The 56244-nt window shown below is 41.1% G+C and carries 62 protein-coding genes, 1 tRNA gene, 1 pseudogene and 1 other annotated feature; of the genes and pseudogenes, 28 read left to right on the top strand and 36 right to left on the bottom strand.

Going from position 1 to position 56244, the window contains the following annotated elements; translation table 11 throughout:
• Positions 1 to 327: 327 nt before the first annotated feature.
• The 7 genes from BCAMP_RS04410 to BCAMP_RS04380 form a co-directional block, all read right to left on the bottom strand.
• Positions 328 to 1620 carry a bifunctional folylpolyglutamate synthase/dihydrofolate synthase gene (locus BCAMP_RS04410; RefSeq protein WP_035313993.1) on the bottom strand — a complete coding sequence of 431 codons (1293 nt, stop codon included), beginning with the start codon at positions 1618 to 1620 and terminating at the stop codon, positions 328 to 330.
• A 17-nt stretch (positions 1621 to 1637) separates the two neighbouring features.
• Positions 1638 to 4274: a valine--tRNA ligase gene (locus tag BCAMP_RS04405; RefSeq protein ID WP_035314007.1), complete on the bottom strand. Its 2637-nt coding sequence runs from the start codon at positions 4272 to 4274 to the stop codon at positions 1638 to 1640.
• A 48-nt stretch (positions 4275 to 4322) separates the two neighbouring features.
• Positions 4323 to 4539, bottom strand: a binding site (T-box leader).
• Positions 4540 to 4625: 86 nt separating this feature from the next.
• Positions 4626 to 5921 (bottom strand): glutamate-1-semialdehyde 2,1-aminomutase, encoded by a 1296-nt coding sequence (hemL, locus tag BCAMP_RS04400; protein ID WP_035313991.1) that lies wholly within the window; start codon positions 5919 to 5921, stop codon positions 4626 to 4628.
• A gap of 13 nt (positions 5922 to 5934) precedes the next feature.
• Positions 5935 to 6516, bottom strand: coding sequence for a ribosome biogenesis GTP-binding protein YihA/YsxC (yihA, locus tag BCAMP_RS04395; protein WP_035313990.1), 582 nt, complete (start codon positions 6514 to 6516; stop codon positions 5935 to 5937).
• Positions 6517 to 6613: 97 nt separating this feature from the next.
• Complete coding sequence (gene clpX, locus BCAMP_RS04390; protein ID WP_035313988.1) at positions 6614 to 7864, bottom strand: ATP-dependent Clp protease ATP-binding subunit ClpX; 1251 nt, start codon at positions 7862 to 7864, stop codon at positions 6614 to 6616.
• A 251-nt stretch (positions 7865 to 8115) separates the two neighbouring features.
• Entirely contained in the window at positions 8116 to 9396 is a 1281-nt protein-coding gene (gene tig / locus BCAMP_RS04385) for a trigger factor (RefSeq protein WP_035313985.1), read from the bottom strand.
• 125 nt (positions 9397 to 9521) lie between these two features.
• Positions 9522 to 10385 (bottom strand): hypothetical protein, encoded by an 864-nt coding sequence (locus tag BCAMP_RS04380; protein ID WP_035313983.1) that lies wholly within the window; start codon positions 10383 to 10385, stop codon positions 9522 to 9524.
• Positions 10386 to 10594: 209 nt separating this feature from the next.
• Here BCAMP_RS04380 and BCAMP_RS04375 point away from each other — a divergent pair.
• Positions 10595 to 10668 (top strand) — tRNA-Arg (locus BCAMP_RS04375).
• A 120-nt stretch (positions 10669 to 10788) separates the two neighbouring features.
• On the opposite strand, the gene BCAMP_RS04370 is transcribed toward BCAMP_RS04375, so the two are convergent.
• Positions 10789 to 11172 carry a hypothetical protein gene (locus BCAMP_RS04370; RefSeq protein ID WP_035313981.1) on the bottom strand — a complete coding sequence of 128 codons (384 nt, stop codon included), beginning with the start codon at positions 11170 to 11172 and terminating at the stop codon, positions 10789 to 10791.
• 344 nt (positions 11173 to 11516) lie between these two features.
• Between BCAMP_RS04370 and BCAMP_RS04365 the strand changes: the two genes are divergently transcribed.
• On the top strand, positions 11517 to 12008 hold the full coding sequence (locus tag BCAMP_RS04365) for a DoxX family protein (RefSeq protein ID WP_035313979.1): 492 nt from the start codon (positions 11517 to 11519) through the stop codon (positions 12006 to 12008).
• 119 nt (positions 12009 to 12127) lie between these two features.
• Here the strand turns inward: BCAMP_RS04365 and BCAMP_RS14995 are convergent, their stop codons facing one another.
• From BCAMP_RS14995 to BCAMP_RS13000, 3 genes are all read right to left on the bottom strand, one after another.
• Complete coding sequence (locus BCAMP_RS14995) at positions 12128 to 12238, bottom strand: DUF896 domain-containing protein (RefSeq protein WP_408605177.1); 111 nt, start codon at positions 12236 to 12238, stop codon at positions 12128 to 12130.
• Positions 12239 to 12414: 176 nt separating this feature from the next.
• On the bottom strand, positions 12415 to 13029 hold the full coding sequence (locus tag BCAMP_RS13780; RefSeq protein WP_198015704.1) for a type IA DNA topoisomerase: 615 nt from the start codon (positions 13027 to 13029) through the stop codon (positions 12415 to 12417).
• 77 nt (positions 13030 to 13106) lie between these two features.
• The gene (locus BCAMP_RS13000; protein ID WP_051456880.1) at positions 13107 to 14537 is read right to left on the bottom strand and encodes a DNA topoisomerase; all 1431 of its coding nucleotides are present in this window, start codon (positions 14535 to 14537) and stop codon (positions 13107 to 13109) included.
• A 251-nt stretch (positions 14538 to 14788) separates the two neighbouring features.
• Between BCAMP_RS13000 and BCAMP_RS04350 the strand changes: the two genes are divergently transcribed.
• Complete coding sequence (locus tag BCAMP_RS04350) at positions 14789 to 15010, top strand: DUF2187 family protein (protein ID WP_035313977.1); 222 nt, start codon at positions 14789 to 14791, stop codon at positions 15008 to 15010.
• Positions 15011 to 15065: 55 nt separating this feature from the next.
• Here the strand turns inward: BCAMP_RS04350 and BCAMP_RS04345 are convergent, their stop codons facing one another.
• Positions 15066 to 15710, bottom strand: coding sequence for a hypothetical protein (locus BCAMP_RS04345; protein WP_035313976.1), 645 nt, complete (start codon positions 15708 to 15710; stop codon positions 15066 to 15068).
• 244 nt (positions 15711 to 15954) lie between these two features.
• Between BCAMP_RS04345 and BCAMP_RS04340 the strand changes: the two genes are divergently transcribed.
• The 5 genes from BCAMP_RS04340 to BCAMP_RS04325 all read left to right on the top strand — a co-directional run bounded on the left by BCAMP_RS04340 (position 15955) and on the right by BCAMP_RS04325 (position 18531).
• Positions 15955 to 16185 carry a hypothetical protein gene (locus tag BCAMP_RS04340; RefSeq protein WP_035313975.1) on the top strand — a complete coding sequence of 77 codons (231 nt, stop codon included), beginning with the start codon at positions 15955 to 15957 and terminating at the stop codon, positions 16183 to 16185.
• Between the two features lie 175 nt (positions 16186 to 16360).
• Positions 16361 to 16603, top strand: a complete 243-nt coding sequence (locus tag BCAMP_RS04335) for a hypothetical protein (RefSeq protein WP_035313974.1) — start codon at positions 16361 to 16363, stop codon at positions 16601 to 16603.
• Positions 16600 to 16884 (top strand): YcxB family protein, encoded by a 285-nt coding sequence (locus BCAMP_RS13425; RefSeq protein ID WP_198015703.1) that lies wholly within the window; start codon positions 16600 to 16602, stop codon positions 16882 to 16884. Before BCAMP_RS04335 ends, BCAMP_RS13425 begins: the two co-directional genes overlap by 4 nt.
• Before the next feature lie 170 nt (positions 16885 to 17054).
• Entirely contained in the window at positions 17055 to 17597 is a 543-nt protein-coding gene (locus tag BCAMP_RS04330) for a hypothetical protein (RefSeq protein WP_035313973.1), read from the top strand.
• 19 nt (positions 17598 to 17616) lie between these two features.
• Entirely contained in the window at positions 17617 to 18531 is a 915-nt protein-coding gene (locus BCAMP_RS04325) for a ketopantoate reductase family protein (RefSeq protein ID WP_035313972.1), read from the top strand.
• On the opposite strand, the gene BCAMP_RS04320 is transcribed toward BCAMP_RS04325, so the two are convergent.
• The 3 genes and pseudogenes from BCAMP_RS04320 to racE all read right to left on the bottom strand — a co-directional run bounded on the left by BCAMP_RS04320 (position 18528) and on the right by racE (position 20661).
• Positions 18528 to 19118 carry a metallophosphoesterase gene (locus BCAMP_RS04320; RefSeq protein ID WP_084038530.1) on the bottom strand — a complete coding sequence of 197 codons (591 nt, stop codon included), beginning with the start codon at positions 19116 to 19118 and terminating at the stop codon, positions 18528 to 18530. The genes BCAMP_RS04325 and BCAMP_RS04320 overlap by 4 nt on opposite strands.
• A 121-nt stretch (positions 19119 to 19239) precedes the next feature.
• Positions 19240 to 19848, bottom strand: a complete 609-nt coding sequence (locus tag BCAMP_RS04315) for an XTP/dITP diphosphatase (protein ID WP_035313971.1) — start codon at positions 19846 to 19848, stop codon at positions 19240 to 19242.
• 1 nt (position 19849) lies between these two features.
• Positions 19850 to 20661 (bottom strand): annotated as a pseudogene (gene racE, locus BCAMP_RS04310) (glutamate racemase).
• 157 nt (positions 20662 to 20818) lie between these two features.
• On the opposite strand from racE, the gene BCAMP_RS04305 reads away from it, so the two are divergent.
• On the top strand, positions 20819 to 21244 hold the full coding sequence (locus BCAMP_RS04305) for a DUF2507 domain-containing protein (RefSeq protein ID WP_035313968.1): 426 nt from the start codon (positions 20819 to 20821) through the stop codon (positions 21242 to 21244).
• A 47-nt stretch (positions 21245 to 21291) separates the two neighbouring features.
• Here the strand turns inward: BCAMP_RS04305 and BCAMP_RS04300 are convergent, their stop codons facing one another.
• On the bottom strand, positions 21292 to 22020 hold the full coding sequence (locus BCAMP_RS04300) for a Cof-type HAD-IIB family hydrolase (protein WP_232217912.1): 729 nt from the start codon (positions 22018 to 22020) through the stop codon (positions 21292 to 21294).
• 448 nt (positions 22021 to 22468) lie between these two features.
• On the opposite strand from BCAMP_RS04300, the gene BCAMP_RS04295 reads away from it, so the two are divergent.
• From BCAMP_RS04295 to BCAMP_RS14990, 6 genes are all read left to right on the top strand, one after another.
• Entirely contained in the window at positions 22469 to 22651 is a 183-nt protein-coding gene (locus tag BCAMP_RS04295) for a DNA-dependent RNA polymerase subunit epsilon (RefSeq protein WP_035313964.1), read from the top strand.
• A gap of 34 nt (positions 22652 to 22685) precedes the next feature.
• Positions 22686 to 24362, top strand: a complete 1677-nt coding sequence (gene rnjA, locus BCAMP_RS04290; protein WP_035313962.1) for a ribonuclease J1 — start codon at positions 22686 to 22688, stop codon at positions 24360 to 24362.
• A 159-nt stretch (positions 24363 to 24521) separates the two neighbouring features.
• Entirely contained in the window at positions 24522 to 25514 is a 993-nt protein-coding gene (locus tag BCAMP_RS04285; RefSeq protein WP_198015702.1) for an MFS transporter, read from the top strand.
• Positions 25459 to 25725 carry an MFS transporter gene (locus BCAMP_RS13775; protein ID WP_198015701.1) on the top strand — a complete coding sequence of 89 codons (267 nt, stop codon included), beginning with the start codon at positions 25459 to 25461 and terminating at the stop codon, positions 25723 to 25725. Before BCAMP_RS04285 ends, BCAMP_RS13775 begins: the two co-directional genes overlap by 56 nt.
• A gap of 247 nt (positions 25726 to 25972) precedes the next feature.
• On the top strand, positions 25973 to 26569 hold the full coding sequence (locus tag BCAMP_RS13770) for an MFS transporter (protein ID WP_198015700.1): 597 nt from the start codon (positions 25973 to 25975) through the stop codon (positions 26567 to 26569).
• A gap of 47 nt (positions 26570 to 26616) precedes the next feature.
• On the top strand, positions 26617 to 27168 hold the full coding sequence (locus BCAMP_RS14990; RefSeq protein WP_198015699.1) for an MFS transporter: 552 nt from the start codon (positions 26617 to 26619) through the stop codon (positions 27166 to 27168).
• Between the two features lie 76 nt (positions 27169 to 27244).
• Here BCAMP_RS14990 and solA read toward each other — a convergent pair whose 3' ends face one another.
• Entirely contained in the window at positions 27245 to 28381 is a 1137-nt protein-coding gene (gene solA, locus BCAMP_RS04270) for an N-methyl-L-tryptophan oxidase (RefSeq protein WP_035313959.1), read from the bottom strand.
• A gap of 321 nt (positions 28382 to 28702) precedes the next feature.
• Between solA and BCAMP_RS04265 the strand changes: the two genes are divergently transcribed.
• From BCAMP_RS04265 to BCAMP_RS04245, 6 genes are read left to right on the top strand one after another with little or no spacing between them, the layout of a single operon-like run.
• A complete protein-coding gene (locus tag BCAMP_RS04265; protein WP_051456879.1) occupies positions 28703 to 29089 on the top strand; it encodes a carboxymuconolactone decarboxylase family protein in 387 nt (128 codons plus the stop codon).
• Positions 29090 to 29093: 4 nt separating this feature from the next.
• Positions 29094 to 29900 carry an SDR family oxidoreductase gene (locus tag BCAMP_RS04260; RefSeq protein ID WP_035313957.1) on the top strand — a complete coding sequence of 269 codons (807 nt, stop codon included), beginning with the start codon at positions 29094 to 29096 and terminating at the stop codon, positions 29898 to 29900.
• A 40-nt stretch (positions 29901 to 29940) separates the two neighbouring features.
• Entirely contained in the window at positions 29941 to 30720 is a 780-nt protein-coding gene (locus tag BCAMP_RS04255) for a transporter substrate-binding domain-containing protein (protein ID WP_051456878.1), read from the top strand.
• Positions 30721 to 30738: 18 nt separating this feature from the next.
• A complete protein-coding gene (locus BCAMP_RS14275) occupies positions 30739 to 31119 on the top strand; it encodes an ABC transporter permease subunit (protein WP_232217911.1) in 381 nt (126 codons plus the stop codon).
• Positions 31092 to 31457 (top strand): ABC transporter permease subunit, encoded by a 366-nt coding sequence (locus BCAMP_RS14270; protein ID WP_332248506.1) that lies wholly within the window; start codon positions 31092 to 31094, stop codon positions 31455 to 31457. The genes BCAMP_RS14275 and BCAMP_RS14270 overlap by 28 nt, the downstream gene beginning before the upstream one ends.
• Positions 31450 to 32181: an amino acid ABC transporter ATP-binding protein gene (locus BCAMP_RS04245; protein WP_035313954.1), complete on the top strand. Its 732-nt coding sequence runs from the start codon at positions 31450 to 31452 to the stop codon at positions 32179 to 32181. The genes BCAMP_RS14270 and BCAMP_RS04245 overlap by 8 nt, the downstream gene beginning before the upstream one ends.
• Before the next feature lie 114 nt (positions 32182 to 32295).
• Here BCAMP_RS04245 and BCAMP_RS04240 read toward each other — a convergent pair whose 3' ends face one another.
• The 5 genes from BCAMP_RS04240 to BCAMP_RS04220 all read right to left on the bottom strand — a co-directional run bounded on the left by BCAMP_RS04240 (position 32296) and on the right by BCAMP_RS04220 (position 36500).
• On the bottom strand, positions 32296 to 32973 hold the full coding sequence (locus tag BCAMP_RS04240; RefSeq protein WP_035313953.1) for a potassium channel family protein: 678 nt from the start codon (positions 32971 to 32973) through the stop codon (positions 32296 to 32298).
• A 15-nt stretch (positions 32974 to 32988) separates the two neighbouring features.
• Positions 32989 to 33621 (bottom strand): response regulator transcription factor, encoded by a 633-nt coding sequence (locus BCAMP_RS04235; RefSeq protein WP_035313952.1) that lies wholly within the window; start codon positions 33619 to 33621, stop codon positions 32989 to 32991.
• Positions 33614 to 34675 (bottom strand): sensor histidine kinase, encoded by a 1062-nt coding sequence (locus BCAMP_RS04230; RefSeq protein ID WP_051456877.1) that lies wholly within the window; start codon positions 34673 to 34675, stop codon positions 33614 to 33616. The genes BCAMP_RS04235 and BCAMP_RS04230 overlap by 8 nt, the downstream gene beginning before the upstream one ends.
• Complete coding sequence (gene liaF / locus BCAMP_RS04225; protein WP_035313951.1) at positions 34672 to 35391, bottom strand: cell wall-active antibiotics response protein LiaF; 720 nt, start codon at positions 35389 to 35391, stop codon at positions 34672 to 34674. Before liaF ends, BCAMP_RS04230 begins: the two co-directional genes overlap by 4 nt.
• A 164-nt stretch (positions 35392 to 35555) precedes the next feature.
• Positions 35556 to 36500, bottom strand: a complete 945-nt coding sequence (locus BCAMP_RS04220) for a CvfB family protein (RefSeq protein ID WP_232217910.1) — start codon at positions 36498 to 36500, stop codon at positions 35556 to 35558.
• Between the two features lie 150 nt (positions 36501 to 36650).
• Here BCAMP_RS04220 and BCAMP_RS04215 point away from each other — a divergent pair, with 150 nt between their 5' ends.
• Positions 36651 to 36962, top strand: a complete 312-nt coding sequence (locus BCAMP_RS04215) for a hypothetical protein (protein ID WP_051456876.1) — start codon at positions 36651 to 36653, stop codon at positions 36960 to 36962.
• Positions 36963 to 37016: 54 nt separating this feature from the next.
• Here BCAMP_RS04215 and trmB read toward each other — a convergent pair whose 3' ends face one another.
• From trmB to pepV, 4 genes are all read right to left on the bottom strand, one after another.
• Positions 37017 to 37655 (bottom strand): tRNA (guanosine(46)-N7)-methyltransferase TrmB, encoded by a 639-nt coding sequence (gene trmB, locus BCAMP_RS04210; RefSeq protein WP_035313950.1) that lies wholly within the window; start codon positions 37653 to 37655, stop codon positions 37017 to 37019.
• A gap of 3 nt (positions 37656 to 37658) precedes the next feature.
• Entirely contained in the window at positions 37659 to 38453 is a 795-nt protein-coding gene (locus tag BCAMP_RS04205) for a phosphotransferase family protein (protein WP_035313941.1), read from the bottom strand.
• Between the two features lie 369 nt (positions 38454 to 38822).
• Positions 38823 to 39671, bottom strand: a complete 849-nt coding sequence (dat, locus tag BCAMP_RS04200; RefSeq protein ID WP_035313939.1) for a D-amino-acid transaminase — start codon at positions 39669 to 39671, stop codon at positions 38823 to 38825.
• A gap of 36 nt (positions 39672 to 39707) precedes the next feature.
• Positions 39708 to 41117 carry a dipeptidase PepV gene (gene pepV, locus BCAMP_RS04195; protein ID WP_035313937.1) on the bottom strand — a complete coding sequence of 470 codons (1410 nt, stop codon included), beginning with the start codon at positions 41115 to 41117 and terminating at the stop codon, positions 39708 to 39710.
• 174 nt (positions 41118 to 41291) lie between these two features.
• On the opposite strand from pepV, the gene BCAMP_RS04190 reads away from it, so the two are divergent.
• Positions 41292 to 42140 (top strand): ATP-dependent (S)-NAD(P)H-hydrate dehydratase, encoded by an 849-nt coding sequence (locus BCAMP_RS04190; protein WP_035313935.1) that lies wholly within the window; start codon positions 41292 to 41294, stop codon positions 42138 to 42140.
• Positions 42141 to 42205: 65 nt separating this feature from the next.
• Here the strand turns inward: BCAMP_RS04190 and folD are convergent, their stop codons facing one another.
• From folD to BCAMP_RS04160, 6 genes are all read right to left on the bottom strand, one after another.
• A complete protein-coding gene (gene folD, locus BCAMP_RS04185; RefSeq protein WP_035313934.1) occupies positions 42206 to 43057 on the bottom strand; it encodes a bifunctional methylenetetrahydrofolate dehydrogenase/methenyltetrahydrofolate cyclohydrolase FolD in 852 nt (283 codons plus the stop codon).
• Positions 43058 to 43110: 53 nt separating this feature from the next.
• Positions 43111 to 43503 carry a transcription antitermination factor NusB gene (nusB, locus tag BCAMP_RS04180; protein ID WP_035313932.1) on the bottom strand — a complete coding sequence of 131 codons (393 nt, stop codon included), beginning with the start codon at positions 43501 to 43503 and terminating at the stop codon, positions 43111 to 43113.
• A gap of 41 nt (positions 43504 to 43544) precedes the next feature.
• Positions 43545 to 43907 (bottom strand): Asp23/Gls24 family envelope stress response protein, encoded by a 363-nt coding sequence (locus BCAMP_RS04175; protein WP_035313930.1) that lies wholly within the window; start codon positions 43905 to 43907, stop codon positions 43545 to 43547.
• 20 nt (positions 43908 to 43927) lie between these two features.
• Entirely contained in the window at positions 43928 to 45283 is a 1356-nt protein-coding gene (gene accC / locus BCAMP_RS04170) for an acetyl-CoA carboxylase biotin carboxylase subunit (RefSeq protein ID WP_035313928.1), read from the bottom strand.
• Between the two features lie 12 nt (positions 45284 to 45295).
• A complete protein-coding gene (gene accB / locus BCAMP_RS04165; protein ID WP_035313925.1) occupies positions 45296 to 45739 on the bottom strand; it encodes an acetyl-CoA carboxylase biotin carboxyl carrier protein in 444 nt (147 codons plus the stop codon).
• A gap of 189 nt (positions 45740 to 45928) precedes the next feature.
• On the bottom strand, positions 45929 to 46990 hold the full coding sequence (locus BCAMP_RS04160; protein WP_035313924.1) for a M24 family metallopeptidase: 1062 nt from the start codon (positions 46988 to 46990) through the stop codon (positions 45929 to 45931).
• A 175-nt stretch (positions 46991 to 47165) separates the two neighbouring features.
• Here BCAMP_RS04160 and BCAMP_RS04155 point away from each other — a divergent pair, with 175 nt between their 5' ends.
• Together BCAMP_RS04155 and BCAMP_RS04150 are read left to right on the top strand one after the other, a co-directional pair.
• Positions 47166 to 48137, top strand: coding sequence for a DUF1385 domain-containing protein (locus BCAMP_RS04155; protein WP_051456875.1), 972 nt, complete (start codon positions 47166 to 47168; stop codon positions 48135 to 48137).
• Positions 48138 to 48299: 162 nt separating this feature from the next.
• On the top strand, positions 48300 to 48614 hold the full coding sequence (locus tag BCAMP_RS04150) for a rhodanese-like domain-containing protein (protein ID WP_408605178.1): 315 nt from the start codon (positions 48300 to 48302) through the stop codon (positions 48612 to 48614).
• Between the two features lie 278 nt (positions 48615 to 48892).
• On the opposite strand, the gene BCAMP_RS04145 is transcribed toward BCAMP_RS04150, so the two are convergent.
• A complete protein-coding gene (locus BCAMP_RS04145) occupies positions 48893 to 50521 on the bottom strand; it encodes an NAD-dependent malic enzyme (RefSeq protein ID WP_269479264.1) in 1629 nt (542 codons plus the stop codon).
• 8 nt (positions 50522 to 50529) lie between these two features.
• On the bottom strand, positions 50530 to 51318 hold the full coding sequence (locus BCAMP_RS04140) for a carbon-nitrogen family hydrolase (RefSeq protein WP_035313917.1): 789 nt from the start codon (positions 51316 to 51318) through the stop codon (positions 50530 to 50532).
• Between the two features lie 164 nt (positions 51319 to 51482).
• Between BCAMP_RS04140 and BCAMP_RS04135 the strand changes: the two genes are divergently transcribed.
• The gene (locus tag BCAMP_RS04135; RefSeq protein WP_035313915.1) at positions 51483 to 51866 is read left to right on the top strand and encodes a thiol-disulfide oxidoreductase DCC family protein; all 384 of its coding nucleotides are present in this window, start codon (positions 51483 to 51485) and stop codon (positions 51864 to 51866) included.
• Between the two features lie 52 nt (positions 51867 to 51918).
• Here the strand turns inward: BCAMP_RS04135 and BCAMP_RS04130 are convergent, their stop codons facing one another.
• A complete protein-coding gene (locus tag BCAMP_RS04130) occupies positions 51919 to 53091 on the bottom strand; it encodes a hydroxymethylglutaryl-CoA synthase (RefSeq protein WP_035313914.1) in 1173 nt (390 codons plus the stop codon).
• Positions 53092 to 53303: 212 nt separating this feature from the next.
• On the opposite strand from BCAMP_RS04130, the gene BCAMP_RS04125 reads away from it, so the two are divergent.
• Both BCAMP_RS04125 and BCAMP_RS04120 read left to right on the top strand, forming a co-directional pair.
• Complete coding sequence (locus BCAMP_RS04125) at positions 53304 to 54470, top strand: thiolase family protein (protein WP_035313913.1); 1167 nt, start codon at positions 53304 to 53306, stop codon at positions 54468 to 54470.
• 21 nt (positions 54471 to 54491) lie between these two features.
• A complete protein-coding gene (locus BCAMP_RS04120) occupies positions 54492 to 55769 on the top strand; it encodes a hydroxymethylglutaryl-CoA reductase, degradative (RefSeq protein ID WP_035313912.1) in 1278 nt (425 codons plus the stop codon).
• A gap of 299 nt (positions 55770 to 56068) precedes the next feature.
• Here the strand turns inward: BCAMP_RS04120 and BCAMP_RS12995 are convergent.
• The coding region (locus BCAMP_RS12995; RefSeq protein WP_198015698.1) for a transposase at positions 56069 to 56244 on the bottom strand (176 nt) is incomplete at its 5' end.

Here is a 56244-nt window from a genome sequence, read left to right as displayed (position 1 = left end):
TCAAAATTTCAGAAACAGGATTCTACTCGGATTCAATCATAAACGCATCGCTCCCAACTCGTAATTAATTGACTCTTGTACTGTCTTTTAATACGCGAGGAGCCTCAATAATAAACGTGCAGCGTCATGACGTTTGTGAAGGCGACTCTAGCGGGAAAAGTGGCAGCTGAATACCCCCAGCGGAGCGCGGAGGATGAAGCGTCACCCGCAGAAAGCGTCCTTCACATTAGGAATGACTACAAAAAAAAGCAGCTACCAAAAAAGGTAGCTGCAAAAATGACTTATTTTACTAAATTTTGAATAACAACACTATTTGACATAGAGCCCTTATTTCAACGCCAATAAATACGCCCGTACTTCTGCGATAAAATACAGTGACCCTGTCACTGCAATGACGGTATCATCAGCAGTTGCTTCTTCAATGAAGGTAGTCAGCGTCTGACGCCAATCCGCTGCATGCGGCAGTGCAAATTGCGTGGCCTTCGTTTGTAGCTGACTAGCTGTCATTGCCCGTGGATAATCAAAAGTCGTTAAGGTCACCGTGGTGCTTGATAGCGTTAATAAACGCGCCAACATCGTATCCAGTGGTTTGTCAGTTAAGGCTGAGAAAAGCACCTGTTTCGGTTGTGAAGGGTACATTTTAGCCAGTGTGTCGACAAAAGTCGTCATCCCCTCATTATTATGCGCGCCATCTAACACAATCGTTGGCTGGTGGTGCACCGTTTCAAACCGACCGGGCCATTTTGTTGTGGCAAGCCCTACTCGTATTACGGCTTCGGTCACATGTGGATAAAGCGGTTGTAATAACAGCAACGCTTGTATCGCCACCGCTGCATTACGCAACTGATGATCTCCTACTAAACCGACAACGACATCTCTGTAGACGTCATCGGTCGTTTTAAAAGTTAAACGATTGTCAGTTACCTGTTCGATTGTATAAGCCTGACCCACCTCGTAATAGGGCGCAGACTGTTCGAGTGCCCACTGACGAAACAATGGCTGCAACTCAGCCTGTGTCACTCCAGAAACGACCGGACGATTCGGTTTGATGATACCGGCTTTCTCCGAGGCGATTTTGGCGAGGGTATCTCCTAAAATGCCAATGTGATCCATCCCGATTGTTGTAATAACACTCAGTATCGGATCAATCACATTAGTACTATCTAAGCGGCCGCCAAGTCCGACTTCAACGATGCCAATATCAATCGAGTGCATCGTCGCAAAATAATCGAAGAACATCGCTGTAATCACTTCAAATTCAGTCGGTTCACCATAAGGCGACGTCGCCATCGCCTCAACAATCGGGCGTATTTTTGTAATCAATGCTACCAGTTCGTCATCACTGATTGGTTGCCCATTGACGCTGATGCGCTCATTGAACGTTTCAATGTAAGGCGAGGTAAAGGTACCAACTTCATAACCTGCCGCTTGTAAGGTTGTGCGCAAATACGCAACGGTTGACCCCTTACCGTTCGTTCCCGCAACATGGACCCAACGATTTTTCTGTTCAGGATGCCCGAGTTGCGCAAGCAGATAAGTCATCCGTTCAAGTCCTGGTTTAATACCGAGGCGTAAACGTGAGTGGATCCACGCGATTGCGTCGTCGTACTGTGTCGTCATCTGCTTCAGTCCTTTGACTATAGGTTAGCTAACTCTGCGATGCGTTGTTCAACAAGCGCATGTTTTTCTAAATAATCTTGTTCTTTGGCACGTTCAACAGCCACAACCTCGTCTGGCGCATTAGCGACAAAACGTTCGTTGTTCAGTTTTCCTTGCACACGAGCCACTTCTTTTTTCAATTTATCGAGTTCTTTAGCTAAACGTTCCGTTTCAGCTGCAACATCAATTAAACCTTGCAATGGCAAGTAAATTTCAGCGCCTGTGACAACAGCGGTCATTACTTGTGCGGGCACGTCTAATTCCGTATCAATTGTTAATGTTTCGGGATTACAAAAACGCTCAATGTATGATTTATTTTCGACTAATAACGCTTTTACTGCTGGCGTTTTCGCTTTAATCATCATTGTAATCGGACGGCTTAAGGGCGTGTTCACTTCTGTACGAATGGTTCGAACCGCACGAATTACTTCCACGTATAATTTCATCGCTTCAGCCGCTTGCTCGTTGTTCAACTCAACACGTACAGTTGGCCATGCAGCAGTAACAATCGATTCGCCTTCTGTCGGTAATTGTTGCCAAATTTCTTCGGTTACAAATGGCATGAATGGGTGTAGCAAACGTAAAATATTATCCAATACGTAAGCTAAGACCGCTTTCGTTGTTGCTTTAGCGGCTTCATTTTCACCGTAAAGTGTAATTTTACTAATTTCGATGTACCAATCACAGTAGTCATCCCAAATGAAGTTATTTAATTGACGACCAACTTCACCGTATTCATAACGGTCCGCTAACTCCGTTACACGTTCGATTGTTTCGTTTAAACGCGTGAGTATCCATTGATCACTAACATCTGTTACGTTGCTTAAATCGATGTCTTTCGCTTCAAGACCGTCGATGTTCATCATTACAAAACGTGAGGCGTTCCAAATTTTGTTGATGAAGTTCCAGGTTGCTTCAACTTTTTCGTAGCTGAAACGTAAATCTTGACCTGGCGATGTGCCGGTTGTTAAGAAGTAACGCAATGAATCGGCACCGTATTTATTAATGACTTCAATCGGATCAACACCATTACCGAGTGATTTCGACATTTTGCGACCTTCTTCGTCACGAACCAAGCCGTGAATCAGTGCATCTTCAAACGGACGGCGACCGGTAAATTCAACCGATTGGAAAATCATCCGTGATACCCAGAAAGCGATGATATCGTAACCCGTTACAAGGACATTCGTCGGGAAGTAACGTTTGAACATTTCTGCGTCTTCGTCTGGCCAGCCCATTGTTGAAAACGGCCACAAAGCAGATGAGAACCACGTATCTAAGACATCGTTATCCTGTGTCCAGCCTTCGCCTGCAGGAGCTTCCATCCCAACATGTACCTCACCAGCTTCGTTATACCAAGCTGGGATGCGGTGACCCCACCATAATTGACGTGAAATACACCAGTCGTGAATGTTTTCCATCCAACGTGTGTACTGGTTATCGAAACGATCAGGCACAAAATTAACTTTGTCGTCTGATTTTTGTAAGTCAAGTGCTTGCTCAGCTAATGGCCCCATTTTAACGAACCATTGTTTTGATAAGTACGGCTCAACCACTGCATCAGTACGTTCAGAGTGACCAACTGAATGAGGATGATCTTCGATTTTAACGACTAAGTCTAATGCTTCAAAGTCTTTAATAATCGCTTTACGACAGTCAAATCGATCCATGCCATTATATTTGCCTGCTTTTTCGTTCATTGTGCCATCTTCGTTCATTACGATAATACGTGGCAAGTCATGACGGTTACCAACCTCAAAGTCGTTTGGATCATGTGCCGGTGTAATTTTAACGACACCTGAACCAAATTCACGTTCAACATACTCGTCGGCAATGATTGGAATTTCACGGCCGATAATCGGTAATGTAATCGTTTTGCCGATGTATTGTGCATAACGTTCGTCGTCAGGGTGAACAGCAACCGCTGTATCACCAGGAATTGTTTCGGGACGAGTAGTCGCAACTTCTAAGAAACCTGACCCGTCTGTTAACGGGTATTTTAAGTGATAGAAGTGACCGTTTATGTCTTTATGAATAACTTCGATATCAGAAAGTGCTGTTTGAGCCGCTGGATCCCAGTTAATGATGCGTTCACCTCGGTAAATCAACCCTTTTTCGTACAACGTGACAAACACATTGTTGACCGCTTTGTTCAAGCCTTCATCAAGTGTGAAACGTTCTTTTGAATAATCAAGTCCTAAGCCCATGCTTGCCCATTGTTCACGAATGTGACCGGCATATTCTTCTTTCCAGTCCCAAACTTGCTCAACAAATTTTTCACGGCCTAAATCATAGCGTGAAATACCTTCTTCACGTAATTTAGCCTCTACTTTTGCCTGCGTTGCAATACCCGCATGATCCATCCCTGGTAACCAAAGTACATCGTAGCCTTGCATCCGTTTTTGGCGGGTAATAATATCTTGTAAAGTCGTATCCCAAGCGTGACCTAAGTGCAATTTACCTGTTACGTTTGGCGGTGGAATTACAACGCTAAACGGTTGTTTAGCCTCGTCTCCTGTTGCTTCGAAAAAGCCTTTTTTTACCCACCAGTCATAACGGCCGGCTTCGATTGCTTGTGGATCATATTTTGTTGCTAACGGTTCTTTGTTTGTCATTGTAATCATCCCTTTCTGTCCATATAAAAAATGCCCCATTCATCCTCAAAAAAGGACGAAAAGAGCATTCCGCGGTACCACCTTTATACTTCCCCCTTAGAGGAAAGCACTTCATTTACGTAACGGCTCGCACCGGCTTTTTTTTACTATGAATTCAAAAAAGCAACTCAGAGGCTACGTTCAACCAAGGATTAGAGAAACTTGCAGCAGCCGTTTCCTCTCTGAACTAATCACTTGATTTACTCTTCCTCATCATCGTTATTGGCAGTATTTAAGTTTCGTTTATTGTAGCATTTCACAGCGACATTCGTCAATGGTTCACCCTCATATCGTCAACACGTGTGCCAGTACTTACTTTTGCAAGATGGCAAAGGTATCTTCCATCGCATTCAAGGTCGCATCAATCTCAACATCGGTGTGGGCCGTCGAAATAAACAAGCCTTCAAACTGCGATGGCGGCAAGTATATGCCACGATCGCTCATTTCACGATAATAGTCACTAAAGCGCGTCAAGTTAGAGCGATTCACATCATTAAAGTTATGAATCGGTCCATCAGCGAAGAAGAAACCAAACATCGAGCCCGCACGGTTAACCGTTACGGGAATCTGATGGGCGCGCCCAATCGTTTCGATACCCGTTGTTAATTTATCAATGATGCGATTAAATTCCGCATACACTGCCGGTGTTAGCTGTTCGAGTGTTGCCACCCCCGCAGTCATCGCTAACGGATTACCCGATAGCGTACCTGCTTGATAGATGTTCCCTGCTGGCGCAACCTGTTCCATGATTGCTCGCGGACCGGCATAAGCCCCTACCGGCATGCCGCCACCGATGACCTTACCTAAACAAGTTAGGTCTGGCGTCACACCGAAATGGCCTTGGGCACATTGTAATCCCACACGGAAACCGGTCATCACTTCGTCAAAAATCAGTAACGCATCATAACGATGTGTTAGGCTACGCAAGCCTTCCAAATAACCTGCAATCGGCGGTACAACACCCATATTACCTGCGACTGGTTCAACAATCAGCGCGGCAACTTGTTGTGGATGTTGTTTTAATACTGCTTCAACAGCCGCTAAATCATTGTAAGGGACTGTGATTGTATCCGCAACAGTACCCTTTGTAACACCCGGCGAATCAGGTAAACCTAAGGTAGCCACACCCGATCCCGCCTTAATTAAGAGCGAGTCGCCATGACCATGGTAACTACCGATACATTTAATGATGAGGTCACGACCAGTGTAGCCTCGCGCTAAACGCAGTGCGCTCATCGTTGCCTCGGTGCCCGAGTTAACAAAGCGGACAGACTCCGCAGATGGTACCCGTTTGATAACTTCATCAGTTAATGCGAGTTCGCTCAAATGATTTGCACCAAAACTCATGCCTTTGGCTGTCATTGCTTGCACGTCTTGAACGACCCGCGGATTGGCATGACCTAAAATAAGTGGCCCCCATGATAAAACATAATCGATGTATTTATTGCCATCGATATCATATAAATAAGCCCCTTCGCCGCGATCGATGTACACCGGTTCGGTATCAACTGAATTAAAGGCTCGCACCGGACTACTCACACCACCTGGCATTTTGGTAACAGCGCTTTTAAACGCGTGTTGTGACTTGCTAATATTACGTTTCGGCATGATGATTCACTCCTTACATGAATTTCTCGATGATTTTCCACGCTTGGTCTTTTCCTAGACCACTTTCAGATGAGAAGGTAACAATATTATCATCGGCGTCGAATTTGAGTGTTTCTTTGATTTCTTTAATGCTTTTTTGCCAGCGCCCCTTCGGAATCTTATCCGATTTAGTCGCGATTACAATGACACGAATATCATGATGTTTTAAAAATTGATACATTGCCACGTCATCACTTGACGGTTTATGGCGCATGTCAACAATTTGAATAACTGCTTTTAGCGGTGGTCGGTCGGTCATATATGTTTCCATCATCACGCCCCATTTGGCACGCTCACTCTTTGAGATTTTAGCATAACCATAGCCTGGTACATCGACAAAGATTAGTTTTTGTTCCACTTCATAAAAATTTAGTGTCTGTGTTTTCCCTGGCTTAGATGAAATACGTGCCATTGCTTTACGTTGTAACATACGGTTTATAAATGATGATTTACCGACGTTCGAACGACCAGCTAAGGCGAATTCTGGCAACTGCCCTTTTGGGTATTGCTCTGGTCTAACAGCCGAGATTAATAGTTCTACTTGATTTACTTTCATCGTCTCGCTCCTTAAAAAAACTACCTTGGCTATAGCACAAGGTAGTTAGCTTATTTACTTGCTCATTTTATATTATACACTAGCAACTGCGGTTGTGCTATGCCATTGCAATTTCAGAGCCGTCTTTCAAGCTTAATAACGGTTGTTCTTCGCCGTTGACAACAGCTGCTGTAATCTTACATTTCGTCACATCTTCACGGGTTGGCACTTCGTACATCACATCTAACATAATATGCTCGATGATTGAACGGAGACCACGTGCACCGGTGCGTCGCTCAATCGCCAGTAAGGCAATCGCGCTAAGTGCATCAGTTGTAAATTCAAGTTCAACGTCATCTAATTCTAATAAACGTTGGTATTGTTTCACTAACGCATTTTTAGGTTCTGTTAAAATTGAAATTAAAGCCGGTTCATCTAACAACTCGAGTGAGGCCATTACTGGTAATCGACCGATAAATTCGGGAATCAAACCGAATTTCAAGAGATCTTCTGGCACTACTTTTTGCATCAATGATTCATCTTCATTGATTGTGTTGTTCTCTTTGCCAAAACCAATCACTTTTTCACCTAAACGATTACGAACGATGCCTTCAATGCCATCAAATGCACCACCAACGATAAAGAGGATTTTGCTCGTATCAATTTGAATAAATTCTTGATTCGGATGTTTTCGTCCACCTTGAGGAGGTACACTTGCAACTGTACCTTCTAAAATTTTAAGCAAGGCTTGTTGAACACCTTCACCAGAAACATCACGTGTAATTGAGGTATTCTCTGATTTACGGGCAACCTTATCGATTTCATCGATGTAAATAATCCCTTTTTCTGCACGTTCGACATCAAAATCAGCTGCTTGAATCAGTTTCAAGAGAATGTTTTCGACATCTTCACCGACATAACCAGCTTCAGTTAAACTGGTTGCATCTGCGATTGCAAATGGTACATCGAGTACGCGCGCTAATGTTTGTGCCAATAATGTTTTACCACTACCTGTTGGCCCGATTAAGCAAATATTACTTTTTTGCAATTCAACATCGCCTTCGGCTTGTGACGCAGTTGCTTGAATGCGTTTGTAATGGTTGTATACCGCGACTGATAACGCACGCTTAGCACGATCTTGGCCGATGACATACTCATCTAAGGTTGAACGAAGTTCACTTGGTTTTGGTAACTCTTCAAAGATGGGTGCTTGTACAGCATCCAATTCTTCTGTGATAATTTCATTGCATAAATCGACACATTCATCACAAATGTAAACGCCTGGCCCTGCAATTAATTTTTTGACCTCATCTTGTGATTTGCCACAGAATGAGCATTTTAACTGGCTTTTTTCATCGAATTTTGACACGAACGTCACTCCTTAAATCAACTCGTACATTAAGATAACAACTGCCCTTATCCCGCTCCCGAATATGCTTATATTTCTATATTTACTATACTCATTGCACCCTCAAGTTGCAACTAAAACACTTACACAGATTATATCTTATTATTTTTTTCTAGGACGCTCTCAAAATTGACAAAAAAACACCTTGCAAGAAGCTTATGATAAACAACTTCTTACAAAGTGCTAGTTTAATTGAGCGTTGTCAGTATAACTTAAGCTTCTACTGAACTTTCAACTACAAATTTAACTGCTTTACGGATTTGTAAATCTTCAGTAACAGTTGTTAAATCGCCTAATGCCATACGAACTGTTGCTGCGTCCATTTTGTACATTTCAGCTAAACGATCAACTTCTGTGTTAATTTCTTCTTCAGTTACTTCGATGTTTTCTGCTTTAGCGATTGCATCTAACACTAAGTTAGTTTTAACGCGACCAGCAGCGTCAGTAGCCATTTGTTCATCTAATGCTTCTTCAGTTTGACCAGTGAATTGGAAGTAAAGTTCAGTTGTTAAACCTTGGGCTTCGATATCTTGAGTGAATTGTTTTTTCAACATTTCTTTTTCTTGTTCGATCATTACAGCAGGCACGTCAACTTCTGCGTTTTCAACAGCTTGACCTAATGCTTGGTTTTCTTTTGCTTGAACAGCTTTAGTTGCTTTATCTTCAGCTAAACGTGCTTTAACTTTTTCAGTTAATTCAGCAAGTGTTTCCACTTCGTTGTCGATGTCTTTAGCTAATTCGTCATCTAATTCTGGAACTTCTTTTGTTTTAACTTCGTGGATAGCTACTTTGAATTCAACAGCTTTACCAGCTAAGTCTTCTGCTTGGTAATCTTCTGGGAAAGTTACGTTAACAACAACGTTTTCTTCAGCTTTTTTACCTTCTAATTGTTCTTCGAATCCTGGGATGAATGAACCTGAACCTAATTCTAATGAATAGTTCTCAGATTTTCCACCTTCGAATTGTTCGCCATCTAAGTATCCGTCAAAGTCGATTACAACTGTATCGCCTTTTTCAGCAGCGCCTTCTTTTAATACTAATTCAGCTTGATGACCTTGTAAGTGAGTTAACTCATGTTTAACATCTTCATCAGATACTTCAACGTCAGCTTTATCTACTTTAAGACCTTTGTAATCGCCTAATTTAACTTCTGGTTTAACAGTTACAACTGCTGAGATAACCCAGTCAGAATCTGCTTCGATTTTTTCGATGTCGATGTTTGGAGAAGCAACTGGGTTGATTCCTGTTTCATCGATTGCTGCAGGATAAACTGTTGGTAATAATACGTCTAATGCATCGTTGAATAATGATGCTTCACCGTACATTTGGTTAAACATTTGACGAGGTAATTTACCTTTACGGAAACCTTTTGGTGCCAATGTTTTACGAACTTTTTTGAACGCTTCATCTAAAGCTACTTTTACTTCCGCTTGCGGAATAGTGATTGTTAATTTACCTTCGTTACCTTCTAATTTTTCCCATTGTGCTGTCATTATATAATTCCCTCCAAAATAATGAACGTTTTTAAAGTACTAACGTTCGATATATGTTATTTGTTTTTTAATTTCAACCTTTATCAGTATATACTATACATCGCGTTCATTTCAACTGATAATTACTAAAACCCGATATTTTCTAACGCGTAACGGTCGATTTCATCTAAGATAAGTGCTTTTTGCATTTGCTTGTCAGAGTGGTTTACCCCGTGATAAATCCGCTCTAACCAGCTGACATACGCTTCGACCCATTCATTCAACTGTTGTTGTGATGGTACTTGGGGATAGAGCGCCGTTTGATGGCGGCGAATAACAACAACCGCTTCATTTGCTAAATCAGGGGTGTTATCGGCTAAACGTTTTACAACCGCTTCAATTAACGCGTGATAAAAAAGATTTTCACTGCGTAATGGCGTATGAGCGGGTACGCAATCGAGCGTTTGACCACGGATAGTGAGACGGTATTGTTGTTCATCGCCAATACGATGCAACGCTTCAAGTGCAAAGACACGCTGAGTAACAGTGAGCGCCTTATGTTGGAGCAACGCTTGTATTTCAGGTTGGTAAAATTGTATCTGTACCTCATTACCCGTTTGAAGCAATCCGAGTTGATCGTGTAATGGCCATTGTGCTAATGCGTGCTGATGCTTTTTAAAACCGGGCGTTAAGCGTACAACCTGTTCTCCCGTCGCTTCTTCAGCGACGACTGTCGCTTGAAAACCCTCGATCTCAGTCGCATCAATCAACCACTGTCGATAACACTGGTGCTGCTGTGTTGCCTCAAAGGCTGGCGCTAATTGCTGAATAATGTCACGATCTGTGGTAACAATGCGCATGTAATCTTCACCAACATTTATTGCTTGCTGATAGTTTCGCTCTGCTAAGTACACGTCGATTAATGCCGTTGCCAGTTGTCGATCCTCTGGCGCCATCCGTTGGGCCGAAATCAATACTTTTTTAAGCATCATATCTTCTTCTCGACTCATTTGTTTGTTCCCTCCACCTCTGTTTTCCTTCTTCGTCATTATCTAATCTGATGAACTCGGTGTCAACTGCAACTTTCTTCTATAAATATGGAAGCAGCATCTATTTGGTGCTCATTAAGGGTGTTTAAGTTTATTTCAGCAATACTATTGACTTTTTCCGTGATAAATCATACAATAAGTTTTGTTGAGTACAACATTGTTTCACATTTGTCCTGATAGCTCAGCAGGATAGAGCAATGGCCTTCTAAGCCATCGGTCGAGGGTTCGAATCCCCCTCAGGACATAATTACAACCCCTCCCAACCCTTGATACATAAGTGGTTGGGAGGGGTTTTTGCGCTATAGCAATAAGATTGAAAATGAGGATGGTGGCATGATTTTGCTAGTAAGCATACACCTATCATTTATTGTGTTCGTTTGGTCAGTGGCAATACAATCGTTAACTGGCCAGCCACCACAGCTTTATTTTCTAACCACTGGTAGTCCACCTTCATCCGACAACGGCTAATTTCCCACGGCAATTGATCATGACCTTCGCGTAGTAATTCGCCTAGTACATCCTCCATCAAATCGATGAGCGACTCCGGCTCCGATGCTTTTTCATAGCAAACAATGGTTAATTGTGTCGTTTTTTCCGATGGTGGGACTAAAATATCAGCATTGTTTTGTGTTGTCATCGTCAGCATTGGCAATCGTACCTGCGCTGTTGGCAATAAATGATGCACATCATGTCCTCGTTGCTTGATACGAGCAAAAATGTCGGCATATACATCAAAATAAGCATACATCCTCTCACCCCCTCGTCTTTCTAACTCTAGTATAAGCAACAAGTTGTGTCGTTTGCGAACAAAAGGGCTGTTCAAACTGAACTGTCAGGCGGCCAAAATTAGAACTAATTTAAAAAAGTTGTTGATTTTACCATAAAAATTAGTATTTTATCTCAAAACAGCTTCCGTGTTAATATTTTTGTCACATTTTTATGGCTAAAATCGTAAATTAAGCAAAACTGATTGTTAAATAAAAAAGAGTTACATATACTAAAAGAGTAATAAAAATAGTTACATCGATAAATGCACATCATTCATTTTTACTTAGTTCAGAGAAACAGCTCAATTATGAGGGAGGAATTATTATGTTGAATTGGTTACGAACAAATAAAATTGCAATGGCAATTTTAACAGTCTTACGGGTTTATCTTGGGTATCAATGGTTATCATCTGGTTTCGGAAAAATTACAGGAGATACAGCCTTCAGCGCTGGCGGCTTAATTAACAACATTGTTGCAAATCCGGTCACAGGACCTGAGGGTAACGCTTTATATCCTGCATACAACTGGTTCATTGAAACATTTGCAGCAGGCAACGTTGAATTATTCAGTTTCCTCGTTATGTGGGGCGAATTATTAATTGGTCTTGGTTTAATCGTCGGACTCTTTACTAAAACAGCCGTATTCTTCGGAATGGTAATGAACTTTGCTTTCTTATTCGGTGGCACTGTCTCAGTTAACCCATTATACATTTTAATCGGCTTCTTCATTATTGTTGGTGGTCAAAACGCCGGTAAAATTGGACTTGATTTCTACTTCCGTAAATTTATCGCATCAAAAGCTAAATCAACACGATAATACACTACATAAAAAAAAGGCCCTCTGGCAGTTGCCAGAGGGCCTTTTTCATCGTTAAACACGCGGGAATTTATTACTAATAATCGTACTCGCATGGTTTTTGTTTATTACGCTCATCTTTAAATTTTTTTAGGGGTCACATCGTTGCCTTGTTCGTCCATAATTTTAAGGCCAGAAACCGTATTTAGTACTTGCCCTTTGATTTCAGCTAAGTAGGCTTGGCGTAACACTGCCTGTTCTTTTGTCTCCGCTTCAGTTAGTCCAGTTTCTTTTTTTCTTTTTTTGCTAACGCATTAATGCGATTCAAATCCACTTTCATTAAGACCACTCCTTCGTTCGATTCATGGTCTTAGAATAGCATAAAAGTAAGCGACTGTCATTCCATTGGTTCAAAATGGTCAAACTTTTATTTAGCTTTCGTAAATGGAATAAATTTGAACGCCACTTTATTTTCATCGTCCAACCGTAAACTGGCATTGAATTTTTTCCCATTTTTACTAATAAATCCTTTTAAAAGATTAGTTTTACGTGTTTTCAACAGTTTCACACACATCGTCCGACTGATTTTTTTATTTAATATTTTTTTGAAGATGACAAAATCACAACTTTCACAGCCAAACACCTTGAATTTTTCAAGTACTGCTTTTCCACAGGTCGGACAGGTGCCAATCGCTTGCGACTCGGCCGTCACATCAATCTGAGCTGTCGCTAATTGTTGCGGGACAACTGCGATTAAATGTTCAATAAAGCGTTGGATACTGCCTAAAAAGGCAGCCTGTGTCCCTGTGCCATCATGGATTTTTTTTAAGTAACCTTCCCATTTCGCTGTCATCTCAGCGCTTGAAATTTCTACATCTTTAATATTTTCACACAGGACGCAGCCTTTGTCGGTCACCCGTATTTGACTTGCGTTCACCTCAATATATTCTTGTCGCTTTAAGGTTTCTAGGATGTTCGCACGTGTGGCTTCTGTACCAATACCCTCAATCGCTTTTAGAATTTTTTTTCGCCTCAGCTTCACTGCCTTTTCCAATCGTTTTCATGGCGGTAATTAACGTCCCTTCAGTATATACAGGCGGGGCTTTTGTTTCACAGGCTTTATCGACTAAGGTGGCAGCAACCTGTTCGTGCAGTTGCAACTTCGGCAAAGCAGGCAAATCGTCTTTTTTTTACTTTTGGCGTGGTCGTTGCTAAAATAGCTTTCCAACCGCGTTGTTTGACTGTTCGTCCAATTGTTTTAAACGGTTCTGTCTCAACGCTTGTTTCCACCGTTGTTTCATCATACACATACGGTGGGGCAAACATCGCAATCGTTCGTTTGACAATTAAATGATAGAGTTTTTTTTCAAAGTTCCCCAGTTTCGCAAGACTCGCGGCGCTCAGTTTCTTTTTAGTTGGGATAATCGCATAATGCTCTTGTACTTTTGCAGCATCAACATACCGTTTATTCGCATTCAAGCGCGGGTCACTGATTTCAACCTGCTCGATGTTACAATAATCGCTCAGTCCACTCTTTAAATAGTTAAATTCAGCCGGGGTAATGAAATGACAATCCGTTCTTGGATAGGAGACTAATTTACGTTCATATAGAGTCTGTACTATTTTTAAGGTGCTCGCTGGGCTAATTTTATATAAGCGGTTGGCATGACTTTGCAAATCAGATAATGAATACAATTGCGGTGAAGCAACTTGTTTTTGTTTGGTTTCTAACTTGGTTACTCGCGCTGGCTGTTCTGTCTGATAGGAAATGTTCCCTTTTTTGAAATAAGCCCGTAAGTCGGCGAGTGATTTAAACTGTTGCTTATGCTTTGCACGGTAATGACCGTGTTCTGCCTCAACTTCAAGGTACGCTTCGTAATACGTTTCCGGTTTGAATTCAGCAATCTCCTGTTGTCTCTGCCAAATTAAAAACAAGGTTGGCGTTTGTACACGACCAATCGAAAACACACCAGTCAGCCCCTTTTTTTGCAACAATAAGGTGTACAGGCGACTAATGTTCATTCCGACTAACCAATCACTAATTTGCCGTGTTTGCGCCTCAATATAAGCGGAATAATAATCAGCACCTGGTCGTAGCGTTGCGAACCCTTTACGTATCTCGTCGGATTCGAGCGAGTTAATCCAGAGACGCTGCGTTGGCTTCTGAGCATTACCACTGACCTCAATGATAGAACGCGCGATATTTTCACCCTCACGATCACTATCGGTCGCAATGATAATTTGATCCGCTTCATCCAAATAACTTTTGACCTGTTTAAAATGGGCTCGTTTATCTGCTGTCACCTTAAATTGATAGCGTTCAGGAAACATCGGCAATTGCTGCAACTGCCATTTTTTCCAGTCAGCAGTATAATATTCTGGATTTTGCAACTCGACTAAATGACCATAGGCATAAGTGATAATGACATCGGCTGTGAACAACTCATCTTTAATCGCAAAACCACCGGCTATTTTTTGTTTCGATTGAAAGCTATCTGCATATGCTTTTGCTTGACTTGGTTTTTCTGCTAAAATAACAATTTTTGTCACAATACCTTCAACTCCTAGCATGTGTTTACTTTTGTCTCTCCAGTATAACATTTGCGAGCTGCTGAAGGGATTCGTATTTTTTTTCATTAAAAACTAATAATTCTAAAAAATAAAGTTGACTTTAGCAAGAAAACGGTTACAATGTTGTTATAACATCATATTTTTATATTATATGTTTTCTAATTTGAAAATCGGGTAGATAGCGTTAAAGTCTTTAGGGGTCTAATTAAACGATAAGGGGTGTTTCAATTATGGCATTATCAAGCGTGGCTTTTGACAGTAGAGGTAAACAGGTGGAAAAAGAATGCGACTTCAACATCGGTGATGCGGTTCAATTCAACCGTAGTGGTATTTTCTTTAAGGGGACAGTCATTAAACTGTACGATAACTCAGCACTCATCGAACTGTATGATACACCTGCCTATGACTTCAACAATACGGTATGCAACTATAAGCGACTTCAATTAATGTGATACAGCTTTTTCAGCGATCTACTAATGGTAGGTCGCTTTTTGTATATCCTTCTCTTTAACCCACTGATAGATACGATCGAGTAAAAAAAAGACGCTCCGCTGTAATGGCTGTTGTGGCTTTCTTCTGAATTATTTTATAACCTTGTGCCCGTTCTGTCTCGCTAACAGCCTTACCATTCGGCCATCGTTTACAGGCATACTTCAACCGCACAACATCTCCTACTTGCACAGGCAAACGCAGATGTGACATTGTTCCCCTTTCACAGCTCAGCTCTGCTTCAATACATTCAATCATTTCGGCCACGTTTATCGTATCATCTTCACAAAAAATCGTTTTCGGACTAACAGCTATTCCTAAGCGTTTTACATCCTCCGCTATTTGTTGACACAAGACTTTTAAATTCTGCTTTTGTTCAATTAGTGAATCTGTCGTCAAATGACAAACTGTGTAACTAATTAGTGCATCGCTCGTTTTATTTTGACAGCGATGAGAACTGATACGATTGATATTTTGCGCACGATAGATGGTGTCATGATTCACATAATAATGCGTGACATGCCTTGGACTTTTACGACTTTTCTCCAGCTTCATTTGCATCATCAGTGGTGTTTTCGTTGATGTCATCATATAAATAATCAGTCCTCTTGGAACTAGCTCAACTTGCTCTGCTTTACGAAAATCTTTATATATTCGTCGCATACTTAACCTCCTCAAAATGCTTACATACATCTATCATAGCTGATGTTTTTTCAAATGAAAAATGATAACGTGAGTCCGCAGAAGAACATTTTACAATATTTATATCTTTAAAGATAGTCATTAATTCGCCTTATTTAGGCGAGTTCACAGAGCTGTCATAATGACTTACGTTTAAGACGTTATTTGTCTGCTATACTTGGTGTTGTAAAGAAAGATATCAATCATAACTAAGGAGATGTTTTAAATGGAACAAATCACAAAAGTCGGTATAAATGGGCAGTACTTCGATATTTCAATTAGAGAAGTTATCAGTGATATCGCCTATACGATTGTTTACAATCCCTTAACAATCAAAGATATTGATCTCGCAGATGAATGGGTCATTACAACAGCTCAAGGTATATGTAAACATAAAATTGCTGCGATTGAAGCAGATGAGCGTCACCACACACGTCGCGTTTTTTTACAAGCATAGCAAATAGCATTTCCGAAACCTATTGACACTAAACTTGCAAGGTGTAGGTATTGCCTGTAATCCGAGAACAACGATCTTTCGTCGTTGTTCTTTTTCCATTCACAGTTACTAAAGAAATTTATCAAGCACAGTTTATGCTATACTAAGAATAATTGTAGCTAGGAGGAACAAAAAGATGGTTATCCACTTCGAAGCATCGACACATGCTTTAATTTCTTACCAAGAACAAAAGTTAAAGCATTCACCTGTCTTTTTCGCTTTTCGCTTTATTTATAGCATCTTAGTAACTGTGATTGTCGGTTTGTTACTGTTTTTATATGAGCAGACCCTTACGGTTATTCTTGTAAGCAGTGCGATTGTTTTTTTTTATAACCACGCTTGTTTTTTTGTGCCACACCATTATTTAGTTTCTTATTGAGTTGGATTAGTAAAAAAATCACACCGAATACAGCCTTTCCGGTTGAATTAAAGCTCGATGATAACGGATTATCTGCCACTCTTGCTAGTGGGACAACACGGGCACAATGGCATGAGTTTAAACAGATTTATCATGACGATACCTTTTATTTTTTGACAACCAAAAAGGAAGTCTTCACCCTACCAATTGCTTGCCCGATACGGTTCAAACAGCTGATTGGCAAACAGTTAGAGCAACATAATCGCCGCTGTAAAAACAGTTCTTATTTTATCAATCTATAGTTATTTTATTTTAAAATTGTTTAGTCTCTAAAAACTTGGGTAATAGTAAGATATAGTTATTCACGTAACTATAGTTCATGATTCTCTCCCCCTATTGAGATTATGAACGCCCCTACTCTTGGCGACTTTTTATAAGTCGTCTTTTTTTATTTTGAGGAGGAATTATTTACATGGTTGTTTTACTTATAGGACTCGGACTATGCTTACTGCTCCTTTTCATCGTCCAGTTATTAACTAAGCTTTTCAAACGAAAAGCTATCAAAAAAACATTTTTCACTTTAATAGCCGCGCTTCTACTAATAACAATCGGCGTTATTTTAACACCTGCTTCTGCAACTGAAGCAACAGAACCAATCGAAAAAAGCAGTGAATCAAGTGCTGCTGAAACGATTGCATCTGACATCGAACCAAACGAGACCACGACTGCATTATCACAGCAGTCGCAAGCGACTGAACAAACAAGTCACACACACAACTCAGCAACAGACACCGAAGCGCGGGCGACACCAACACAAACAATCGACACATCAGTAAATAATAGCAGTACTAGCCATACGCCTGCTTCAACAAGCAGTGTTAGCACAAGTATGACAACTGGCAGCACACCACCAGCGACTTCTTCGTCGACTGTGTCGGATTCATCTGCTCCAAGCAGCAGCGCTAGTCATACTGAAGAATCTGTCCAAGCAGATACAATTACATCAAATGAATAACTAACGGAGGTCTCATATTATGAAAATTGCTATTTTTGGCGTTGGCGCCATCGGCTCGATTTTCGGCCGTCTTTTTACTGAAGCTGGACACGAGGTCACCTATATCGCTCGTGGTAAAACCTTAGCTGTTATCGAACGTAATGGACTTACAATTAAAAGTATTTGGGGCGATTCAAAGGAAGCTGTTATCGTTAAGTCTCGTGATGAGGTCTTATCTGAAACATTTGACTATCTTTTTTTAGCCGTTAAAGCAACTGGCATTGATACGGCCATTGCTGAATTGAGACCCTTGATGAAATCAACAACTGCCCTTATTTCGGTCTTAAATGGCATTGGCAATGAAGAAAAACTCGCAGTAGCCTTTGGAGCAGACAAGATTGTCGGCGGAAGTGTGCTCATGTCCGCTGTACGAATTGATAATGGCATCATCCATCATATCGGTAAAGGAGACTTAGCTGTTGGACAATGGGATGAACAAACCGATGATGAGCGTCTGCCTGCTTTAATTACTTCTTTGGCACAGACCCCATTAAAAGCCCGCATTGTGCCTAATATCCGTGAACAAAAGTGGAATAAGTTGTTATGGAACATTGCCTTTAATCCTATCAGTGCCTTAATGCGTCAAAAAGTAGGCACTATTTTAGCTGATGAACATCTTGCTCGAATTATTCAGCAGATGAAGACTGAATTTTTAGCGATTGCCGCAGCCTATAACATTTCAATTTGGCCTGAGAGTCATACAGGGATCGAACAGCCCGATGAAGGTTCCTTACAACATCTACCTTCGATGGCTCAAGACCGTCTTGCTCAGCAAGAAATGGAACTAGATGCTATTTTAGGTCAGCTGATACAACTCGGCGAGGATAAACACCTACCAGTCGCAACGCTCTCAACCATCTTTCATCTTTTAAGTTATGAACAAGAACATTACTAAAATAACTGCTTGACCACTAAAAAAGCCGATACAGACAGGATAACACCTGTTGTATCGGCTTCTTTAGTTACTTTTATTGCTTTTTTAAACACTTGCGTAAGTGCCGTTAATTCGTTATCACTGTCATCCATAAACTTAACAATGATCTCGCTTGCGGTATCCTCAACGATTGCATATGTTTTTTCGCTACGACCACGAGGCAACGAAATACTACCTGGGTTTAAAAAGAGAATGCCATCGCTGTATTCACAGCCGAGTTCATGCGTGTGCCCAAAAAAGACATAGTTTGCTTGACGCATCTTCGCACGATCTTTCAAAATTACAAGATTCACTTTAATGTTAAATAAGTGACCGTGAGTGACAAGGATTTTATTGCCATCCACTTCCCCGATCCATTCGGTTGGATAAACACGACCAAAATCACAATTACCACGGACAATGTTGTAGCCTAATACCGCTTCGTCATCAGCTAACAACTCCGAATCCCCACAGTGAAAAAAAGCATCAACCTTTCCACTATAAATATCTTTTAAATGTAACAACGCTTCCCGATTACCATGATTATCACTGACAACTAAAACTTTCATCCTGTGCTTCCCTTCTCTTCTTACTTATATTAAATACATTGTCGCATGATTTTTCGATTTTGACTAGTTATTTAATTACAAAAAAGTGATAAATATAATTTTCAGACCCACGATACTCTAGTTATTTTGATACTAAGGCAATCAAGTTTGGCAAATCAAGTGCTAATTGTTTAATGGCGTTGCCACGGTGACTGATTAGATTTTTTTCACTCATCGTCATTTGAGCTGTCGTTTTACCAATTGATGGCACATAGAAATAAGGATCGTAACCAAATCCCGCTGTACCGATTGCTTTTTTCGTTATTACACCTGCGATTTCACCTTCATAAAAACGAGTTGCTTCATCAGGAACAGCGACAGCTATCGTGCAGTGGAATTTTGCTGTTCGATTAGTCGTGCCTGTTTTAGCAAGTTCAGCTATCAGCTTGGCATTATTATTCGCATCGCTCTTCGGTTCACCCGCATAGCGAGCAGAATAGACACCAGGTGCCCCATCAAGAGCATCTACACTTAGCCCAGAATCATCACTAATAACCATTTGATTTGTTAAATTCGCAATTGCTTCTGCTTTTAAAGCGGCATTTTCTTTGAAGGTCTTACCTGTTTCCTCAATTTCTGGTATTTCTGGGTAATCATTTAAGGTTTCAATTGTTATGCCATAATCTTCAAATAACGCTTTGAATTCGAAGGCTTTCCCTTCATTATGGGTTGCTATCAATAATTTTTTCATATTATTTCCTTTCTTGACCGATTTTTGCAAACTCGACGACCATTTGTGGTAAGCCTAACCAGTCGGAAGCGATGCCTCCAAATATTTTGGGAGAACCCGTCGTAAAAAAAACGATGCTGTTGCGGTTCATCTGATACATTGCGCAACGTGAAATAATCAAGTAACATACTGACTTCACTCGCTGTTTCAAGTCCTGGATTAATCACCTTCACTCGCGGGCCTAGCACATTTTCAATGATAGGTTGTAACAATGGATAATGTGTACAACCGAGTACAAAGGTATCAATACCACTGTTTTTAAACGGGCGTAACGATTGAGCCACCACTTTTTTTTGCGACCGACCCTTTGTACTCTGAACTTTCGACGAGTGGGGCAAATTTGGGACAGGCTAATGATTTAACGGCCACCTGATGATTTAATAAGCTCAAGGCGTTCGTATAGGCATCACTTTTAATCGTTCCTTCAGTGCCAATGACACCGACTTGACTGTTTTTTGTTGCTTTAATTGCAGCACGTGCTCCTGGTTGGATGACACCAACGACCGGAATATCCACATTGTCACGAATATAATGTAAGGCTGCTGCCGTTGCTGTGTTGCAAGCAATCACGAGCAACTTAATATTATGTGTTAACAAAAACTGTGTCATATCCATCGTGAATTTACGTACTTGCTCTGGATCACGCGGCCCATATGGACAACGTAAAGTATCACCTAAGTAACAGATGTTTTCATTGGGTAACTGACGCATAATTTCTTTTGCAACAGTTAAGCCTCCAACACCTGAATCGATAACGCCAATTGGTTGATTCATATTTTTTCGCTCCAATTTTTTATTAGGATGGTTTTCTTCGGAAAAGCCGTTGTTCACTCACAGCGGGATTTTTACCTTTTTCAACTGCCGATACTATTTCTATTTTCTATTTAGACAGCAATAGTTTATAATGGATAACGAATGAAAGGAGCGTATTATGACTGATACAATGACATCCCCATCACCACAGCTCGGATACGAGCTCATGCGACACTTTGTTTTACCTGATATTCTCGGGGAGGAATCGCACAGTTTGCTCTATTTACTAGGCAAAAATTTAGGTAGAAAATTCACATTCAGTAGCATCCCTGAACTACAAGCTTTTTTTATTGAAGCTGGTTGGGGCGGACTTAACGTCAAGTCAGAAAGTAAAGATGCAATTGTTTTCCGCCTAGAAGGCGAACCGGTTAAAAAAGCATTTGCTTTAAATGCCGAACATTCGTTTAATTTGGAAGCTGGCTTTTTAGCGTCTAATTTCACTAGCATCACCGGTTGCTATACCGAAGCTGCTGAAGAGATTAGCAAGCAACGCGTCTCAATCACAGTCAAATGGGACCGTAAAGAGTCAAGCACCATTGTTTAAGCTGTTAAATCAGTTTAAAATGGCGTAGCCCCTTCATAATCCCATCTTCATCTACGTGGTCGGTTACATAATCGGCCACTTTTTTTTAATGGTTCTTTACCATTCCCCATCGCAATCCCATGTCCAACTAACTGGAGCATTTCATAATCATTCATCCCATCACCGAATGCATACGTATTTTCAAGCGGAATCGCTAATTTTTCTAACAACGCCTGAATCCCATCAGCTTTTGAGCCATTAGCTGGGATGACATCCATCGATTGCTCATGCCAGCGGACAAATTTATAGTTGGCAAATGCCTCATTGTAACTTGTATCGTAACGTTGATCAGCAAACACAAGCATTTGATAAATATCATTTGATTCTGTGAAATTAGGGATAACCTTCGGATAGGTGATATTAACAGACCCAAGAGCGTCTAGTACATCTAGATTATTAACCTCATCAAATGCCAGTGTCTCAGAACCCGCGTAAACAAGCGCATGATTATTCGCATCCGTTAACGCTTGCAGCTGTTTCAATTCTCCCAACGGCATTGGGTTACGGTAAATAACCTCACCCTCATGCATAACGTATTGACCATTATAACAAATCACTGTATCGACTTCGAGCTCTTCGCTAATTGCGGTCACATTAAAAGGTGATCGTCCAGTAGCGATTGCAACTTTTATGCCTTGTTGTTGCAGTGCCGCAATGCTATTTTTCGTTGATTGCGGGATCTTATTTTGAGAATCAAACAGCGTGCCATCTACATCAAAGAAAACGATTTTTGTCATTATTATTCCAAACTCCTTCTTGCTGCTATTTTTAAACTTAATACATGCAATTATACCACGAACAGTAACGTTTCTCTTCTATCAATCACTCATCCTTGAGGATTTATTAGCAAATTTAGCTAAATTCGTTGAAAGTGAATTATTTATTAGTGTGCCAACGTATTTTATGGTAAACTGATTATAGAAGATTTGTTCGGATATATTGTAAACACTTATTACATATGCGTTGACCTTGTTGTGATATCACAGCTGTGTAAAATGGTTTTTATGCAAAAAGCCTTTTACTCGCAGTTGTTCATGTTGCAAAACATATAATCGAGCATCCCACTAGGTGATGTTTAATTCATTATACGCCTAAACTAATAAGTCTATCCTGCAAGTTTTAACATTAGAGTTTAGAGGTTTACCTCATAAAATATATTTCATAGAGAAAAAGGAGAAATTTTACATGATATACAAAGTATTTTACCAAGAAAACATGATTGAAACACCGTTACGCGAAAACACAAAAAGCTTAATGATTGAGGCTTCTTCAGTTGAAGATGTTCGCAAAAAATTAACTAACCGTGGTTTTAACATCGAATTCATTGAACTTATGCGAGATGCCCAAATCGCATACGAAAAAAAATGATCCTGACTTTAAGTTAGAGGAAATTTAACTTCGTATGAAACTTGTAAAAAATAACGAGACTGCAGTCTTTGCCCTAGGTGGCTTAGGAGAAATCGGTAAAAACATGTACTGTGTGCAATTCCAAGATGAAATCATCGTAATTGACGCAGGCGTGAAGTTTCCAGAGGATGATTTGTTGGGCATTGATTACGTTATCCCTGATTACACTTACTTGATTGAAAATGCGGATAAAATTAAAGGCGTGTTTATTACCCATGGTCACGAAGATCATATCGGTGGTATTCCGTTCTTACTTAAACAAGTTAACTTACCAATTTATGCAACAAAATTAGCACTCGGCTTAATTCGTAACAAATTAGAAGAACATGGTTTGTTACGTACTGCTGAATTGATTGAATTCAACGAAGACGATGTCTTTAAATTCCGTAAAACAAGCGTTTCGTTTTACCGAACAACGCACAGTATCCCTGATGCGTTTGGGATTGTTGTAAAAACACCTTCAGGTAATATTGTTGAAACGGGCGATTTCAAGTTTGACTTCACCCCCGTTGGTCAACCAGCTAACATTACGAAGATGGCTGAACTTGGTAAAGAAGGCGTCTTATGCCTTCTTGCAGATAGTACAAATGCAACTGTTCCTAAATTCACGATGTCAGAAAAAATCGTGGGGAATAGCATCAAAGATATTTTCGAAACAGTTGATGGGCGGATTATCTTTGCAACCTTCGCTTCCAACATGCACCGTGTGCAACAAGTTGTTGAAGCTGCCGTTGAAAAAGGACGTAAAATCGCTGTCTTTGGCCGTAGTATGGAGTCTGCTTTAGAAATCGGTCAAGAATTAGGTTACATTGCCGCACCGAAAAACACCTTTATCGATGCACACCAAATTAAGCGTCTACCAGCTAATCAAGTTTGTATTTTATGTACTGGTTCGCAAGGTGAACCGATGGCTGCGTTATCACGTATCGCCAACGGAACGCATCGTCAAATTCAAATACAACCAGGCGATACGGTTGTTTTCTCTTCATCACCGATTCCAGGTAATACGGTGGGCATCAACAAAACAATCAACCGTCTCTATCAAGCCGGTGCTGATGTTATTCATGGTAAATTGAATAACATTCATACCTCTGGTCACGGTGGAATGGAAGAACAAAAACTGATGCTTCGTTTAATGCAGCCTAAGTATTTCATGCCAATTCACGGTGAATACCGCATGCTTAAGAGCCATCAACAAACAGCCATCAACTGTGATGTCCCTGCCGATAACACCTTTATTTGTGGCAATGGTGATGTGCTTGCCTTAACACAAGACTCTGCACGTATTGCCGGTCGTGTCCCTTCAGGTACAATTTATGTTGATGGAAAAGGTGTTGGTGATATCGGTAGCATTGTGCTTCGTGATCGTCGTATCTTATCCGAAGATGGGATTGTGTTAGTCGTAACAACCGTTGACTTTAAAAACCAACGCGTAATGTCTGGTCCTGACATTATCTCTCGTGGCTTTGTCTATATGCGTGAATCTGGCTCATTAATTAATGATGCGCAATCCTTGATTACACGTCGCTTACAAAAAGCGATGAATGGCAGCAAGGAAATCACTCGTCATGATATTAAATCACTCGTGATTGATACGTTAAACCCTTACTTCTATGACAAGACAAAACGTCGTCCGATGTTATTGCCTGTTATTATGGAGTATGATAAATAAACTAAAAAAACCGCTTAGTCGCATTGTCGACTACGCGGTTTTTAACTGTCCGCTGATAGGTATTAGGACACGGCATAAAAAGACTTTTTACATATTTACTCCTGAGTGAATGTGGGATATAGTGACAGGAATAGCATCGATACTTAGGAGGAGACACCCATGGAAACAACATCCGCGAATAAGAAACGTCATCTCGGCTTGATTATCACCTTGATGATGGGGTATACAATGGCTTATATGGATAAATCACTGATTTCGACAGCAATGATTCCGATTGCGAAACAGTACAATCTCTCATCATCCCAAACAGGCTTGATTATGTCAGCTTTTTTCCTCAGCTATGCCTTAACTCAAATACCGAGTGGTTGGTTAGCTGATAAGTTTGGCTCAAAGATTGTGTTGCTAACGTCGCTCAGTTTCATTACCGTGTTTGCCTTCATTTTTGGGATTGTTAGTCATTTATTTATCTTTATGCTCATTCGTTTTTCAGCTGGTGTTGGTCAAGGTGGCTACCCATCAGCTACCTCACGTGCAATTACCGAAAATTTTGATCAAAAACAGCGTACCTTCGTGCAATCACTCATGCTTTCGACATCAGGAATCGGTGGGATACTGGCCTTTACCTTAGGTGCTAATTTAATTGCCGTCAATTGGCGCTATGCCTATCTTTTATTAGGCTCACTTTGCCTAATTGCTACGATTTTGGCCGCTCTCTTTTTGCCTAGAAAAGAACCCGCCAACGCAGCAACAAAACAAAAAACACCGATTAAATACGTCAGCTTATTGACCAATCGTAATGTCTTATTACTGTTTTCCATCCTCATTCTCGTCAACTATTTATTGTACGGCATTATGTCTTGGCTACCGACCTATATGAGTCAACAATTTGATCTGACAATCAGCACATTAGGCATCCTACTAGCTATTAACGCAGCCTTTCAAACAGTCGGTTCATTCAGTGCAGGCTTACTCCTCTCAAAATTTTTTTTTAGGAAGAGAACGACTCTTTATCGTTACACTTTGTCTTGCCTCTGCCCTCTTTTTAGTCGGTTTCATACTCGCAACATCACTCGTCGTATCGATGATTCTCTTGCTGTTGTTAACAACCTGTTCAGTCGCAGCCTTCACATCGATTTTCAGCTGGCCTCATAAACTCTTTGATGAATCGATCATCGGTTCTGTTATTGGCTTAATTAATACCGGTTCGGCCGTCGGAGGTGTCTTAGCACCAATGACCTTAGGTTTCTTAATTGAAGTTGCCTCTGGTTCCTTTTTCTTAGCCTTTATTTCGATGGCAGTGGCAATATTAGCGTCAGCAATAATTATTTTATTTATTAGACCTAAAGCAACATCAGCTCATTAAACAGCGTACAACTTGGAAAGAAAATGAAGTCTCTTAGACTCTATCTGCAGTCACGTCATCTTGTACCCGAAGTCACTTGAACTAACGTTCAAAGTAAAATCAGTTTAATTCGACTTTGTCTACAGTCTGGGACATCTCTCACCGAGAGATGTCTTTTTTTACACAAACAGCTATTTACATTCGTCATCAAATAAGGTATATTAGCACCATAAATATAACCGATACTTTTAAGGGAGGCGATTTTTTGTTGACAAAAGAACAGCGTGAGAATGGCACAATTGGTTTAATTGTAACATTAATGATTGGTTATACGATCGCTTACATGGATAAAGCGATGATTTCTACTGCTATCATTCCTATTTCTGCTGAATATCAACTCAGTTCAACTGAAGCAGGTTTCATCATGTCTGCCTTCTTCTTAAGTTACTCGTTAACACAAATCCCAAGTGGCTGGTTAGCTGATAAATTTGGCGCTAAGGCAGTGTTGTTGACCGCGCTGAGCTTAACAACAGTTTTTGCCTTATTGTTTGGACTCGTGAGTAACTTACTTATGTTTATGCTCTTTCGTTTTTTTGCAGGCGTTGGACATGGCGGTTATCCGCCAGGCTGTTCGCGTGCGATTGGTGAGTATATTCCAAAAAAGCAACGAACTTTTATTCAATCGCTCATGATTGCTACCGCTGGTTTAGGTGGGATTCTCGCCTTCACTTTAGGTGCTAACTTAATCGCACTCAATTGGCGTTATGCTTACCTTCTGTTAGGCACATTCTTTTTTATGGCCACAGTATGTGTCGCACTTTTTTTTACCGGGAAAAGCGAAAAATGCTACCACCCAAAAAACTGAAAATAATAAACCTAACATAAAATACCGGACAATATTACTCAATAAAAATGTCATCCGTCTTTTTTTTAGCGATGATTCTCATTAATTTTTTACTGTATGGGATTGTCTCCTGGCTCCCATCGTATTTGAAAACAACCTTCTCACTCAGTATTGGCACCATTGGTTTGTTACTTGCTTGTAACGCTGTTTTTCAAACATTGGGCTCCTTTTTAGCCGGTATCTTAATGTCGCGTTATTTCGCAAACAAGGAGCGCCGACTGATTGTTTGCCTCTGTCTTGCAACAGCCTTATTTTTAATCGGCTTCATGTACTCTTCGGTCTTAGCACTTTCAATGATACTGCTCCTCTTACTCTCCCTCTGTTCGACAACTGCTTTTACAGCCATGTTCAGTTGGCCCCATAAATTATTTGATTCCTCCATTATCGGTTCTTCCATTGGTTTAATTAATACTGGATCGGCAATCGGTGGTTTCATCGCTCCGATGACCCTCGGATTTCTAATCCAACTCGCGTCAGGTTCGTATGTCCTGTCCTTTTGTTCAATGGCTTTGGCCGTTGTTATTTGTGGGGGCATTGTCTTGTTTATCAAAAAAAAATGAGTTTCGCTTACTCAAACGCTTTTCTTCAATTTGCTAAAAGCCTCCTCAAAAAAGAGGGGGCTTTTACTGTCTAATATTATTGAAAGCGGTCCAATGAAAATGGCGAAATATCGAGTGTTGTTTCCCCTCTTGTTACAAGGTCACTGACAATTTCTCCCACTGCGCTAGCAAACTTAAAACCGTGACCCGAAAAACCAGCCGCAATTGCTATATTTCGATAAGTAGGATGTAAATCAATCACAAAATCTTCATCTGGTGTCATCGTGTACATGCAGGTTTTCCCTTCTTTTAAAGCGCCTACCTGTGGCATAAAACGTCTTAAAAATTCGGTTAACTCTTCTTCGTCACCTTTAACTGTTCCAAAGGCTTGTTTTGGTTCATCGGGATTAATCGGTAAACCACCATCATGACGACCAAGTTTGAGTCCCGCACCAGCCACACTCGGAAAACCATAGTAAGCTGAGTCTCCCAAATCAAACGCAAAGCCTGGAAATGACTGTTCGTCATATAAATCATTAGTTGCCTCATACCATGCAAACGTCTTGCGAATCGGGGTCACAGGTAACTTTAAATCGAGTTGTTGTAACAACTCACCTGCCCAAGCACCGACTGAAACAATCACTGCATCGGCCGTAAACACGGCACCATCAGCTGTTTCAATCGTAACTGGTTCATTGCCTTGTTGCGGATTAATACGGATGACACGACTGTTTAGACGCAGTTCAGCGCCTGCCTTGAGCGCCGCTTCACGATAGGCTGCAATGCACTCCTCTACTAATAAAATCCCCGACGTCGGTTCAAAACAGCCTAACAAATCCGCTGGTAATGTCAGCCCGGGCCATTTTTCATTAACTTCTGCAGCCGTTAAAACAGCTAATGGGAGCTCAAACGTCTTCGCACTTTCGCAGACATTTCTAACAAATACACCATCGCTCCGACCTACATTGAGAACACCCGTCTGCTTGAATATTTCTCGTGGTGTTTCGGCTTGTAAGGTCTGCCATAGCTCGCTGGCACGGATAGCAAATGGAACATATTCGACCCCTTCACCATAGGCATAACGAATAAGACGTGTTCCACCATGGTGACTGCCCTGTTCATGTGGTGGATTAAAGGCGTCTAACATCAGTACCTCTTTCCCTTGATTGGCTAAAAAATAGCCTGCTGCCATTCCCATTGAACCAGCCCCAATAACAATATGTTGATAATGCATTTAGTTCTCCTCCTAAAAAATATTTTAACTGCACCTAAATCCGACTATGTCAGTGAGGATTGATAACCATTCACCAAAACAGTCCCGATTTTAAATTGACTAATTCCGATAAGTTTACTATACTTTAAATGGTTGAATATTCTCATAATTATAAACGAAAGCAAAGGGGTTGTCTATTCATGGTTTATGTTACACCACTCACTTATGAAACAGCATCACCGAAAGCACAAGCAGCCTTCGAGGATCAGATTAAACAACATGGTCGCATCACTAATATGAAAAAAAACACTACTGCATTCTGTCCCAGCCTTCGAGGCCTTAATGACTTGGTATCCTCTCCAACGAGAAGTCGCCGCTCTTATTGGTGAACGGGCGACTAACTTTTACTGTTATGCAATTTCGACAACGAATGAGTGCTTAATTTGTTCGATGTTCTTTAAAAAGATTTTAGATGATTTAGCGATTGATTTCAGCACATTCGCTTTCACAGACGAAGAAAACGACTTAATTGCCTACGGTAAAACCCTTGTTGCTGATGCGGCCAATATACCACCTGCCTTAGTCGCTCGCTTACGGTCACGCTATAGCACTGAAACATTCGTCTTATTAACGGCCTTCGGTTCAATGATGATTGCGACCAATTTAATCAACACTGCTTTACAGGTTGAGCTCGATGAAGTTTTACTACCCTATACGAAAAGAGGCTAATACAATGACAAACACATATGCTAATAAAACCGTCTTTATTACAGGGGCCGCCAAAGGTCAAGGACGTGGTGTCGCCCTCGCGTTTGCGAAGGAAGGTGCCAATATCATCGCCTTCGATCTTGGCGAAAAGATTGACTACCCTGCTTACAACCGCTCGTCGAATGATGATTTAGAACAACTTAAAAGTGACGTCGAATCCTTAGGTGCCCGCATCGCCATTTTCGCCGGTGATGTTCGGCAGGTGGATGACGTCAATTATGCCGTCGCTAAAGGCATAGAAACCTTCGGGAAAATCGATGTTCTCTTTAGTAACGCTGGCATCTGCGCTTACGGTCTCTCATACGAGCTGACTGAATCTGAATGGGATGCGATGATTGACATTAACCTTAAAGGGGGTTGGCTCGTTTCCAAAGCAATTATTCCACAGATGATTGCACAAAATAGCGGTGTCATCATCTATAATTCGTCTGTCGCAGGCTTACGTGGAATGAACCGAATTTCACATTACGCTGCTTCAAAACACGGGCTTGTCGGGCTGGCAAAATCGCAGGCGATTGAACTTGCCCCCCATCATATCCGCGTGTTGACCCTTCATCCGACCGGAGTCAATACACCGATGAACGACGGACTTGCTGAAATGGAAAATGCCACAGCCATTGAAATTGCAGAGCGTTCAGCCGGGAACCTTCAACCCGTTCCATGGGTTGAAATTGAAGATATTGTCCACTCGGTGCTCTTTTTAGCCAGTGATAAAGCACGCTTTATTACAGGATCGCAATACGTCTTAGATGCCGGATTACTCACCCAATAGGAGGACATTATCATGACCTTAAAAAAAAAGCGTTATCGGTTTGACACTATTAAGTTTACTCCTTTTAAGCGCCTGTGGCACTAACACGGCTGATTCAACAGCACCAAAGACAGACACGATTAAAGTCGGTACGATGGGAACGTATAACCCTTTTTCATATGAAGATGAAGCCGGTCAACTGACTGGGTACGACCTCGAAGTACTACGACTCGTTGAAAAGAAGGACCCTTCACTTGCATTTGAGTTTGTCGCTGGTCCATGGGACAGCTTATTTGTCGGTTTAGACGCCAATAAATTCCAGCTGCTCGCTAATCAAATCACTTCGAATCCTGACCGTCTTAAGCATTACACCTTATCAGAGACACCCTATTTTAAGAGTGTTTCCCAAATTATCGTTAAAGCCGATAACCAAACATCTATTACAACATTGGCGGATTTAAAAGGGAAGAAAATTGGATTAACAGTCGGCGATTCATTTACACGTATTGTTGAAGACTGGAACAAGGCCAATGGAAATATTCTTAAAATTAACTACTACGAGCAAGACATTACGACTATTCTTGAAGATATTGAAAATGGCCGACTTGATGCCACTGTCAATGATCCGATTATGGCAAAAAATAAGGCTGCTATCCAAAAATTACATATTAAAGCAGTAGGTAACATTATTGCCTCAGACCCGACCTACTTTATCGCAACCAAAGATAAGCCTGGTAAAGCGCTGATGAAAAAAATTGATGCCGCACTTACGAGCTTAAAAGAAGAGGGTAGTTTAGCCAAATTATCAACGAAATGGTTTGATGAAGATTATACAAACTAGCATCAGAAAGGACCTGTTATGCGCGAACTCTTAGACTTTGATTATATGCTTGCTTCCTTACCCACCATTTTAAAAGGTGTGCCCGTTTCACTCGCTATCGCATGTATTGCCTTTGGTTTCGGTTTGATACTGGCACTATTAATTGCCTTAATCCGACTCTATAACGTACCTGTCCTGAAGCAATTAGCCATTTTGTTTGTGTCCTTTATGCGTGGAACGCCCTTACTGGTGCAAATCTTTTTAGCTTATTATGGCCTTCCCTTAGTCATTCGTACACTCAACGAAACCTATGCCTTTACTTGGGATATTTCATTTATTCCTGCGATCTATTTTATCTACGTTGCCTTTACCCTTAATGCTGGTGCTTACTTATCAGAAACATTCGCTCTGCGATTCTAGCCGTTGACAACGGTCAATTAGCCGCTTGTTATTCAGTCGGTATGACCACCACACAAGCATTACGACGTGTCATTTTACCACAAGCGCTACGCATTGGCATTCCTAATCTCTTCAATCATTTCATTATTCTCTTAAAGGATACTTCACTAGCTTTTGCTGCGTCGGTTCCTGAAATATTAGGCGAAGCGAAGATGATTGCCGGTCGAACATCACAATTTTTCGAAGTTTATATCGTCGCCGCACTTATTTATTGGGCCTTATGTTCCATTCTTGAACTGGTAAGTGTCATACTTGAACAGCGCTTGACTAAACAAACAGGAGGGCTACGTTATGATTAAAATTGAGAGGCTCACTAAAACGTTTGGCGACACGACTGTCTTACACAATATCGATTTAACTATTGCCACTGGTGAAACAGTTACAATTATCGGGCCGAGTGGTTCCGGTAAATCAACCTTGCTCAACTGTTTAAACCTCCTCGTTACCCCTGATGAAGGCTCGGTCACGATTGGAGAGGCCTTTTATCAAGCACCAAAACTTTCAAAAAAAACACGACTGACTATTCGCAGACAGTCGGCGATGGTATTTCAAAACTACAATTTATTTGCCAATCTGACAGTCGAAGCCAATGTAACGGAAGCGTTAGTCACCGTCTATCGCTGGTCAAAAGCCACCGCCACACAGCGCGCTTTAGAATTGCTTAACGACGTTGGTTTACGTGATAAAGCAAAGCTGTATCCTCACCAATTATCAGGTGGGCAAAAACAACGGATTGCCATTGCACGTGCTTTAGCAATCAAGCCGAACGTCATCTTATTCGATGAACCGACGTCGGCACTTGATCCCGAATTGGTAACGGAGGTATTACATGTTATCCAGTCAGTTGTCAAACAAAAAATCACCGCCATCATCGTTACCCATGAATTGGCCTTTGCCCGTGACGTGTCTGACCGAGTCGTGTTGATGGCTGATGGACAAATTGTCGAACACAATACGACAGCCGCTTTTTTTGATCATCCACAACACGAGCGTACGAAACAATTCCTCGCTGCTTTTTCATAACAAAACAACATTTCTAGACAGTCTTAGCCTTTCTTAAACAAAGGGTCTGTTTGGACTTTGTCTCCAATCTAAAACAGGCGTTCAGCTCCTTATCTCGGAGCTAAACGCCTGTCTTTATTCTAGTTTTTCTTTGAGACGCTCAATGTCAGTATCGGCACCAATAACCATTAAGGTATCATTGACCTTAATGAGTTCTGTTGGTGCTGGATTGACCATCATCACGCCAGCACGTCGAATTGCAACCACATTTAAGCCGTACTCAGAACGGACTTTTAACTCGATTAACGAGCGTTCTTTAAAGCGTGTATTTTGCACTGACAATTCAACTAAACTATATTCATGGCTCAGTTCTAAGTAATCAATCACATTACGAGACGCAATATAATGAGCAATTCGTCGACCCATGTCACGTTCAGGGAATACAATACGATCGGCACCAATTTTAGAAAGCACCTTCCCATGACTTTCGTTTTGGGCCTTAACCGTGACATGTTTGACACCCATTTCTTTCAGGAGCAAGGTGATTAAAATACTCGCCTCAACATCTTCACCAATCGCGACCACAACATGATCAAAGTTGCGAATGCCAAGGTTATTCAGAACATTTTCATCCATTGAGTTACCAACAACCGCATGGGTGGCAATGTTTGCATAAACGTTGACCCGTTCTTCATTAATATCAATCGCCAATACTTCTTTACCTAAATCGATTAATGTTTCACAAATACTGCCTCCAAAACGACCGAGACCAATGATGGCATAGTTTTCATCTTCTTCACGGTATTTTACCACTTTTCTTGCCCCTCTCTATTCGACGAGTTGATGTTTAAACGCATAAATGACCGCTTGGGTGCGATCGGATACATCAAGCTTCGATAAAATATTACTTACATGTGTTTTAACCGTCTTTAAGGTAATGAACAGTTCATCGGCAATTTCTTGATTCGAACGCCCTTTTGTAATTAAGAACAATATTTCACGTTCACGCTTCGTTAACTCTTCATGTAACGGCGTTTCTTGCGGGCGTGTGAGACGTTTCATCATCTTGCCTGTTACTTCTGGCTCCAGCACTGAATCGCCCTTATACGTCATCCTAATCGCACTCGCAATCTCACGTGCTGCTGATGTTTTGAGCATGTATGATTTTGCCCCCGCCTCTAAGGCTGGATAGACTTTCTCGTCATCAATAAAGCTGGTGACAATAATAATTTTTGCTTCCGGCCAAGCAGACATAATGGCACGCGTGGCTTCAATGCCATCCATCTCATCCATTACTAAATCCATCAAAATGATATCTGGTCGCAAAGCCAATGCTTTTTCAACACCAATTTGACCATTTTCGGCTTCTCCGACCACTTCAATATCTGCTTGAACAGCCAAATAGGAAGATACACCGAGACGAACCATTTCATGATCATCTACTAATAACACACTAATCATCTGCTTCACCTTCTTCTACGATTGGGATTTTTATTTCAACACTCGTACCTTGTTTTGGAAAGCTAATTATTTTTAAAGAACCACCTATTTCATTGATCCGTTCTTGCACATTTTGCAAGCCATATGAGCCTGGGTTCGCATTAAAAGCAGTCACTTCAAAGCCTTTACCGTCATCCACCACTCTTAAAATGGCAATCTTTTGCACCTGCTTAAAATACACATTGAGATGGTGCGCCTTTGCATGTCTCATCGTATTACTAATCAATTCTTGGACTACGCGAAACAAATGATTCTCTAGCGCCGTTGGAAAAACGATTGGATCTATCTTCCAAGTCATTTTAAGTGGCACCTTCGATTGCAATTCACGTAGTAAACCTTCAATCCCCTGTTGCAAGGATTTCCCTTCAAGTAACACAGGTCTCAGATGCAATAATAACGCTCGCATTTCTGATTGTGATTCGTTGATTGTTTTTTCAATGAGATGAAGTTGGTTGACGATAACTGGTGGCAAGGCTGTTTCATCGACCGTTTCATTTACAGCCGAGAGCATCATCGTCGCCGCGAATAATTGTTGGCTGACCGAATCATGTAACTCACGTGCGAGCCGTTGTCGCTCATTCATCAAAATATCTTCTTTTGTTTGCGTCGAGATGCTTCCCTTTGTTTGCTCGCTCAGTTGTTGTGACGCAATTACCTGTTGTTGATAGCGTGTTTGCAAATCAATGACTGCACGTTTCATCAACGTGATTTCTTTGAATTCTTTGACACCCGTTGATTGAATCGACTCTGGTAATGTTCGAGTAACGCGCATTTGACGATTGACGGTATCGAGCTGTTTACGTAAGTTTACCGACAAAACACCGCCAAGCACGCCACCAACTATTAGAGCAATCGTTAGAAAAATGACTCCGACAGGTATACCTGCATAGCCACCTGTCCAAAAAAGTTGTTTAAACGTTAACGATGTTTCCATTATAACACCGATTATTACGACCAACGTTAGTATAAAAGTGAGGAGCGGTCCGGTAATCACACCCCATTTAAAAAGACTCATACGTGCATCACCTCGAGTTCACCAATAATGACGGATACAACCAACTTTATTTTATAGGTTGCTTCTTCATAATTATCGGAATAATGTACAAGGTTTTCTTGTCGTAGCACCGTGGCTGTCTCACTTTCTTGATAGTTGAGTTGTCCCGAAAAAGCGGAATAATCGAGGGCGATACCAACGTCAATTGGCACAACAATGCGCATATCTCCAACCAGACCACGAATCATCGCGATGTTTTCTCCTGGTGGCAAGACAGTGTTTCCTAAATCGATTATAACGTTTCCGATACCAAATTGAATGTTAATATTATCCCATTCGAACGGTGTATCGCCATAATGATAGTCACCGATTAGTTTATTTTTGGCCAATCGTTTTGTTTCTCTTGTGCGATTTGGCTCCTGCAACTGCACATTAATTAAATCAGCTGTATGCTTGATATCGAATAAATGTTTAACAAACAAAATTAAGCCGATTAACAAGCCCAATCTGAAACTAACAGTACCTGCAATCGCTAATACGATGCAGACAACCCCCAGCCAGAACAAAACACTGTGCTGATTGGGGCGCTTCTGTTTGTTACGTTTATACATAATAAACATTAACATGAGACCCACAATTAATAAAATTAGCAATTCGCGATGAAACATTAGTTCAACGACCGTCGTAATTAACAAAACAATCAATAAACGCGAATATAAATGCTGTTTACTCTTCATTCAGCTACCTCCTCTATAAAGCAGTGTACAACCTACTTTACATATTAAAAAGCGAAGAAGTATACCGTTCTATCGAAAAGTATACTCATTCTCACTATTATAATTGTTTTGTTCTCAGTTGTAGAGCTACTAACGGTCGATTCAAACTACGACCTTAGTCTTATTTATGCATCGATATCTTCACTAGTGACAGTTTCTTCTGTGTCAACAAGCGCTGGCATCGCTACTATTTTTGTCCAACCTTCTTCTTGTGTAATTTTACGCGCCTTCATTAATTGACCCAATGCGCGCTTGAACTGTGCTTTACTAATCCCGAATTTAGAACGAATATCATCAGGTGATGATTTGTCTGTATATGGCATTTCACCATCCATGCGGATTAAGTAAGCTTCAATCATTCCTGCATCTTCACCAATTGCTTCATGTGCGCGTTTGCGTAATGACATATTTAACGTTCCATCAGGTCGTACTGCAATGACACGACCTTCAACATGTTCACCTAAACGCGGTTCAATATCACGTTCTGTTTCGTGAATGTATGCCAGATGATTATCGTCGGTCAATAAGAAACTACCCGCGCGAATCAAACGATAAATCGTGCCTGAAATGTTAGTGTTCTTCAGTTCTTCGCCCGCTTTTTTTATAATCGTTTTAATGACTTCTTCTGTCGCCAATACACCCCAAAGACGGTTTTTATCATCAACCCGCATCGCTAACAAGAGACGGTCGCCTTTTTTAGGCCAAATTTGTTTCAACGGTGGCATATCATCCATTGAAACGACTAAATCTTTTGGTAAACCAATATTCACAAACACACCTAAATCACGACGGACTGCGACAACTTCACCCCAGCTGTAGCGATCTATTTGTACTTTAGGAATGATAGCCGAAGCAATGACTTCTTGATCGGTATCATTTAAAATGAACACTTCTAATTCTTCGTCTAACTCGACTGTTTGATTTTCTTTTAAGTATTCACGTGGCATTTTATAGATATCTTCAAAACCGTCCGTCACAAAGATATTTTTTTCATCCATATTTTTCACTTTAACTGTTCTCGTAACCCCTAAATATTTCGTTTGACCATAGTTTTCCATTTTATTCGTCATCCTCTCGACTCTTCATCACTTATTATAACTTACTTTTACGCTTATTACAGTATAACTCTTTAAAATACTTATACCCCTCTTTTTTCACCGTCATACTTACATTAGTGTATAATGAAAAGTAACAGACCAGTTGAAAGAGAGGTAAACAGCATGAAACCAATCACTTTTATTTCGGGTGTTTTAACCGGCTTAGCCGTTGGACACCTTGCTTACCATTACATTGTTGAACCGCGACAACAGGCTCACCCTGACAAGGTGTTACAACAGCTCAAGGCTCAGTTTAAAGATAGCTATGACATTAAGAATTCTTGGATTTCTTATGAGACTCAATCCTATCAACATCTTGGCCTAGCTTACGACGTCTTGCGTGGTGGCTTTTCAAACAGCGATTTCACCAAACGTTATGAGTTCATTGCCGATAGTAAATCAGGTTTGCTGATTGACTTATTTCCCATCGCATAACGCACTACATAAAAACAGGTTGCCGTAGTCCAATGACTGCTTCAACCTGTTTTTTTAATGGAATTTAACTTCACAACGGTAGATTGGTTGGCCTTTGGCCGAGAATTTTTGTTCATACTCCGTTTGAACATTGCCTTCCATCTCTGAGGCATGTAAATCAAGACTGACGTACTCGAGACTTAAACCAAAGTTTGTGAAACTTATTAAAGAATATTCAAATAAACCACGGTTATCTGTTTTAAAATGGATTTCTTGTCCTGGGACTAACACATCTTGGTATGATTTCAAAAACGGCTCTGATGTTAGACGGCGTTTTTCGTGACGTTTTTTTGGCCACGGATCCGAGAAATTCAAATAAATCTGACTGATTTCACCTTGTTCAAAAAACTCTGTCAGTAACGCACCATCAGTTGGTAATAGTTTGATGTTTTTTAAGTCTTTCGCAATAATTTTATCAAGAACATCAATCATGACACTTTTTTGGATTTCGATGCCGATGTAGTTGATTTCAGGATGTAATTCAGCCATTCCGGTTACAAATTGACCTTTACCTGTACCAATTTCAATATGGATTGGGTTGTCATTACCGAACAACGCTGCCCATTTGCCTTTCATTTGTTCAGGTGCCATGATGACACATTCTGGATGTGACTCTAATTTCTCTTGAGCCCACGGTTTATGTCGTAAACGCATTTTCTATAACTCCTCATCATTTAGAACTTTATTTAGCTTCAAGAGCCATTTGTTCATTTCATTTAGTCGCCCACTTTGATGCTTTGTTTTAATTGTTAAAATAATATGGCTGAGCATGTACCATTTTAATTTAACTTGTAATAAGGGTGTCATCACGGTGCCATATTCTTCCAACCAAGTATTCCACTTTTCTTTCGGAATATAAAGATAGAGCAACATGCTTAAATCCACACTAACATCAGATAAAACGGCTCCCTCCCAATCGACAAGGAACAACTCATCTTCATCCGATAACAACCAATTATTATGATTGACATCACCATGACAAACAACAGCGGTCATTGCTCGCGACACACGTTCTTGATTGTTACGCAAATAGCTTAGTGCTAGTTGTACATCTGGATGACGACTAATGTCTTGCTCAAGATCAACTTTAACATGAGCTAACCAGTCTTTAGGGTACATCACATGCGTTTCGATTTTTTTGAGCAATAAGTTTAACGCCCGCGAGGTATGAATGCTACGCATCATATTAATCACACGTGCACTCGTCATTTCGTCATGTGTCAACAATTGGCCATTTGCCCACTTCTGCGCTGTAATGACATCGCCATTTTCTAATCTTTGTGTCCATTTTAAACGAGGCACAAATCCTTCAGCTGACAGGACGGCTAAAAACGGGGTTGAATTTCGTTTTAAAAAGAACTTACCTTCATGATTCGTCGCGTAATAGGCTTGGCCTGATTCGCCACCAGCAGGTTGTAATTCATCCCATTGTCGTCCTAAATAATGTGTCATCTGTGTCGTGCCTCCTTCCTAATTAATTTAATTGAGTGGTTTATAACAAATATTTTCCATTCTTCTCATTGGTAATATCTGCTACTTTAAACTCTCATTTTTTAGTGACTGTTCACCCATTATATTTATAATACACTTCTTATTCTAAAGTGTTAGAACGCGTACGTCAAGACAACAAACGTTCGATTATTGAATAGTTTCCGTAGATGCAAGTTTCACTGTTTTTCAAAAAAACTAGTTGTTCTTTCGCAACAAAAAAACCACCAGCTCTTTTAAGGCTGGTGGTTTTAGACTGAAGTTAAACACTTTTATTGGTTGTATTCTTTACTATAACAACGTTTTTTCGGTCATACATCAGGTAGATGTCGTCTATTTGCCACACTCTTTTTCAATTCTTAAATCATAGTAACGCTGAATTTCGGCTGTTACTGGGCCACGTTTACCATCGCCAACTTGTTTGCCATCAATCGCAATAATTGGGGTTGCATCGTGCCCTGTGCTTGCAAGCATTACTTCATCCGCTGCAAACAATTCCTCCAACGAGAAAGCCTCTTCCACAACTGGAATATTAGCCGCAGCAATTGCTTCCATAATTACGATACGAGTAATTCCTGGCAAAATCAAGTTGGTAAGCGGATGTGTTTTAACAACACCATCTTTAACAATCAATAGTGATGATGATGAACATTCCGTCACTGTACCGTCACGATGTAAAATTGCTTCTTCAGCACCTGCACGTTGTGCCTTTGTTTTTGCCATACAGTTGCCAATCAGGTTCAATGTTTTGATATCACAACGTAACCAACGAATATCATCGGCTGTAATAGCAGTAACACCTTCTTCTAACATTTTCATATCACGGGGATAAGCTTTTGTTTGGCCGGTGATAATTCCTTCAGCGTCATCGTTAAACGCATGATTACGTGGATCTTGATTCCCACGTGTCAATTGAAAATACACATGACCGTCAATCACATTATTTGCTTTAATCAAGTCATAAATAAGACCCGTGAGTTTTTCACGCGTATAAGGTATAACAAGTTCCATTTTCTCAGCACTTGAGTAAAAACGGTCCATGTGTTCTTTTTCGGTAAATAATTTACCATTAAGCACGCGAATCACTTCATAAATTCCATCACCAAACTGATAGCCACGATCAGCAATGCTCACAACACCTGCTTCACTTGCAACGATTTTATCTTTAACTAATACGTTCATCCTATTCACTCCCTTATTAAAATGATGATACCTCTTTTATTTTGCTAATTCGTAAATCGCTTCAGCATAGATAACAGAAGCCTTCACTAAATCTTCCCATACTGAGAACTCATTTTTTTGGTGCATTGTATCAACTGATCCTGGGAATGCCGCTCCAAAAGCAACCGCTTCTGTTAAGTAACGTGCGTATGTGCCGCCACCAATTGATAACAATTCTGATTTTTCGCCCGTTTCTTTTTCATATACTTTCGCTAATGTGCTTACTAAGAATGAATCTCCATCGACATGTGATGGTTTTTCATCTTCAAATAAAGTGATGCTACCGTTAAAGGCTGTTGCTTTTGCAGCAATCGCATCTTTAGCTGTAGGCATATCGAATGTGTACGGGTAACGGAAGTTCAAACCGAATTTACCGCCATCTTTGCCAAATGATAATAAGCCGACGTTCATTGTTAAATCACCTGACTCGTCTTCTGCCGCAATACCAAAGTGTTCTGCGCGCGTGTCATCATATAAATATTTCATTGCAAACGATACAAAGTCGTTCGCTGATCCAGCAATATCATAGCCTGACAAGAAATGTAACAACGCTAAACCTGCGTTAACACCGTTACGTGGTTCCATTGCATGAGCTGATTTACCAATGACTGATACTGTGATTGTATCATCTGTTGCTTCAATTGAACCTTCTAATGCAGTATTAGCGTCGATGTATTTATTGAAAGCAACCATCATTGATGCTGTGTCACCAACTTTTGTTAATGTTGCACTAGCGTCTGCGGCAACCATGTTATAACGTTCACCTGCTGTAAATGCTTCTAATTCAAACTCGCCTTTTTCTGCTGGTCGGTTATTTTCGAATGAAACATCGACTGATGAAATCCCTTTTTCAGTATTGATAATCGGAAACTCTGCATCAGGCGCAAAAGCAATTGTTGGCATTTGTTCATTTTTAAGATACGTTTTCAAGCAGCTCATGCCACTTTCTTCATCTGAACCGATAAAGAAACGAATTTTTTTAGAAACCGGTAAGCCAAGTTCTTTGATGATTTTAAGACCATAGTAGGCTGCCATTGTTGGCCCTTTATCATCGCTGACACCACGGGCAAATAATTTACCATCACGCATTTCTGGTTCATATGGTGCAGATTCCCAACCGTTGCCTTCCGGAACAACATCGACGTGACCTAAAATACCGACAATTTCTTCACCTTGTCCGTATTCGATATGTCCTGCGACATCTTCGATTACTTTTGTTGTGAAGCCATCTTTTTCGCCCATTGCCATCATAAAATCAAGAGCTGCTTTTGGACCAGGCCCAAATGGAGCGCCTGCTGTTGCTTTATCATCTTCACGTACACTACGGATACGTAAAAGGTCTTTTAAGTCTTCGAGCATTGCATCTTGACGAGACTCAACCTCTTGTTTCCAGTTTATGTTTGTCATCTCAATCTCCCCATTCTCTCTACATTCATCATCTACATGATACCCCTTTATTTTACACGTTTTCGCATGAATAATCTAATTTTTTTAACAATGATACACATTGACTGTTTGACCTCATTTTTTTAGCTTATACTTCACTGATAAACAGTTCGATTAATCTGAAAGGAGCCTACTATGAAACAGTTAAATCAACAGCTAATCGATGCCTACTTTTTAGAAATAAAGCGCCACAAGTATAAGAAAAGAGCGATTCTAATCGTTGGCGGTTGTGAAAAGGCTGGTGGAAGCACCATTCTTGCCGCTCAAGCTTGCATTCAGGCTGGTGCTGGAGCAACGACAGTTGCCGTTTCACAAAATGTTCGTGCGTCATTTAGACATCTGTTACCAGAATGTCAAACGCTCTCCTTTATGAACACAGCTGATTTATTAGTAGCTGTCAAGAAGGCCGCCATCATCTTAATTGGACCTGGTCTGGGACTCGATAAATACGCAAAATCCGTCTTCGAAGTAGTTTGTGAACACGTGACAGCTCAACAAACATTAATCTTAGACGATGACGCCATTGCCCTTTATAGCCTCCTCGAACCACGTCTACTGACAAAGAAGGTCATAATAACACCTAAAGCGAGCACTTGGCGCCATTTAGCAAAACACAACACCCGTAAACAGACCCCTCTTTCACTCCGAATTGAACAAAAACGTCTCGCTGCTATTATTGTTTTAAAAGAAAGACAATTGGTTGTGTGCACTGATGACGAGGTGTATTACAGTGCTATCGCTTGTGCTGATGGATTAGCCGACGATATCCCTGACAGCCTAGCTGGTCTTATTGCTGGCTTTTGTAGTCAGTTACCTTATCCAATAAAAGCAACCTTAGTCGCTACTTATTTGTACACTCGTCTATTAAATGACCTAAAAAACACTCAGCATACGGTACGGCCATCGGATATTAATAACGCCTTACCACGTTTCATCAAAAAAATCTGCCGTGCACAGCTTATCAGTCAAAATAAAAACAGGTGACACCAAAAAGGCCACTCTCATTATTGAGAGTGGCCTTTTTTGAAGTTTAAACGGTTCTTTTTACTTTAGTTTGTATGACGTTCGGCTGAAATCAAGGTATTTTCTAACAACATTGTAATTGTCATCGGACCAACGCCACCCGGTACTGGTGTAAGGTAACCAGCAACATCAATACAGTCATCAAAATCAACATCGCCACAGAGCCTGTTGTTTTCATCACGATCCATACCAACATCAATTACAATTGCTCCTGGTTTAAGGTGTTCTTTTTTAATGAACTTCGCTAAACCGGTCGCTACAACTAAAATATCGGCCCGTTTTGTGACTGCCGCTAAATCAGTAGTCCGTGAATGCGCAATCGTTACCGTTGCATTCTCTTGCAACAACAGTTGCGCAACGGGTTTACCAACGATATTACTACGGCCAACTACAACCGCTTCTTTGCCAGCAATTGTTTCGCCTGTTGATTTTATCAACCGAATAATTCCGGCTGGTGTACATGGAACAAACGCTTCTTTGCCAATTGCCAAATTACCGACGTTGATTGGATGAAACCCATCGACATCTTTTAACGGTGATATACGATCGAGCACCTTATCGGCATCGATTGTTTTTGGTAACGGTAACTGCACTAAAATACCGTGAACCTCTTCAGCTTGATTCAATTGTTCAACCACCGCTAACAATTCTGCTTCAGAGGTTGTCGCCTCTAAACGGATAACTGCTGAATTAATCCCCGCAGCAACTGCGCGTTTTTCTTTATTACGCACATAGACCTGTGATGCCTGATCTTCACCGACAAGTACGACGGTTAAACCAGGTTTCACCCCTGTTTCTGCCGTAAATGCTTCAATTCGTTCTGTAATCGATACTTGCGTTTGTGCTGCAATCTGTTTGCCATTGATGATGTGACCCATGTATTCGTCCCCCATTCAATTCGGTTAATTGTGTAAAGTATCGTTCTTAGTTGTTACTGTTCGTCGATAGCTGCTGCGATGTTAGACATCATGCCGTTAACAAATTTACGCGATTGATCATCGCCAAATAAACGTGATAAATCGATTGCTTCGTTAATAACAACATTTGTAGGTGTTTCCTTATCAAAGAGCAATTCGTAGGTTGCAATGCGTAAAATCGCTAAATCGACTTTGTTAATCCGCTCAATGCGCCATTTAACAAGATGGGCTTTAATAATTTCATCGAGTTCAGCTTCTTTTGCCAACGTCCCTTTAACAAGGCTAACTAAATACTCATCAGGTTCTGATGTCACGTTATTAATGGCTAATTCGACTGTTAACTCTTTATCAAAGTTGAATTGGAATAAAATTTGAACCGCTTTCTCACGTGCTTCACGTCTTTTCATTTCTTCTTTTCTCCTCTATTTACATGCTCTCGTTTTGCTTGTTAAGCATGTTTTACAATTTGAATATCTACCACATGAATATTGACTTCTCGGATGTCAAGATTTGTCATTGTGTATATCGTTGATTGAACATTTTCTTGAACTGCTTCGGCCACAAGTGGAATTGCTTTACCATAGGCAACTGTAACATAGACATCCACAACGATCGCATCATTTATCATATCTATTTTAACACCTTTTGTATAATTTACACGCCCAAATTTTTCGGCGAGTGCATTATAAAAAGTTCCGTGCATATCGACAACACCCTCAACCTCACTAGCAGCAATACTGGCAATGACCCCAAGGACTTCAGGTGCGACTTCCACCTGACCTAATTCTTCATGATTTAGCGCTTGTACCATTCGCTTCACCTCCAAATTTATTAGTTATCATTCATTACATCGTATGTTTCTAAAAATTTCGTATTAAAATCAGCATCGATGAATTTTTCATGTTTTAGCACTCGTTGATGGAACGGAATCGTTGTTTTAACGCCTTCGATGCTAAATTCAGCTAACGCACGTTTCATACGGGCAATGGCTTCTTCACGTGTCGCACCATGCACAATTAATTTTGCAATCATTGAGTCATAGTAAGGCGGAATTTTATAGCCTGGATAAACAGCTGAATCAATACGAACACCATAGCCTCCTGGCGGTAGATAAAAATTAATCAAGCCCGCTGATGGCATAAAGTTGTTGCTCGCATCTTCCGCGTTAATACGACATTCAATCGCCCAACCGTTACTCTTAAGGTCTGCTTGAGTCACACTCAACGGATTATTATTCGCAATAGAAATCATTTCTTTGATCAAATCAATACCATAAACTAATTCCGTCACGGGATGTTCGACTTGAATACGTGTATTCATCTCCATGAAATAAAATTTGTTTTGATGATGGTCAAAAATAAATTCAATCGTTCCCGCACCAGAATAATCAACCGCTAAGGCTGCTTTCACAGCTGCTGTTCCCATTTCCGCGCGTAACGCATCAGTTAATGCTGGCGATGGACATTCTTCAATCAATTTTTGCATCCGACGTTGCACGGTACAATCACGTTCACCAACGTATACGGCATTCCCAAAATTATCGGCTAATACTTGAATTTCAACGTGACGGAAGTCCTCGATGAATTTTTCAAGATACACACCTGGATTACCAAAGGCAGCCGCTGCTTCTTTTTGCGTGATTTGAACGCCTTCGATAAGTTCTGCTTCATCATAAGCGACACGGATACCTTTACCACCACCACCGGCTGTTGCCTTAATAATGACAGGGTAACCAATGCCTTCGGCGATTTCACGAGCATCTTCAATACTTGCTACAATGCCAACAGACCCTGGTACAACTGGTACACCAGCGGCACGCATCGTTTCACGGGCCTCATCTTTTGTTCCCATTTGTGAAATTGCTTCGGGTGAAGGACCGATGAAAATCAGTTTACACTCACGGCAAATTTCAGCAAAATCCGGATTTTCTGATAAGAAGCCATATCCGGGATGGATCGCATCACAGTTTGTTAGTTTAGCAACACTAATAATACTACTTGTGTTTAAGTAGCTTTCAGTTGATGGTGCTGGTCCAACACAGTATGCTTCGTCTGCTAATTGAACATGCAGCGCTTCTTTATCTGCTGTTGAATAAATAGCCACGCTCTCAATATCAAGTTCCTTGCAGGCACGAATAATTCGAACAGCGATTTCTCCACGGTTAGCAATTAAAATACGCTTAATCATTTTGTCGTCCCCTTAGTTTTCTTTAATTTTAAATAGTGGTTGATCAAATTCAACAAGTTGTCCGCTCTCAGCAAGCACTTCGACAACGACACCATCTACATCAGATTTAATTTCATTAAACAATTTCATTGCTTCAATAATACAAACAACTTGCCCTTTAGACACACGGTCACCGACCTTAACAAAAGCAGGCGATTCAGGGTTAGAGGCACTATAAAATGTTCCGACCATCGGTGATTGAATTGCAGTTCCTACTACTTCAACAGGCGCTGCTGTTTCACTTATAGTAGCAATTGGCGTTGGTGCTGCCATCGTTTGTGCAACAGGTGTCGCTGCAACAATTTGTGTTTCTTTCTTAAGTACAACTTCACCTTGCTCTGTTTTGTAGGCAAATTCAGTCAAAGATGAGTTATCAATGACCGCGACAAGTTCTTTAATCTCTTTCAGTGTTAACATTATATGCACTCCCTTATGTTCTTCTAAAATTTTTACGCGTCTGATAGACATACGCCACATCTAATATACCACTTTTCGTGGACATTCTCCGCTTAATTCTAGCACATTTTGACATATATTTAAATAAAAACTGTTCTCGACAACTATTTCTAGTTAACAAGAACAGTTTTTGTACGATTGGTCAATAGACTATAAAACAAGTAATTTTTTCGATGACTGTGTTAATACTTCAATCCCGTCTTCTTTAATGAGAATATCATCTTCAATCCTTACACCACCAACACCTGGCAAATAAATACCAGGCTCATCCGTGATAATATGGCCGGGTTGTAGCACATGTGTTGATTTCATTGAGGCGTTAGGGCCTTCATGAATTTCCAAGCCAATGCCATGACCTAGTGAATGGCCAAACGCATCGCCATAACCAGCTTTACTAATAACATCACGTGCAATCTTATCAACAGCCACACCCGTCATCCCTGCTTTAATTTGTTGAATAACAGCTTCGTTCGCCGCCAGAGTGACATCATAAATTTCGCGTAATTGCGCGCTCGGTTGACCGACTGCAATCGTCCGAGTCATATCTGATACATAACCATTGTAGTAACACCCAAAATCAAGGGTAACAAAATCTCCTGTTTCAATTACCTTATTTGAGGCAACACCATGTGGCATCGCTGAACGATGACCTGAAGCCACAATCGTATCAAACGAAGCACCGGTTGCGCCTTGACGCATCATGTTAAATAACAATTCATTTGATACTTCTTGCTCTGTCACTCCTGGTCGAATAAAATTAAGAATATCAGTAAACGCTTGGTCGCTAATTGCAATTGCCTGTTTGACAATCGCGATTTCAGCTGGTGTTTTAATCATTCGTAACGGCTCAATCACACCACTTACTGGTTCTAATGTAGCCGTAAAAGTCGATTGCAATGTCTTATACAACGTCATGCTCACAAAATCGGACTCGAAATGAACGGTTGCGAGCTGATGCTGCGCTAAACACTTATTTGCTTCGGCGTACATACTCGAGTGTTGCTCAACAATCTCAAAGTCTTGGCATTCTTCCGCCGCTTGTTCTGTGTAGCGAAAATCAGTAATAAAGTAGGCCGCTTCTAGCGTAATTAAGGCGATACCAGTCGAGCCTGTAAATCCAGTAGCATAGCGTAAGTTATAAGGACTCGTTAACAATAAGGCCTCGATTGCTTTACTCTTCATTGCTTGTCGTATGTTTGTTAATCTCTCCATGTCAGCATCTCCTGTCGTCGTCTTATTTTCTGCTTTATTATATCATAACTTCATCAAAGTGCGAATATTCACAAAAGCCTGTTTTTTTAGAGGGATTAACCATCAGACGGCCGTAATCTGCCTCAGATATGCTATACTTAACAGTAGATTTTATAAAGTAAAGGAGCATCATTGCATGGAACCTAAAAGTGTTTATGGTGGTCAAGCTGTTGTTGAAGGCGTCATGTTTGGCACGGGTAAACATACCGTGACTGCCGTCCGTCTCCCCGATGACAGCCTGACCTACTATTACTTAGAACGTCAGTCCCCTAACTGGGCCAGACGCTTAAAAAAAATCCCCTTCGTTCGTGGGATTATCGCGTTAATTGAGTCTACTAAGGTTGGCGGTAAGCATCTAACTTTTTCGGCTGAACAACAAGAAGTCGATGAAGTAGCACCTGAAAAATCACGTTCAAAACTAATCGATACGGGGGTATACGTCCTGGTGGCGTTGTTAGGTATCATTACCTTTCTGTTTGCTAAATTCGCGTTGACACTTATCCCTGTCTTTATCGCGGGAATACTAAAGCCGATTTTCCCCGGTCACGCCACGCAAATCATTTTAGAAAGTGTCTTTAAATTAAGCCTGTTAGTCGGCTATTTACTAATCGTTTCGCAAACAAAATTAATTAAAACGATTTTTCAATACCACGGCTCGGAACATAAGGTCATCAACTGTTACGAAAGTGGACAAGCAATGACGGTTGCGAATGTCCAAAAAGCGACTCGACTCCATTATCGTTGTGGTTCAAGCTTCATTTTATTCACGGTCATTATCGGGATGTTCGTCTACTTCTTTTTTCCGACCGACCCTTTTTGGCTCCGGTTACTGTCGCGTATTTTACTAATCCCTGTAGTAATGGGTATCTCATTTGAAGTATTGCAAGCAACGAATAAATGCCGGCAGCTACCGCTATTAAAATACTTAGGTTACCCTGGTTTATGGTTACAGCTGCTTACAACAAAAGAGCCGACCGATAAGCAAGTTGAAGTCGCACTTGCCTCGTTCGAAGCATTGCGAGCGATTGAAAAACAACCCTCTTTACTCAAGACAGATGAACGTTTTCAAAAAACAGGCGCTGTTAATGACCAACCTTTAACAAACTAACTGATTATTTCTACTAAAATTCATTTAGCTCTTTATAAAGTCAGCTATTATCGTTATAATTAAAAAGTAGTGATTAACTAAGAAGAGGTGTACGAATTGAACATATTATTTACTTTACTGGCAATTATTGTCATCATTGTTCTTTACCAACTGTACTTCATTATGCGCGCACGTCGTATTGTGACTCGCTTAACTGAAGAAGAATTCAAAAAAGGTTACCGTAAAGCACAACTGATCGATGTTCGTGAACAACGTGAATTTGATTCAGGTCACATTTTAGGTGCCCGTAACATTCCGTTTTCACAATTCCGTCAACGTTCAAACGAATTACGAACTGACTTACCACTTTATATTTACTGCCAAGGTGCTGCTCGTAGCAACCGTTTTGCTATTAAAATGGCAAAAAAAGGGGCCAAAGATATTTACCAATTAAAAGCTGGCTATCAAGGGTGGAAAGGCAAAACTAAATCAAAATAAAAAAAAAAACGCCGTTTGGCGTTTTTTTTTTTGTAGTCAAAGTCGAATTGAACGTTCGTTTTCATCAAAATTATTTGCTTGCATCGGAGATAATCACTCGCACGATCTTTACGCTTTATACGCTGTTGAATGAGCCAATTTCACTTTCATTTCTCCAGTATTTATCCCCTAAACCTGGGTGATTTCAAAAATAACGCAGTTTTGAGACACCGTCGAGACGTTATTTTCTCCAATCACTGCGGTTGAGAACGACTTTAAATTACGTTCATTCCTCTAGTTCAATACTGTGCTTGCCACATCTGTGCACGCACAACCGCTTCGGCATCTGCTAGTTTTACGGCACTGACACCATCGGCAATCGCTTGTTTGACGACAGCGACAGCGACAGCGAACGAGGCTGTTTTTAAATCGGCCACGTTCGGTAATAGGCTCGCGCCAGGTATGCTTGCATCCACTAAGTCAGCCACTGCATTTGCAGCGGCACTTAGCATCGCCATCGTTACACTTTGTGCTTGGGCTGCAACTGCACCCAGTCCTAAACCGGGATATAACAAGGCATTGTTCGCTTGCCCAATCGTATACGTCTGTCCGTTGTAAGTAACCGGTGCAAATGGACTCCCAGTCACGACTAACGCCTGTCCCTTTGTCCATTCGATAATATCAGCTGGTGTTGCTTCTGATAAACGTGTCGGGTTGGATAATGGAATGATAGCTGGTCGCTCGCAATGAGCTACCATTGCCTCAATCACTTCTTGTGTGAATGCGCCCGGAACACCTGATGAACCGATTAACATCGTCGGTTTTACTGCTCGAATAACAGCAGCTAAATTACCTGTATCACAACTAAAGTTCGCATCATCTTGAGCAAACAGTTGTTGTCCCGTCGTTAAGTTCGGCTGTGATTGGAGTACGAGTCCTTCTCGATCAAAGAGGTGTAATTGTTGCTTACATTGATCAGAACCGCTTTGACGGGTCATTTCATCTAGCAACTGCGTCGCAACTCCGACACCAGCCGTTCCACCACCAAAAATAAGCACACGTTGTTCTTTTAGCTGAATATCAGCCGCTTGCGATGCTGCTAAAGCAGCTGCTACAACCATAATACCAGTCCCTTGAATATCGTCATTAAAGGTTAAGTAATCAGGTTGATACTTCGCTAATATACGGGCCGCATTAGCTCGACCAAAATCTTCCCAGTGTAGCAATACGTTCGGATACGTTGTTGTCATCGCCTTAACGACGTTTTCAATAAAGCCATCGTAGATAGTGCCTCCTATACGCGCATGACGGTTACCTAAATAAAAGGGATTCGCTAGTAGTTGTTCATTATTCGTTCCGACATCCAATACGACCGGTAAAACATCTGCTGGGTTAACATTAGCCGCAACAGTATAAACCGCCAATTTACCGATTGAAATATTAACGCCGTTAATCCCCCAATCACCAATTCCGAGCACACCTTCACCATCGGTAATCACAACCATCTTTACATTTGGTTGCAAGTCAGCCCGTTGTTTAATAATACGTTCAATCGTCGCTGGCGCATCATTAATCGATAAAAACAAGGCGTCTTTTGGCGTTGTATAGTCTTCGTTATATTGCATCACTGCATCACCAATCGTCGGTGTATAAATGATTGGTAACATTTCGCTCACGTGATGATTCACTAAATAGTAAAACAACACGCGATTCGTGTCATATAAGCTCATCAAAAAGCGATGTTGACTCATTGCATCTGAGCGTTTCAGAAATTGCTGATAAGCCTGCTCGCTTTGCTCTGCCAATGTTTGGATTGCAGTGGGTAACAGACCTTCTAAGCCATACTCACGGCGTTCAGCCGCTGTAAACGCCGTCCCTTTATTTGTCATCGCATTGTTTAATCGTGTCCATCCGTTCATCTTTGCCAACTCCTTTTTTAGTCTGTTATGTTGTAGAGATCTGGTCGACGGTCTGCAAAGATGGGAATTCTTCCCCGCGCTTGGGCCACAGCCTCCAACTGAATTTCTGCTTGCAAAATCGAATCACTTTCATCCGCTTCTGCAATAATTTCACCCCACGGATTAATAATGAGTGAATGTCCCGCAAAAGTGTTTGCCGGATTACTTCCTGCCACATTGACACCGACGATAAAACACTGGTTTTCAATCGCCCGCGCCTGTAGTAACGTCCGCCAATGATGCAACCGTGGTTCCGGCCATTGTGCGGGCACATAAATAATGTGAGCGTCCTGCAACGCCTGCTGTCTTACCCACTCACTAAAGCGTAAATCGTAACAAATCAAACTGCTTTGTGTAATGCCATCAATCGTAAACACATGGTCTGTTTTCCCTGCCTGCATGTATTCATCTTCGGCCATTAAACCAAATAAATGCACCTTATCATACTGACTGACAAGTTCGCCAGAACGATTCATAACATACGTACGGTTATAAAAGCCCTTTTCTTCTTTAACAGCCACCGAACCACCAATAATATTAACTTTCAATTGCTGTGCGAGTTGACTTAAAAAACGTTTCGTTTGCTCACCACCAACATCGGCTAACATCGCTAAGTCAGATAAGGCATACCCGGTATTCCACATTTCTGGCAACACAATCACATCAGCACCAGCTGCTGCCGCTGCTCTAATTTTCTGTTCAATCACAACGTAATTTTTTTGGGGCTCCCCAAAAAAGACCGTCGTTTGAATACATGAAAGCTTCATTTACTGACCCCCTAATGATTTATCTGCCCTCTCATTATAGCTTATTTAACCACTTATCTATAGGTTTAGCCATCATTTTTAGCCTCGGATGCTAAAAAAGTTGCACCTTTTATCCTCTTATAATAAAGGGAGGGTGAAGTCTAAACAGCAGAAGGAGGGATTCGATGATTATCGTTGCCTTTGATAGCGACTGTTTAATGTGTAACGGTTTCGTTATTTGGTTGTTGAAGCATGATAAGCAAGAGCGACTCACCTTTACAGCTCTCAATTCTGCTTACTTTGAAACGCTCTGCACTGAGCGTAAGCTGACGATTAAACAAGACAGCCTTATCTTCATCAGCGGTTCAAACATAGCCGTTGAATCAACAGCAGTGATTGAAACCTTACGACAGATTAAAGGGTTACAGTACATCAGCCCACTTGCTTATGCACTGCCTCGCTCATTGCGCGATACGTGTTATCGCTTCGTTGCCCGACGTCGCAAAAAAACGAGCAGCTCTTCGGCGTGTCCGATAATACCACCGCAATGGCGTCATCGTTTTAAATAGTCGGTAAATAAAAAGGTCAACTCCTTCGAGTTGACCTTTTTATTACTAACTTTTAACACGACTTATTTGTATACAGCCGCATGTGTTCACTCATACCTGTCAGCTTAATCGGTGCTTGATCAAGGCTATCATCGATTTGATAGGTTGAGCCATCAGTTGGTAAACTTGCAACGAACAAGTCTTCATACGCTGCAATCGTTAATTGTTTACGTGCCTGTAATTGTGCCGCATGAGCGGTTGTATACAGTTGTTTTCTAAAATCAGGTGCCAAGGTTGCGCTGAAAAATTCACCGACTGCCCCCGAACCGTAGCTGAATAAACCTAAACGATCACCTGGCATCAACGTCTCATCATGTTCTAACAACGACAGTACACCTAAATACAATGAGCCTGTATAGATGTTACCAATTTGACGACTGTACTTCGTACTTAATTGATAGTAGGCCATTAAAGCTTCTGCTTTTTCAGGACTCGCAGTCTCAATAATCGTATCCAAGGCCTTTTTACCCATCTTCGTATATGGCAGATGGAAGCAGAGTGCCGCAAAATCAACTAACGTTGCCTTTGTATTGGCTTGATATTGTTCCCAAACATCATTGAAGAAGCGAATGTATTGCTCAGTTGAATACTTACCTTGTACACAGGCTGTTTCGGAGTATAGCGGACGCCAAAAATCCATAATATCATCGGTCAAATAGACATTGTCATCGTTCAATACTAACAAACGCGGTTCTGCAGCGACTAACATCGCTACTGCTCCAGCACCTTGGGTCGGCTCACCTGGTGTATTCAAGCCATAACGGGCAATATCGGAACCAATCACGAGCGCTTTTTTAGTCGGATGGGCCGCAACATGATTACGTGCATAACTTAAACCTGCCGTTGCTGCATAGCAGGCTTCTTTAAATTCAATCGCACGACAGTTTTTAGGTAGTCCGAGTAAACGGTGAATATAAACAGCTCCTGCTTTTGAATGATCGATGCCTGATTCTGAGGCAAAAATCACTAAATCGATTTCGGCAATATCGTCGGTACTTAACATGTTCAACGCTGCATTAGCGCCCATTGTAACTGCATCTTGGCTTAACGGAGCAAATCCCATTTGATCTTGACCAATGCCAATCGTGAATTTATTTGGATCAATCCCACGCGCCTCTGCTAATTCAACCATATCAACATAAAAGGCTGGTGTGTAAAAACTCATCTTGTCTATCCCAATATTCATCGCTAACACCTTTTTCTATTTTATTTTTAGTGTTTGTATATGCCTCTAGTCTATTAAAAAAAACAACTAATTACAACTGATTTTATATATCTTTTTAATGGGTGCCTGTTTTTGATAACACAACCGTTATTTGGTGTTCGTTTTCAAACTGAAATGGTATAATGTAAGCAACGATTACACCACTACTCAGAACACCAACAAAGGAGTTTATTATGAAAGAAATTGTTATTGTAAGCGCAGCACGAACACCGATTGGAAAATTCCGCGGCATGTATACTAATGTCTCGGCTGTTGAACTAGGAACACAAGTGATTAAGGCTGCCATAAAGCGGGCCAACATTTCAACTGACCAGGTTGACCAAGTTATTTTAGGCAATGTTTTACAAGCTGGTTTGGGTCAAAATCCCGCTCGCCAAGCAGCCATCCATGCCGGTATCCCGCAAACAGCGACTGCTATGACAGTCAACCAAGTGTGTGGGTCAGGTTTAAAAGCGGTCATGCTCGGTCAACAAGCACTCCAACTCGGATTGGCTCAAACCGTCGTCGTTGGCGGTACCGAAAACATGACACAGGCCCCACTCCTCCTTAAACGTGAAGATAAGGCTAATGTGGCAACAACACAGTTGAGTGACAGCATGTTTTCAGACGGTTTAACCGATGCCTTCGGACACTATGCGATGGGTGTCACTGCCGAGAACCTCGTCGACCATCATCATATTAGTCGAGAGGCGCAAGATTTATTTGCCTTTAACTCACAACAAACGGCCGCTAACGCACAGGCTGCTGGCAAATTCACTGCTGAAATCGCACCTGTTACCCTTGCAGATGGTACAGTTCTTTCAGTCGATGAATCAATCCGACCGCAAACAACACTCGCCAAACTGGCGGAGCTGAAACCTGTCTTTAAAGCAGGCGGTAGTGTCACTGCCGGTAATTCTTCGACTATTAACGACGGGGCAGCAGCGCTTGTGCTCATGACAAAAGACGATGCGATTGCACAAAACATTCCCTTTTTAGCAACGATTAAGGCAGCAGTCGAAATCGGAACTGATCCCGCAATGATGGGCTATGCGCCTTTTTATGCAGTGACGCAATTACTCGCAAAAGCAGACCTGCCAATTGAGGCGATTGATTTATTCGAATTGAACGAAGCCTTTGCTGCCCAATCTTTAGCCGTAATGACCGATTTAAAAATCCCTGCATCGAAAATTAATATTAATGGTGGCGCAATCGCGCTTGGTCATCCGATTGGGGCTTCAGGGGCTCGGATTCTAACGACCTTAATTGCCAATTTAAACGAAACGCAAACAGCACTTGGCGTGGCATCACTTTGTATCGGTGGCGGGATGGGTGTTGCAGTGCTAATTGAACGTGCATAACGAAAGAGAGGCTTAACTCGCATGAAGAAATTTTACGAACAAACATTAGCCGAACGACATGCCAGTCTGATTGATTCTGGTGTTTTAACGAGCGAACAAACGGCCAGCTTATTAACCGAAGCATTGCTAGACCACGCGATTGCCGATGGGATGATTGAAAATCAAATCGGCCAGTTTCCACTCCCACTTGGTGTAGCGATGCACTTTATGATTGATGGCACACCTTATTATATTCCGATGGTAACCGAAGAACCATCCGTAATTGCGGCCAGCAGTAATGCCGCCAAAATTGTTAAACAAAATGGCGGCTTTATGACGACCGTCCACGAACGAGCGATGATCGGCCAACTCATTTTCACTGACATTAATGATTTCGAAGCTGCCCTAGCCTTAATTCACGAACGTGAAACAGCACTCTTTGAGGTTGCTAACAATGCCCATCCCTCGCTTATTAAGCGTGGTGGTGGCTTAAAACGTATCGAAACTCGCATCATTACTGATGAGGATTCTAACAAAACCTATTTAACACTCCATCTTGTGATTGACGTCCAGGAAGCGATGGGTGCTAATATGATTAATACCATTCTCGAGGCGACTTCAATCGTGTTAAAAGACTGGCTCAACAGCGAAATTCTCATGCGGATTTTAAGTAATTTCGCTGATACCTCGCTCGTAAGCGCATCATGTGTCATTAAACCAACAACGCTAACGACAAAAGACTTTGACGGCAACTGGTTAGCCCAACGAATTGTTGAAGCTACACGTTATGCCCAACTCGATTCGTATCGGGCGACAACACATAATAAAGGCATTATGAACGGTGTCGATGCCGTCGTTTTAGCGAGCGGTAATGATACACGTGCCATCGAAGCTGGCGCTCATGCCTTTGCAGTTAAGCAAGGACGCTATCAACCACTCTCTAAGTGGACGATGGCTGATAATGGCGATTTGCTCGGGACCATCACCCTCCCTTTACCTGTCGGAGCTGTTGGCGGAGCCACTCACTTATTACCGATGGCTCGCGTGGCACATGATCTCCTCAATAAACCGAGCGCGACAGAGTTAGCACGTATTATCGCCGCGGTTGGATTAGCCCAAAATCTTGCGGCCTTAAAAGCGCTTGTATCTGATGGTATCCAAAAAGGGCATATGTCTTTACAAGCCAAATCACTGGCTTTGAGTGCTGGTGCTACTGAAGATGAACTATTAGCCGTAACGACTGCCTTAATTGCAAGTAATCAATTTAACCTTGCTAATGCTAAAATGATTATTTCACAGCTACGAAACACTAAAAACTAGTGATTCGGACAGTTAACAATTGTGGCTCTATGTCAAAAAGTGTTGTTATTCAAAATTTAGTAAAATAAGTCATTTTTGCAGCTATCTTTTTTGGTAGTTGCTTTTTTTGTAGTTGCTTTTTTTTGTAGTCATTCCTAATGTGAAGGACGCTTTCTGCGGGTGACGCTTCATCCTCCGCGCTCCGCTGTGGGGTATTCAGCTGCCACTTTTCCCACTAGAGTCGCCTTCACAAACGTCATGACGTGCACGTTTATTATTGAGGCTCTCGCGTATTAAAAGACAGTAAACGAGTCAATTAATTACGAGTTGGGAGCGATGCGTTTATGATTGAATCCGAGTAGAATCCTGTTTCTGAAATTTGAAAAGTTACGGTAACCAAACGAAATCCGTTTAATCACTTTTATTTTGTTATTGATCCCTCCTAAATGCCCGTTGGAATCCTCGTATTTAAAGCTATTTTCGATTGCAGGTAAAT

It is taken from the genome of Brochothrix campestris FSL F6-1037 (genome assembly GCF_000525915.1).
Lineage (GTDB): Bacteria > Bacillota > Bacilli > Lactobacillales > Listeriaceae > Brochothrix > Brochothrix campestris.
The sequence above is the reverse complement of the archived record's forward strand: the minus strand, read 5'-3'. Positions and strand labels throughout refer to the sequence as shown.

Excerpts from the sequence above, each read along its gene's own strand:
- BCAMP_RS04140 (WP_035313917.1), bottom strand. The coding sequence starts at position 51,318 with ATGAAGCTTTCATGTATTCAAACGACGGTCTTTTTTGGGGAGCCCCAA.
- BCAMP_RS04285 (WP_198015702.1), top strand. The coding sequence starts at position 24,522 with ATGGAAACAACATCCGCGAATAAGAAACGTCATCTCGGCTTGATTATC.
- BCAMP_RS04315 (WP_035313971.1), bottom strand. The coding sequence starts at position 19,848 with ATGAAAAAATTATTGATAGCAACCCATAATGAAGGGAAAGCCTTCGAA.
- BCAMP_RS04410 (WP_035313993.1), bottom strand. The coding sequence starts at position 1,620 with ATGACGACACAGTACGACGACGCAATCGCGTGGATCCACTCACGTTTA.
- BCAMP_RS04380 (WP_035313983.1), bottom strand. The coding sequence starts at position 10,385 with ATGAGTCGAGAAGAAGATATGATGCTTAAAAAAGTATTGATTTCGGCC.
- BCAMP_RS04340 (WP_035313975.1), top strand. The coding sequence starts at position 15,955 with ATGGAACAAATCACAAAAGTCGGTATAAATGGGCAGTACTTCGATATT.
- BCAMP_RS04190 (WP_035313935.1), top strand. The coding sequence starts at position 41,292 with ATGAAACAGTTAAATCAACAGCTAATCGATGCCTACTTTTTAGAAATA.
- accB (WP_035313925.1), bottom strand. The coding sequence starts at position 45,739 with ATGTTAACACTGAAAGAGATTAAAGAACTTGTCGCGGTCATTGATAAC.
- nusB (WP_035313932.1), bottom strand. The coding sequence starts at position 43,503 with ATGAAAAGACGTGAAGCACGTGAGAAAGCGGTTCAAATTTTATTCCAA.
- BCAMP_RS04120 (WP_035313912.1), top strand. The coding sequence starts at position 54,492 with ATGAAGAAATTTTACGAACAAACATTAGCCGAACGACATGCCAGTCTG.
- BCAMP_RS04245 (WP_035313954.1), top strand. The coding sequence starts at position 31,450 with ATGATTAAAATTGAGAGGCTCACTAAAACGTTTGGCGACACGACTGTC.
- BCAMP_RS14275 (WP_232217911.1), top strand. The coding sequence starts at position 30,739 with ATGCGCGAACTCTTAGACTTTGATTATATGCTTGCTTCCTTACCCACC.
- BCAMP_RS04330 (WP_035313973.1), top strand. The coding sequence starts at position 17,055 with ATGGTTGTTTTACTTATAGGACTCGGACTATGCTTACTGCTCCTTTTC.
- BCAMP_RS04335 (WP_035313974.1), top strand. The coding sequence starts at position 16,361 with ATGGTTATCCACTTCGAAGCATCGACACATGCTTTAATTTCTTACCAA.
- BCAMP_RS04175 (WP_035313930.1), bottom strand. The coding sequence starts at position 43,907 with ATGGTACAAGCGCTAAATCATGAAGAATTAGGTCAGGTGGAAGTCGCA.
- BCAMP_RS04235 (WP_035313952.1), bottom strand. The coding sequence starts at position 33,621 with ATGATTAGTGTGTTATTAGTAGATGATCATGAAATGGTTCGTCTCGGT.
- BCAMP_RS04230 (WP_051456877.1), bottom strand. The coding sequence starts at position 34,675 with ATGAGTCTTTTTAAATGGGGTGTGATTACCGGACCGCTCCTCACTTTT.
- BCAMP_RS04205 (WP_035313941.1), bottom strand. The coding sequence starts at position 38,453 with ATGACACATTATTTAGGACGACAATGGGATGAATTACAACCTGCTGGT.
- solA (WP_035313959.1), bottom strand. The coding sequence starts at position 28,381 with ATGCATTATCAACATATTGTTATTGGGGCTGGTTCAATGGGAATGGCA.
- BCAMP_RS04130 (WP_035313914.1), bottom strand. The coding sequence starts at position 53,091 with ATGAATATTGGGATAGACAAGATGAGTTTTTACACACCAGCCTTTTAT.
- BCAMP_RS04155 (WP_051456875.1), top strand. The coding sequence starts at position 47,166 with ATGGAACCTAAAAGTGTTTATGGTGGTCAAGCTGTTGTTGAAGGCGTC.
- BCAMP_RS04125 (WP_035313913.1), top strand. The coding sequence starts at position 53,304 with ATGAAAGAAATTGTTATTGTAAGCGCAGCACGAACACCGATTGGAAAA.
- liaF (WP_035313951.1), bottom strand. The coding sequence starts at position 35,391 with ATGAAGAGTAAACAGCATTTATATTCGCGTTTATTGATTGTTTTGTTA.
- BCAMP_RS04300 (WP_232217912.1), bottom strand. The coding sequence starts at position 22,020 with ATGACAAAAATCGTTTTCTTTGATGTAGATGGCACGCTGTTTGATTCT.
- BCAMP_RS04350 (WP_035313977.1), top strand. The coding sequence starts at position 14,789 with ATGGCATTATCAAGCGTGGCTTTTGACAGTAGAGGTAAACAGGTGGAA.
- BCAMP_RS04365 (WP_035313979.1), top strand. The coding sequence starts at position 11,517 with ATGTTGAATTGGTTACGAACAAATAAAATTGCAATGGCAATTTTAACA.
- BCAMP_RS04150 (WP_408605178.1), top strand. The coding sequence starts at position 48,300 with ATGCGCGCACGTCGTATTGTGACTCGCTTAACTGAAGAAGAATTCAAA.
- BCAMP_RS04135 (WP_035313915.1), top strand. The coding sequence starts at position 51,483 with ATGATTATCGTTGCCTTTGATAGCGACTGTTTAATGTGTAACGGTTTC.
- BCAMP_RS04325 (WP_035313972.1), top strand. The coding sequence starts at position 17,617 with ATGAAAATTGCTATTTTTGGCGTTGGCGCCATCGGCTCGATTTTCGGC.
- BCAMP_RS04305 (WP_035313968.1), top strand. The coding sequence starts at position 20,819 with ATGACTGATACAATGACATCCCCATCACCACAGCTCGGATACGAGCTC.
- BCAMP_RS14990 (WP_198015699.1), top strand. The coding sequence starts at position 26,617 with ATGTCATCCGTCTTTTTTTTAGCGATGATTCTCATTAATTTTTTACTG.
- BCAMP_RS04215 (WP_051456876.1), top strand. The coding sequence starts at position 36,651 with ATGAAACCAATCACTTTTATTTCGGGTGTTTTAACCGGCTTAGCCGTT.
- BCAMP_RS04370 (WP_035313981.1), bottom strand. The coding sequence starts at position 11,172 with ATGTATGCTTATTTTGATGTATATGCCGACATTTTTGCTCGTATCAAG.
- pepV (WP_035313937.1), bottom strand. The coding sequence starts at position 41,117 with ATGACAAACATAAACTGGAAACAAGAGGTTGAGTCTCGTCAAGATGCA.
- folD (WP_035313934.1), bottom strand. The coding sequence starts at position 43,057 with ATGGGTCACATCATCAATGGCAAACAGATTGCAGCACAAACGCAAGTA.
- BCAMP_RS04265 (WP_051456879.1), top strand. The coding sequence starts at position 28,703 with ATGACTTGGTATCCTCTCCAACGAGAAGTCGCCGCTCTTATTGGTGAA.
- hemL (WP_035313991.1), bottom strand. The coding sequence starts at position 5,921 with ATGCCGAAACGTAATATTAGCAAGTCACAACACGCGTTTAAAAGCGCT.
- rnjA (WP_035313962.1), top strand. The coding sequence starts at position 22,686 with ATGAAACTTGTAAAAAATAACGAGACTGCAGTCTTTGCCCTAGGTGGC.
- BCAMP_RS04260 (WP_035313957.1), top strand. The coding sequence starts at position 29,094 with ATGACAAACACATATGCTAATAAAACCGTCTTTATTACAGGGGCCGCC.
- BCAMP_RS04220 (WP_232217910.1), bottom strand. The coding sequence starts at position 36,500 with ATGACGAATAAAATGGAAAACTATGGTCAAACGAAATATTTAGGGGTT.
- trmB (WP_035313950.1), bottom strand. The coding sequence starts at position 37,655 with ATGCGTTTACGACATAAACCGTGGGCTCAAGAGAAATTAGAGTCACAT.
- dat (WP_035313939.1), bottom strand. The coding sequence starts at position 39,671 with ATGAACGTATTAGTTAAAGATAAAATCGTTGCAAGTGAAGCAGGTGTT.
- yihA (WP_035313990.1), bottom strand. The coding sequence starts at position 6,516 with ATGAAAGTAAATCAAGTAGAACTATTAATCTCGGCTGTTAGACCAGAG.
- BCAMP_RS04295 (WP_035313964.1), top strand. The coding sequence starts at position 22,469 with ATGATATACAAAGTATTTTACCAAGAAAACATGATTGAAACACCGTTA.
- BCAMP_RS04160 (WP_035313924.1), bottom strand. The coding sequence starts at position 46,990 with ATGGAGAGATTAACAAACATACGACAAGCAATGAAGAGTAAAGCAATC.
- BCAMP_RS04345 (WP_035313976.1), bottom strand. The coding sequence starts at position 15,710 with ATGCGACGAATATATAAAGATTTTCGTAAAGCAGAGCAAGTTGAGCTA.
- BCAMP_RS04320 (WP_084038530.1), bottom strand. The coding sequence starts at position 19,118 with ATGAAAGTTTTAGTTGTCAGTGATAATCATGGTAATCGGGAAGCGTTG.
- accC (WP_035313928.1), bottom strand. The coding sequence starts at position 45,283 with ATGATTAAGCGTATTTTAATTGCTAACCGTGGAGAAATCGCTGTTCGA.
- BCAMP_RS04405 (WP_035314007.1), bottom strand. The coding sequence starts at position 4,274 with ATGACAAACAAAGAACCGTTAGCAACAAAATATGATCCACAAGCAATC.
- tig (WP_035313985.1), bottom strand. The coding sequence starts at position 9,396 with ATGACAGCACAATGGGAAAAATTAGAAGGTAACGAAGGTAAATTAACA.